The organism is Streptomyces sp. NPDC047017 (assembly GCF_040644175.1).
Lineage (GTDB): Bacteria > Actinomycetota > Actinomycetes > Streptomycetales > Streptomycetaceae > Streptomyces.
Genome location: NZ_JBEYVW010000004.1, coordinates 168,211 through 224,990, shown reverse-complemented (window position 1 = coordinate 224,990; position 56,780 = coordinate 168,211). Strand labels below are relative to the sequence as shown.

Genomic DNA, 56,780 nt, shown 5'->3' with positions numbered 1-56,780 from the left:
TACGAGACGGGGCTGGTACGGCCGGGCTGGCTGGGCTGAGCCCGAGGGCGGGCCGAGCCGGTGGACCGGCCTGGTGGACCGGCTTGGTGGACCGGCTTGGTGGACCGGCTTGGTGGACCGGCGTCGCGGACCGGTTCGGTGGGCCGGGCGGCTCAGGTGATCGCCGAGGTCCGCCGCCACAGCACGGCCAGCGCCGCGTCCCCGGTCACCTCCGGCACCGGGACACGGTTCCACAACGCCAGGTACAGCCGGTCCGCGGGACCTGAGAGTTCGGCGTCGGCCGTCCCGTCGCCGCCCGGCTCGACGACCGGCGGCCCGTCCGACAGCCGTACGGTCCACACCGCGTCCGGGCCGTCCACCGGGCCCGTGGCACGCACCCGCAGTACCCGCGGCCCGGACGTGCGCACCCGGCTGCGCGAACCGGCGTGGAAACCGCGCAGCAGCTCGTCGATGCCGTCCGCGGCGAACCCGGAGCCGAGCGCGGCCGGGTCGCCGCCGCGCGCCCCCTCGGCGTCGAACCGGTGGACCGCCGTCTCGTGCGCCTGCCGCCGGGCCCAGAAGGCCAGCGGCGACGGCGCCGGCTGGAACGTCCAGCACACCACGTCGGCCGGCGCCCCGGCCAGGGTCGCCACCAGCCGGCGGTGGCTGTCCCGGTACCAGTCCACCAGGGCCGCGCCGTCGAGTTCCGGCGGGTCGCCCAGGGGGCGCGGCGCGGTGTGGCCGTCGGCGACGAAGGCGGCGGCCCACCGGTGCACCGCCCCCGTGTGCCGCAGCAGGTCCCGCACCCGCCACCCCGGGCAGGACGGCACCGCGGCACCGGTACCCGCCTCATCGGCGGCGCGGGCGAGCAGACGGCCCTCCCGGTCCAGTGCGCTGAGGAACTCGGCGATCTCCATGCCGGGCAGTGTGCCGGACCGGCGGCCGCCGCGGAGGAGAACGCCGGAGGAGCGGACACGGGAGGAAAAGGTGCGGTAAGAGGGGACGTGGGAGGAGAGGGCGCGGGAGGAGAGGGTGCGCCACCGGGTCGGCGTATGCCGCGTTGCGGTGGGCCGTTCGGCGGGTTGGGCTGGTGGGGACTCATTTCCCCACGTTGCGGACGGCGATCATGACGATGTCCCCCTTCGGTGCCTCCTACGGCGGTCAGGACCCGTTCTCCGAGATCCTCAACCGTTTCTTCGGCATGACCCCGGCGGCCTCGCCCCCGCAGGTCCAGCGGGTGCCGATCGGACGTCTGCTGACCGAGTCCGCGCAGGACCTGATCAACCGCGCCACCCGGCGGGCCGCCGAGGACGGCAGCTCCGACCTGGACACCGAGCACCTGCTGTGGGCGTGCACCCAGGTGGAGCCCGCCCGCGGCCTGCTCGCCCAGGCCGGCGCCGACCCCGAACGCCTCGCCGCCGACCTCGCCCAGGCGCTGCCCGCGGAGAGCGGCACCCCCTCCGCCGAGCCCGGCCTGACCCCGGCGGCCAAGCGGGTGCTGCTGCGCGCCTACGAGCACTCCCGGGCGGCCGGAGTGTCGTACATCGGTCCCGAACACATCCTCGGCGCCCTACTGGACACGCCGGGCGCGGCACCCGCGCGCGTGCTGGGCGCCCACGGCATCGACGCCGACCAGTTGCGGCGCGGCGCCGAGAAGGCCGCCCGCGGCGAGGCCGCGCCGGGCGGGAACGGCACCCCGAGCGACACACCCACCCTCGACCAGTACGGGCGCGACCTCACCGAGGAGGCCCGGGACGGCAAGCTGGACCCGGTGGTCGGCCGGGCCGAGGAGATCGAGCAGACCGTGGAGATCCTCTCCCGCCGCTCGAAGAACAACCCCGTGCTGATCGGTGAGCCGGGCGTCGGCAAGACCGCCATCGTGGAGGGGCTGGCCCAGCGGATCGTCGGCGGGGACGTGCCCAAGACGCTGGAGAACAAGCGGGTCGTCGCCCTGGACCTGACCGGCCTCGTCGCCGGGGCCCAGTACCGGGGGCAGTTCGAGGAGCGGCTGAAGAACGTCATCGACGAGGTCAAGGCCGCCTCCGAGTCGACGATCCTGTTCCTGGACGAACTGCACACCGTCGTCGGCGCGGGCGCCACCGGTGAGGGCTCGATGGACGCGGGCAACATCCTCAAACCGGCCCTGGCCCGCGGCGAACTGCACGTCGTCGGCGCCACCACCCTCACCGAGTACCGCAAGTACGTGGAGAAGGACGCCGCCCTGGAACGCCGCTTCCAGCCGGTCATGGTGCCCGAGCCGAGCGTCGAGGAGACCGTGCAGATCCTGGAGGGCCTGCGCGACTCCTACGAGGCCCACCACCAGGTCCGCTACAGCGACGACGCGCTGGCCGCGGCGGCCGAGCTGTCCGACCGCTACGTCACCGACCGGTTCCTGCCCGACAAGGCCATCGACCTGCTCGACCAGGCCGGCGCGCGGGTGCGGCTGCGGTCCCTGGGCCGGTCCACCGAGGTCGCCGAACGCGAGGACCGGCTGGCCAAGCTGCGCCGCGAGAAGGACCAGGCCATCGCCGCCGAGGACTTCGAGCGCGCCTCCGAGCTGAAGGACCGCATCACCGAGGTGGAGACCGAGCTGGAAGGGCTGGCCGAGCGCCGCGAAGGGGTGCTGGAGGTGACCGTCGACGACATCGCCGACGTCCTGTCCCGGCGCACCGGCATCCCGGTCGCGCAGCTCACCGAGAGCGAGAAGGAACGCCTGCTGAAGCTGGAGGACGCTCTGCACTCCCGGGTGGTCGGGCAGGACGAGGCCGTCACCGCCATCGCCCAGGCGGTCCGCCGCAGCCGGGCCGGGATGGGCGACCCGAACCGGCCCGTCGGCTCGTTCCTCTTCCTCGGCCCGACCGGCGTGGGCAAGACCGAGCTGGCCAAGGCGCTCGCGGAACTGCTCTTCGGCGACGAGAACCGCATGGTCCGCTTCGACATGAGCGAGTTCCAGGAGAAGCACACCGTCTCCCGGCTCGTCGGCGCCCCGCCCGGCTACGTCGGCCACGAGGAGGCCGGCCAGCTCACCGAGAAGGTCCGCCGCCAGCCCTACAGCGTGCTGCTCTTCGACGAGGTGGAGAAGGCCCACCCGGACGTCTTCAACACGCTGCTCCAGGTCCTGGACGACGGCCGGCTCACCGACGCGCAGGGCCGTACCGTCGACTTCCGCAACACCGTGGTCATCATGACCTCCAACATCGGCGCCCAGCGGATCCTGGCCCACCGCGGCGACGTCGCCGACATCAAGGACCAGCTGATGGGGGACCTGCGCGGCCGGTTCCTGCCCGAGTTCCTCAACCGCATCGACGACATCATCATCTTCCACGGCCTGGGCGAGGAGGAGCTGCACCGGATCGTGGACCTGCTGCTGGGCGAGAGCCGGCGGCGGGTGCGGGCCCAGGGTCTCGACCTGGAGGTCACCGAGGCGGCGAAGAAACTCCTCGTCGCCCACGGCCACCAGCCCGAGTTCGGCGCCCGCCCGCTGCGCCGCACCATCCAGGCGGAGCTGGACAACCGGATCGCCTCGCTGCTGCTGAGCGACTCGGCCGACCCGGGTGACACCATCGTCGCCGACATCGACAAGGACGCCCTGGTCTGCCGCGTCGAACACCCCGCCCCCTCGGACGCGAAGGTCTACGAGGACGGCGAGGGAGCCGCCCCGGCCCCTGCCCCCTGACCGCCCCGCTCCCCCGCCCCCTGACCGTCCCCGCTCTCTCGCGCGCCGTCCGTCCCCGCTCTCTCGCGCGCCGTCCGTCCCCGCTCTCTCGCGCGCCGTCCGTCCCCGCTCTCTCGCGCGCCGTCCGTCCCCGCTCTCTCGTACGGCGTTCGAGCGGCCTCACTCGTACGCCGTCCGCCGCGTCGCGAACCCGATCGCGGCGGCCACGGCGGCCAGCACGGCGACGCTGGTGAGCGCGGCCGGCAGGGAGAACCAGTCGGCCATGAACCCGATGGCCGGCGGCCCCAGGAGCATGCCGCCGTAACCGAGCGTGGAGGCGATCGCGACCCCGCCGGGACCGGCCAGCGCGCCGGCGCGCTCCACGGCGACCGGGAAGAGGTTGGAGAGCCCGAGCCCGGTCACGGCGAAGCCGAGCAGCGCCGCCCACGCGGACGGCGCCAGGCAGCCCAGCAGCATGCCGGCCGCGGCGAGACAGCCGCCGCCCACGATCGTGCGGGTGCGGCCCAGCCGCTCCAGGAGGGTGGTGCCGGTCAGCCGCCCGATGGTCATGGCGAGCGCGAAGCAGGAGTAACCGGCCGCCGCCAGGCCCGGCGAGGCGGCCAGGTCCTGTGTGAAGTGCAGTGCGCCCCAGTCGGCCATGGCCCCTTCGCCGTACGCGGTGCACAGGGCGATCAGGCCGAGGACGAGGACGACTCTTCGGGTACGGCCGTCCAGGCGGCGCGAGTCGGGTGTCGGCGGGCCGGCTTTCCTGGCCTGTCCGGTCTCCCCAGCCTCATCGGTCTCCCCAGCCTCATCGGTTCGCCCGGCCTCCTCGGTTCGCCCGGCTTCCTCGGTATCCCCGGCTTCCTCGGGCTGTCCGGCGGGCCCGGCCCGTCCGGCTTCCTCGGGCCGGTGCCGGTGCGCCGGGACCGGGGGCGCGATCCGGAGTAGCGCGCGCCCCGCGACGGCGGTGACGAGCAGGCCGATCACGCTGAGGCAGAGCAGGTGGCGGGTGGGGGAGAGGACTCCGGCGACGAGCCCGCCGAGTCCCGCCCCGGTCATGCCGCCGAGGCTGAAGGCGGCGTGGAAGGTGGGCATGACCGGCCGCCGGAGCGCGGCCACCAGATCGACGGCGGCGCTGTTGAAGGCGACGTTGATGCCGCCGTACGCGGCGCCGAAGACCAGCAGCACGGCCCCCAGCGCCCAGGCGGAGTGGGTGAGCGGGGGCAGGGCCACGCTCAGGGAGAGCAGGACGGCGCAGACGACCGTGACCGGATGGCTGCCGTAACGGCGGCACAGCCGGCCGGTGAGGACCATGGTGACCACGGCCCCCGCGGAGACGCCGAGGAGGGCGAGGCCCAGGGCCCCGGCGGAGGCGTGGGTCTGGTGCTTGATGGCCGGGATGCGGACCACCCAGCCGGCGAAGACGAAGCCGTCCAGCGCGAAGAAGGCACTGAGGGCGACCCGGAGACGGGTGAGGGAGGGGTCCCGCACGGCACTGTGCGAACGGACTTTGTTTATTTGCGGCACAAAGTCAGGCTAGAAGGGGAGCGGGGGATGCGGCAAGGTGGAGTCCCCGGGCGAGGGGCCGGGCCCTTCGCCCCCGGCTGATCAGCGGGCTCAGCCCGTCATACGCCCCCACCGCGTGTCCACGCGGTCCCACTCCGCGGCCCACTGGTCGAAGCGGCGGCGGTCGAGCCGGGTGCGGACCAGCTTGGCGCCGCCGACGACGAGGGCCGCCGTGGCGGTCCCCGCCCACAGGCCGCCCAGGACGGACTGGAAGTCCGTGTCGGCCGGGGAGGCGGGCGTGGACGTCAGGGCACCGCGTCCGTCGGTCCACACGGTGACGTGCGAACCCGGCGTCGCGGCGGCCGGGACCCTGGTGCGGTCGGTGTGCGCGGTGCCGTCCGGACCGGTCCAGCGCACCGTCGCCCACATCAGCGCGCCACCCGCCGGCTCCCCGCTCCCGCGGGAGGCGTCCCGGGTCAGCACGGCGGACACCGGACGGCTCTGCGCCCGCACCCGCTGCGCGCTCTCCTGCATGGCCCCCGCGGTCACCAGCCCTGCCAGCAACCCGCCCGCCAGGGCCAGGAGCCAGGCGGCGAGCAGGATCCACGCCTCCACGACGTCACTGGTCCGCCGGAGCGGATTGCACCGCCATCGCCACATCCGCACTCGCGCACGACGTGCCACCTTCGACACCCCCTCGTGCCCATGGACGGCCCTTACTGCCAGTGTGCCCCCGGACGCGGGCGGAGGCTCTGGCGAACGGCGGAAAAGATCCGCCCCGGCCGGCCGGCCGGCGGCCACCAGCATCTCCTCCGCGGGCACCGGCCGCAGTCCGTCCGCGCGGCCGGCGAAGCAGTCCCGGGCCGGCTCGTCCGTCGGCACCTGCCGGACCTGGCGGAAACCGGCCTCCCGGGCGAGGGCGAGCATCTCCGGCGGCGAGAGGAAACCGAGGAACGGGTTCCCCGACGCCGCGGCCTGGCGGGCCGCCGTCTCCAGCAGCTCGCGCAGCGCGGGTGCCAGGAGTTGCGGCGGCCGCATGAACGTCATGGCCGGCGTGGAGCCCGGCGCGAGGGCCGCCACCTGGCGCAGAGTGCCCGCGAGCGCCTCCCGGGTGAGGTACATGCTCACCCCGGTGCAGGCCACCACCGCGGGACGCCGCGCGTCGAAGCCGGCCGCGGTCACCCCCCTCCCACCAGGAGCCGCCCGCCTCGAAGTCGACCGGCACGAGCCGCAGCCCGGCCGGCACCCCAAGGCCCAGCTCCGTCAGCCGCCGCCGCTTCCACGCCTGCGGTCCGGGCCGGTCCACCTCGAACACCCGCAGTCCGGCCGCCGCGTCGGGGCGCTGCTGGACGAAGGTGTCCAATCCCGCGCCGAGCACGACGTACTGCGTGACCCCGCGCCCGGCCGCCTCCTCGACCAGATCCTCGACGAAGCGGGCGCGGGCCACGATGCCCGCGCGGAAGGGCCGGGTCCCGTCCGGGTCCATGTCGGGCCGCTGCCGCCATTCCTCGCCGCACCCGGCCAGCCGCAGGCCGGCCTCGTCCTCGAAGACGTGCGGCGGCGGATCGGCCCGTACGCGCAGGGCCCGCCACAGGGCGACCCGCACCGCCGTGTGGTCCGCTCGCCCTGCCGCTTCCGCCTGCTCCGCCCGGCTGTCCGCCATGCGCGCACTCTCCCTCTCCGCGGTACCCGGGGCACCGGCCCGGCGTCGGCGCGCGCCCCCTCCAGGGTCGTACGAGCCGAGCCGTCATGCCCTTCGCGCCACGGTGTCCGCCGTTTCCCGCCGCACGGCCGGTGCGCGGCGGCGGATTCGGACACGGATCGGTCAAGGCTTGCGCACGCGTCGGTTGCCGTGTGGTGTACGGGCCATGATGGGACCATGACGCTCGCCGCGCGTGCATTCGACCAACTGGCCACCTGGCCCGACCTGATGGAGGCGGTACCGAGCTGCGGCACCGGGCAGGCGATCGGCTCGGCGCACGGGGAGATCGCCCACTTCCACTCCGAGCGCGACGTCGACCTCCGGCTGACCGACCGGGCCATCCGCCGCCTCGCGGGCGATCTGCGGAGGTTCGCCGCCGTACGGGTCGTGCCGGGCTCGTCCTGGGTGACGATCCGCCTCGACGCGTCGGCGGACGTGGATCTCCTGCTGTCCCTGACGAGCGTCGCGCTCCAGGCGCAGGAGGGTGGCCTCCCCGAGGACCGGCCGGTCCCCGCCGGCTGCAACGACGGCCGCGGTGTGGGCTTCCTGCGCACCTGACGTGCCACGGCCCCGCCCACCGCAGGACCGGGGCGGCCGCGGCGCCTCACACGCTGAGGACCCGGACCCCCGCCTCCTCGAACCTGCGTACCGTCTCCGGCCCGGCCGCCGAGTCCGTGACCAGGGTGTCCACGGACTCCGCCGCGCAGATCCGGGCGAAGGCGCGCCGGCCCAGCTTGCTGGAGTCCGCGGCGACCACGACCCGCGCCGCGCGCTCGCACAGCAGCCGGTTGATGGCGGCCTCGGCCTCGTCGTTGGCCGCCGCGCCGTGCGTGACGTCGAAGGCGACCACGCCGAGCACCGCCACGTCGAGGGTGATCTGGCCGAGCACACCGTCCGCCAGCGGCCCGATCAGCTCGTACGACTGCGGGCGCGCGACCCCGCCGGTCACCACGATCTTGAACTGCGGCCGCACGGCCAGCTCGCTGGCGATGTTGAGCGCGTTGGTCACCACGGTCAGGGCGGGCGTGCCCGAGGTGAGGTCGCCGCGCACCGCCAGGGCGCGGGCCACCTCCGTGGTGGTCGTGCCGCCGGTCAGGCCCACCGCCTCGCCGGGGGCGAGCAGGCCCGCGACCGCCTGGGCGATCCGCTGCTTCTCGGAGGCGCGGCGGGCCGTCTTGTAGCGCAGCGGCAGCTCGTAGGAGACGCCGTGCACCACCGCGCCGCCCCGGGTGCGCACCAGCATCTGCTGCTCGGCGAGCTGGTCGAAGTCGCGCCGGATCGTCGCGGCCGACACCTCCAGCCGGGTCGCCGCCTCCTCGACCTCCAGACGGCCCCGCTCGACGAGCAGTTCCAGCAGCGCCTTCCAGCGGGCGTCGCGCGACATCCGCAGCCTCCGTTCCTCCGTCTTTCGCGACCCTAGCGCACCCGGCACCCCCGGAAATGCTTGATTCTGCTCGAAACTCGACTGTATCTTGCAAGAACAATCAGATGACCCGGGAGGGTGTGCACCATGAGTCATGTCGAGGACGAGCTGACCAGCCAGCCGGAGTGCTGGACCCGCGCGGCGGCCGACGCCGCGGGACACGGCCCGGCGCTGCCGGCCACGGGGGAGCGGGTCGCGATCGTCGGCTGCGGGACCTCGTACTTCATGGCGCAGGCCGCCGCCGCGCTGCGCGAGGGCGCCGGGCAGGGCGAGACCGACGCCTTCGCCGCCTCCGAGTTCCCGCACGGCCGCACCTACGACCGGGTCGTCGCCCTGACCCGGTCCGGCACCACCACCGAAGTGCTCGACCTGCTGGGCCGGCTCAAGGGGCGCACCCGCACCACCGCCGTCACCGCCGACCCCGCCACCCCCGTCATGTCGGCCGCCGACGACGTCGTCGTCCTCGACTACGCGGACGAACGCTCCGTCGTGCAGACCCGGTTCGCGACCACCGCGCTCACCCTGCTCCGCGCCCACCTCGGCCTGCACAGCGACGCCGTCGTCGCCGACGCCCGCGCCGCGCTGGCCGGGCCGCTGCCCGAAGGGCTCGTCGACTGCGCCCAGTTCACCTTCCTCGGCCGCGGCTGGACCGTGGGACTCGCCAACGAGGCCGGCCTGAAGATGCGCGAGGCGTCCCTGTCCTGGACCGAGGCGTACCCGGCGATGGAGTACCGGCACGGTCCCATCAGCGTCACCACCAAGGGCACGGCCACCTGGATGCTCGACCAGGCGCCGGAGGGACTGGCCGAACAGGTCCGCGCCACCGGCGCGCTGTGGGTCGAGGGCACGCTCGACCCGCTGGCCGAACTGGTCCGCGCCCAGCGCCTCGCGGTCGCCGTCGCCGCCTCCCGCGGCCTCGACCCGGACCAGCCGCGCCACCTCACCCGCTCGGTGATCCTCGCCCCCTGACCCGCCCCGCCCGTATCCGCCCGTCTCCGAAAGGACTGGCCGTGCCGCTTGCAGCCACCGGCGATCTGGTCGGCCGCGCCGCCGCCGCGCGTTCCGCCGTCGCCGCCTTCAACATCATCACCCTGGAACACATCGAGGCCGTCGTCGCGGGCGCCGAGGAGGCCGGCGCGCCCGTCCTGCTCCAGGTCAGCGAGAACGCGGTCACGTACCGCCGGGGGAACCTGCTGCCGCTCGCCCGCGCGGCCGCCGCCGCCGCCGAAGCGGCCCGCGTCCCCGTCGCCCTCCACCTCGACCATGTGCAGAGCGACGACCTGCTGCGCCGGGCCGCCGACGCGGGCTTCAGCTCCGTCATGTACGACGCCGCCCGGCTGCCCTACGCGGACAACCTGGCCACCACCCGGGCCGCCGCCGCATGGGCGCACTCCCAGGGGCTGTGGATCGAGGCGGAGCTGGGCGAGGTCGGCGGCAAGGACGGCCGCGGGCCGCTGGACGCCCACGCGCCCGGCGCCCGCACCGATCCCGGCGAGGCGCACGCCTTCGTCACCGACTCCGGGGTGGACGCCCTGGCCGTGGCCATCGGCAGCACGCACGCCATGACCGAGCGCACCGCCGCCCTCGATCACGACCTCGTCAAGCGCCTGGCCGGCGCGCTGGACGTGCCGCTGGTGCTGCACGGCTCCTCCGGCGTGCCCGACGGCGAACTGACCGCGGCCGTCGCCGGCGGCATCGCCAAGGTCAACATCGGCACCGCCCTCAACATCGCCATGACCGGCGCGGTCCGCGGCTTCCTCACCGGCCACCCCGAGGCGGTCGACTCCCGCAAGTACCTCGGCGTGGGCCGGCAGGCGATGGTGGAGGAGGTGGCACGGCTCATCGGGGTGATCGGCACACCCCGTACGACGGCTGCCGCTTGACGGCGACCACCGTTTGACGGCGACTACCGTTTGACGGCTCTCAGCACCACGAACTTCGGGTCGCCGGCCACCAGTCGGCTGTTGCCGAACAGCCGGCGCAGCTTGACGTGGTACCCCAGGTGCCGGTTGCCGACCACCCACAGCTCACCACCGGGGCGCAGCACCCGCCGCGCCCCGGTGAACATCCGCCAGGCCGTCGCGTCCGTCATCGCCTGGTGCGAGTGGAACGGCGGATTGTTCAGGACCAGGTCCACGCTGCCGGACGGCACCCCGTCCAGCCCGTCCCCGACCCGGAACTCCGCGTGCCCCGGCACCCCGTTAGCCCGGTACGTCGCCTCCGCCGAGGCCACCGCCTGGAACGACTCGTCCGTGAACAGCACCTCGGCCTCCGGGTGGGCCAGCGCCATCGCCGTGCCCACCACCCCGTTGCCGCAGCCCAGGTCCACCACCCGGCGCACGTCCCGCCCGTCCGGCAGATGCCGCAGGAAGAAACGGGTGCCGATGTCGAGCCGGTCGGCGCAGAAGACGCCCGCGTGGTTGACGACCGTACGCCCCGAGACCACGCCGACGTCGTCGGGCAGCGTGTAGCGGTACGGCCACGGGCTGGCGGGCCGCCCGGCCTCCCGCGCGGACGGGTCCGGAGTGCAGAGGATCAGCCGGGCCTTGCGCTCGGCCAGTGAGGTCCGGGTGGGCCCGAGCACCCGCTCGAACAGCTCCAGCGTGGAGGTGTGGATCTCCTTCACCATGCCCGTGCCCACGACGACCGTGCCCTCGTGCACGGTGGGCGCCAGCCGCAGCAACTGGTCCTCCAGCAGCGCCAGGCTCTTGGGCACCCGCACCAGGAGGACGTCGATCCGGTCCGGCGGGGCGTCCTGCGTGGTCAGCAGCCGTACGGTGCCGGTCTCCACACCGTTGCGGGCGAGGCTGCGGCGGGTGGCCTCCTGCCCGAGGCAGGAGTCGGTGATCTGCACCGGCCGGTGCGCCGCCAGCGCCGTCGCCAGCGCGCCCCAGCGGTCCCCGACGACCACCACCGTCCCGGACAGGTCGGTGGCCCGCTCGGCGAGATGGCGCAGCAGGTACGTGTCGGCGGCGTCCCAGGCACGCAGCCGGTCCCGCGGGTCCTCGGGGAACCGGGCCAGCGCCAGCTCGCCCCAGGGAGTCGTCATACGGTCGTTCATGGTCCGTCCAGGCTAGCCGAGCCGCAGCTCAGGACTGCTCGGGGCCCGGACCCCTCGGGCAGGATGGAACCATGGACGCCGAACTGTTTCCCCAGCCCCGGGCCGAGATCGCGCCGGGCGCCGTGCACGTGCCGGACTGGCTGGACGCGGCCCGGCAGCGCGACCTGCTCGCCGCCTGCCGGGAGTGGGCCCGCCCGCCGGCCGGGCTGCGCACGGTGCGCACCCCTGGCGGCGGCACGATGACCGCCCGGCAGGTCTGCCTCGGCCTGCACTGGTACCCGTACGGCTACGCCCGCACCGTCGTCGACGGCGACGGCGCCCCGGTGAAGCCCTTCCCGGCCTGGCTCGACCGGCTGGGCCGGGACGCGGTGGCGGACGCGCTGGGACCGGCGGCGGCCGCGGCGGCCCCCTACGACATCGCGCTGATCAACTTCTACGACGCCGACGCCCGCATGGGCCTGCACCGCGACAGCGACGAAGACTCCCCGGCGCCCGTGGTGTCGCTGAGCCTCGGTGACACCTGCGTGTTCCGCTTCGGCAACACCGAGACCCGTACCCGGCCCTGGACGGACGTCGAGCTGCGCAGCGGCGACCTGTTCGTCTTCGGCGGCCCGTCCCGGCTCGCCTACCACGGCGTCCCCCGCGTCCACGCGGGCACCGCACCGCCCGAGTTGGGCCTGACCGGGCGGCTGAACATCACGCTGCGGGTGAGCGGCCGGTAGGCGGCCACCGCTGCGGATCATGGGAGACTCGCCCACATGAGCGGCAAGGCGGACCCCCGGGCGGCGGGGGAAGGGACCACCTCCAGAGCGCGGCTTGACCGGGGGCGCGGTGCGCTCGGGCCCGCGCTGGAGCTCGTGCACACCGGGCGCGCCCCGACCCGTGCCGTGCTCACCGCCGAACTGGGGGTGACCCGGGCGACGGCCGGCGCGGTGGCCGCCGAACTGGAGGCGCTCGGCCTGATCCGGGTGGACGCCCGCCCGGGCGCGGCCGCCGGTTCGCAGGGACGGCCCTCGCACCGGCTCGCCGTCGCCGAGGAAGGGCCGGTCGCGCTCGCCGCGCAGGTGCACGCCGACGGCTTCCGCGCCGCCCTGGTGGGCCTCGGCGGCCGGATCGTGGCGACCGCGCCGGGCTGCGAGACCATCGACGCCGACCCGGCCAAGGTGCTCGGCTCGGTCGTCGAGGCCGGCGCCGGACTCCTGCGCTCCACCGGCCGGCGCTGCGTCGGCGCCGGCCTCGCCGTGCCGTCCGCGGTCGCCGAACCGGACGGCCTGGCCCTCAACCCGCTCCACCTGGCCTGGCCGGCGGGCGCGCCGGTACGGCGGATCTTCGCCGAGTGCGTGCGGGACGCCGGGATCACCGGACCGGCGTTCGCGGCCAACGACGTCAACCTCGCGGCGCTCGCCGAGCACCGGCACGGCGCCGGCCGCGGCGCCCGCGACCTGCTGTGCGTGGCCACCGGGCACCGGGGCGTCGGCGGCGCGCTGGTCCTGGACGGACGGCTGCACACCGGCAGTGCGGGCCTGGCGCTGGAGGTCGGGCACCTCACCGTCAACCCCGAGGGCCGCCCCTGCCACTGCGGCGGCCGCGGCTGCCTGGACGTGGAGGCCGACCCGCTGGCCTTCCTCACCGCCGCGGGCCGCGCGCCGGGCCCCGAGGTGTCCCTGCTGAAACAGGCCGACCTCCTCATCCGCGGCCACTACGACGACCCGGCCGTCCGCACCGCCACCGAGGCCCTCATCGACCGCCTCGGCCTCGGCCTCGCCGGCCTGGTCAACATCCTCAACCCGGACCGGATCATCCTTGGCGGACTGCACCGCTCCCTGCTCGACGCCGACCCCGGCCGGCTGCGCGCCGTCGTGGCCGACCGCAGCCTGTGGGGCCAGAGCGGCGGCGTTCCCATCCTGCCCTGCTCGCTCGACCACAACAGCCTGGTCGGCGCCGCCGAACTGGCCTGGCAGCCGGTCCTGGACGATCCGCTGACGGCGCTGAGCTGAGACGGCCGGGCGGGTCGGGGCGGGTCAGCGCGGTGACCGGGGTGGACGGGGTGGGCGGCTCGGTGCCGGCCGTCGGTGAAGGTCGGGCACCGGCCGCCCCTGAAGCTCACTGCCAGTCGACGGCGAAGGCCCGTGCCGGGTTCTCGGTGAGAAGGCGGCGGACCGGTTCCGCGCCCAGCGCGGCCACCAGGCGCGGGCGCACCCGGCGCAGCAGATACGGCATGCCGGGGCCGCCGTTCACCGAGCGCGCATCCGCGACCACCGTGTCCCCGCCGAGCAGCAACCGCTCGCCGAACCCGGCCTCGGCCAGGGCCAGCACGGCGTCGGGCATGCGCCAGTCCGTGGCGTGGTGGGCACGGGACGGGCCGTCGAAGGCGAGGTAGCAGCCGGTCCGGGCCGCCTGCAGCTGGATCGCGGAGTCGGGCGAGCGGTTGAGGTGCCCGAGGATCACCCGGTGCGGCGGCACCTCCAGCTCACCGCAGAGCAGGTCCAGCACGTCGAGGGCGGCCGTGCCCAGCTCCAGGTGGACGGCGATCGGCGCGCCGGTGGTGTGGTGGGCCTCGGCGGCGGCGGTCATCGTCCACCGGGTGTGCGCGTCCAGCGCGTGGAAGCCGCCCGCGACCTTGACGAGCCCGGCCCGTACGCCCGACGTGCCGATGCCCTCGGTGAGTTCGGTGACGAAGACCTCCGCGAGCCGGCCGCGCAGTGCGGCGAGTGTGTCCTCGGCGTAGTGGACGGCTTGGTGCAGCCCCGTGGCGCACACCAGGCGCACCCCGGCGGCCCGGGAGAGCGGCGGCAGCTCGGCGGCCCGGCGCCCCAGACCGCACGGCGTCCACTGCACGACGGCGCCGCCGCCCTCCGCGCGGAACGCGGCCAGTTCGTCCTCGGCGGCCACCACGTCGTCCAGCTCCTGGCCGGGCAGGCGCGGGCTGCGGAAGAAGAGGTGGTCGTGCGCGTCGGTCACGCCCAGCTCCCCGGGCGGCAGGTCACCGAGGACCGTACGGACGGCCGCGCTCACCACTGCCGTCCGCGCGGCAGTTCCTTGCGGCCGGGCTGGGACAGGTGCAGGACCTGGAACACCTCGCCCTCCTCGTCCGGTGCGCCGTGCGCCCAGAGCGAGAACAGCACCAGCTCCCAGCGGCTCGCGTCCACCGCGGCCGCCGCGAGCACCGCGCCGTCCCGGCCGGCCAGCCGCCGCGTCTCCTCGGCCACGTCCGCCATGAACTCGGTCAGTACCGCTCCCTCGGGCACGGGCCGGCGACGGCGTACGGCGACGGCGGCGGGCGAGTCCGCGGTGCCGCCCTCCTCGTAGGCCGCTCCCGACCACTGGCGCACCGAGGGGCGGCCGAAGTCGTGGACCAGCCCCTGGAAAGCGCCTCCCCACAGGAAGGTGTTCATGCCCTCCATGGTGTTCCACAGGTAGAACGGCGCGTACTGGTTGACCGGCGAGCCGTCCACCCCGCGCTCGCGCAGCAGGTACGTCTTGAAGCCGAGACCGTCCCAGTCGTCGAGCAGGTGCCCGACGCGGGCCACCCGGTCGCGGATGACGTCCATGTCGTAGTCGGCGGGCAGGGTCAGCTCGTACTGCATGGCATGCATGGCTGAGGGTCCTTTCTCAGGCCTCGGGCAGCGCGCTCGGCGTCCCGTGCGGGGCGAGCAGGGAGAGCAGTCCTCGGACACCGGCGTCGAAGGCGGCGGGGGAGCCGGAGGCGCGCGCCAGGACGTAACCGCCCTGCACCGTGGCCAGGATCGCCGCCGCGATCTCCTCGCCGTCGAGCGAGGCCGGGAACTGGCCCTGCTCCCTGCCCTCCTCGACGATCTGCGCGAGCAGTTCGCGGATGCGGTCCAGCGTCTCGTCGAGCGGGGCGCGCAGCACGTCACTGGCGATGACGTCCGGGTCCATGGTCAGCCGGCCGACGGGGCAGCCGCGCAGCACGTCACGCTCGCGCCGCAGGTACGCCTCGACGCGTTCGTACGGGGTGCCCGGGCCGGTGAGGACTCGCTCGGCGGCGGCCCGCAGCTCCCCGGCGGTCCGTCGGATCGCCGCCAGCGCCAGGTCGGGCTTGCCCTTGAAGTGGTGGTACATGCTGCCCTGCCCGGCGCCCGCCCGCTCCAGGATCGCCTTGGGGCTCGTCCCCACGTAACCGCGCTCCCACAGCAGCTCGCGGGTGGACTCGATCAGCCGTTCCGAGGTGCTCATACGCGTACTGTACATACCAGTAGTTACAGAAGTCCAGCCCTCCCGGACCGAGAAGCAGCCGCCGGTCCCTCCCGTACTCCCCGGGAGGTATCCGCACCGCCGCTGGCCGTACGACGACCCGGGACGGTCCTCGGGGCGACTCTCGAAGCGTCAAGGCATTACCGCAGAGTCCGCGGAACTCGCACAACCCGCAGAATCCCCGAGGGAGATGAACCGAGATGCGGACCTTGGCGAGCTGGGGCGGCGACCCCGGACCCGGCCCCTGGATCCTCCTGTTCCCGCTGCTCTGGGCGACCGTGATCGCCGGCGCCGTCACGGTCCTGCGCCGCACCGCCTGGCGTGGCCGCGGCGGACCGTGGCGTGGTCCGGCCGGCCGTCCCGCCGGCGACTCGCCCCTCGCCGTGCTCGGCCGCCGCTTCGCCTCCGGCGAGATCGACGAGGACGAGTACTGGCGTCGGCTGTCGGTACTGGAGGAACACTTCGGCCGCGTGGACAAGGGCGTCGCCCGGTGACCGACATGACCGACACGCCGAGGTGATGGGTGGCCGAAACGCCGACACCCGGCATCGACGTCCAGCACCGACGTACGGTGCCGGACGTCGATGCCGGTACCCGGGCACGGGCATGACGTGCACGACCGGCGACCGGGCTGTGAACCGGCGGGTCCCGCCCGGCCGTCACGACCGCTACCGCCGGGACGGCCGAAGCGACCTGCCGACCGCCTCGCTCGTCCCGGTCAACGCCCCCTCACCGCCCGGTCAGCCGACAACGGCCGACCGGGCGGGAGCATGCGCGGGCCGGGCACCGTCGAGGGCGGGTTCGACCTCGGTGAAGCGGCGCGCGGACGGCTCCCCGGTGACCAGCCGGGGCACCCGCGCGGGCATCGTGACCGGACCGGCGACGGTCGGCAAGGTGAACCACACCACCTTGCCCTGTTCGCCCTCCGGGCGCGCACCCCAGCTCTCGCTCATCGCGGCCACCATCGCCAGCCCGCGGCCTTCGGTGGCCAGCGGCGCGATGTCGACCATGTCCTCCACCACGGGAAGACGCGGATCGTGATCGCGGACGGAGACGGTGAGCCGGTCGAGCAGCAGCTCGAGTTCGACGGTGCACAGTTTGTCGGGCCGGGCGTGCTGGTGGACGTTGGTCAACAACTCCGTCACACCGAGCGCGGCCCGGTCTATCAGAGGGTCCAGATGCCAGTAGCGCAAGTGCGCCGATACGATTCTGCGGACCTGGCCGATCCGCGACGGCAGGGCTTGGAGCTCCACCGTGCAGTGCCTGCTTGGGTGACTGATCACGGCTGCGACTCCCCGACGTTGAGGTCCGGAAGAACACGAGGTTTTGGATGCAGCAGGGCGCCTGCGTGACACGGCCGCCTGCTGTCGTGGCCGGCGGGCTGGTTCGCAGTGTTATCGCCGGTAAACCCAGAGTGACGTGAGACCAGCGTGACGCAAGGGGTTCGGTACCGCAACTTCGAGCCACCTTCCCCGATTCCGCTCAGCCGTCCTGCCCCGCCGCCTTGCGGACGGCCTCGATGAACCGGCGCGCGGCGGGCGGTCCCGGCTCGCCCGGAGCGGGGTCGGCGGCGGCTAACGTGAGCAGATACCGGGTGCCGTTGAGATCGGCGAAGGCCCGGTCGTCCGGAGTGAGCCAGAACCTGGACGCGCGCACGGTGTGCAGCGGCGCGCTGTCGATCTCACTGCCGTAGCTGGTGAGCAGTTCCAGCCTGCCGTCGCTGATCCGGACCCGTCCGGCCCGGGTGAGCGAGCGCAGTCGTCTGGCTATCCGCACGCCCGTGGCCGTGAACTCCGGTTCCGCCATCCTCGCCCGCCCCTTCGTGCACGCTGCCGGCTGCCGGTGCGGCCCGGTGCGCCAGGCCCGGTCCGCCTGCCGGCGTGGTCCGTGCGGGATCCTCGCGCGTCCCGTCCGGCTCTTCGTCCCGCGCCGTGCAGTCTGCCCCGCTTCGCCACCCGGCACCAGTGCGCACGGCGCGCTCGCCACCGGCGCCCGGAGCACGCGCGCGAACGCGCCCCCGCAGATGCGCGCGATGCGCCGTCCACGCGCCCTGGCGCGCCCCGCCCCAGGGCTGCCTTTGGGCCGCCCAAAGTGGCGTTTATGCAGGTGAGAAGCGTACGGAAGGTGTCTATAGTCGATGGTGTCCGGCCGCACGACACGCCGTCGGCGCCCAGCGTAAGGAGTCCCGCCGTGAGCACCATCGAGCAGCGCCGGACCGGCGAAACCCTCGACGTCGACCGCAGCGACACCGGCTACCGCGACTGGCTCAAAGAGGCCGTCCGCAAGGTCCAGGCCGACGCCAACCGCTCGGCCGACACCCACCTGCTGCGCTTCCCGCTGCCCGAGGAGTGGGGCATCGACCTGTACCTGAAGGACGAGTCGACCCACCCGACCGGCAGCCTCAAGCACCGCCTGGCGCGCTCGCTGTTCCTGTACGGCCTGTGCAACGGCTGGATCAGGCCGGAGCGCCCGGTGATCGAGGCGTCCAGCGGTTCGACGGCCGTCTCCGAGGCGTACTTCGCCAAGCTGATCGGGGTGCCCTTCATCGCGGTGATGCCGCGCACGACCAGCGCGGAGAAGTGCCGGCTGATCGAGTTCCACGGCGGGCGGTGCCACTTCGTGGACGACCCGCGCACCATGTACGAGGAGTCCGCACGGCTCGCGGTGGAGACCGGCGGCCACTACATGGACCAGTTCACCTACGCCGAGCGGGCCACGGACTGGCGCGGCAACAACAACATCGCCGAATCCATCTTCCGCCAGCTGGAGTTGGAGCGCTTCCCCGAGCCGGCGTGGATCGTCGCCACCGCGGGCACCGGCGGCACCTCCGCAACCCTCGCGCGCTACGTCCACTACATGCAGTACGACACCCGTATCTGCGTCGCGGACCCGGACAACTCCTGTTTCTTCGAGGGCTGGACGACCGGCGATCCGGACGTCAGCTGCGACTGCGGCTCGCGCATCGAGGGCATCGGCCGGCCGCGGATGGAGCCGAGCTTCGTGCCCGGCGCCATCGACCGCATGATGAAGGTGCCCGACGCGGCCGCCGTCGCCGCCGTACGCGCCCTGGAGCGGGCCATCGGCCGCAAGGCGGGCGGCTCGACCGGCACCGGCCTGTGGAGCGCCCTGAAGATCGTCGCCGAGATGCGGGCCCAGGGCCGCCGGGGAAGCGTGGTCACCCTGCTGTGCGACCCGGGCGACCGCTACCTCGACAAGTACTACTCGGACGCCTGGCTGGCCGGACAGGGCCTGGACGCCGCGCCGTACACGGCGACCATCGAGTCCTTCCTGACGACGGGGGAATGGCCGCGCTGAGACCGGCGGACCGGACGGACCGGACGGACCGGGCCGACCGTGTGACGGGTCCTAGAGGTCCGGTCCGTCCTCGGCCTGGCCCGCCACCACCAGGCGCAGGTGTTCGGGGATCTCGGCCCGCGCCTCGGCCGGCAGCCCGGCGTCCGTCACCAGGGTGTCGATCCGCTCCAGCCCGGCGAACGAACTCAGTCCGACCACACCCCACTTGGTGTGGTCGGCGATCACCACGACCCGGCGCGCCGACTGCACCAGCCGCCGGTTCGTCTCGGCCTCGGCGAGGTTCGGCGTCGACAGGCCGGCCTCGGCCGATATCCCGTGCACCCCGAGGAAGAGCACGTCGAAGTGCAGCTCGGCGATCGCCCGGTCGGCCACCGGCCCCACCAGCGAGTCCGACGGGGTGCGCACCCCGCCGGTCAGCACCACCGTCGCCGCGCCCGGCCGCGGCCCCGAGGTGCGCTGCGCGGTGTGGAACACATCCGCCACCCGCACCGAGTTGGTGACCACCGTCAGATCCGGCACCTCCACCAGCCGGTGGGCCAGCGCGTAGGTCGTCGTACCGCCGGACAGGGCGATCGCCGTGCCCGGCGCGACCAGTTCGGCGGCGGCCCGGGCGATGTCCTCCTTGGCCGTCAGCTCCAGGCCCGACTTGGCCTCGAATCCCGGCTCGTGCGTACTGGCCTCGATGACGGGGACCGCGCCGCCGTGCACCTTCTCCAGCACGCCCTGGCGGGACAGCGCGTCCAGGTCGCGCCGGACCGTCATGTCCGACACGCCGAGCTTCCGGGTCAGCTCGTTGACCCGGACACCGCCGCGGCGGCGGACCTCGTCGAGGATCAGGGCGCGCCGCTGCTCCGCGAGGAGGTTCTGATTCTCACTCACGTGTGCTCCGGTTCCTTTCGCCTCAAGCCGTACGACCCGCCCGGCGCACCCGCTCCGACGAGGCGGTCCGCCCGGTCCCGGGGCGCGGACGTCCATCCTTTCACGGGGCGTTCCCCGTCGCGTCATCGCCCGCCCGGCGCGCACATGCCCCACACGGCCCGCTGCGGCGGTCCGCGGACCTGCGTCACTCGGACCGGTGACATTCCGTGACCGAAGGTGTGCGGGGACCGGCCCATGGAGAGCCTTTCCCCGCACCGGCAGGGGAGACGGAGCGACGGGGGAGGTACGGACAGTGACGAGGACACGGCAGCACACAGCGGCGCAGGGGACGGACGGGCCCGCGGGGGGCGACCCGGCCGAGGGCCCGGCCGCGCCCCCGATCGCCCTCGAACTCCTCGTCCACGGAGTGGGCGGCACCACCCCGCAGGAGATGCTGGGCGGCGGGCACACGGTCCGGGTCGGCGGCGACGACACCGCCGCCCTCTACCGGCGCGCCGCCGACGCCGACGCCGAGCGGCGCCCCGGCCGCCACCGAGGCCGCCCGGTGCCCGAGGCGTACGTCTGGTGCAACCTCACCTCCGGTGACGGCAGCCGGGCGCTGTGGCTCCTGCTGCTGCCGTTCATGGTCGTCAACCTCGCCCACTGGATGCGCCCCACCGCCCACGGACGCCCCCGCACGGTCCGGTTGTACGGCGTGCTCGTCCGGCTGGCCGGCCTCACCCTCACCGTGCTGCTCGTCGCCGCCGCCTGCGAGGTCGCCCTCGACCTCGCCGCCTGGCAGTGCGCGGGCACCCGCGCGTGCGCCGCGCGCCACACCTGGCTGAGCTTCCTGTCACCGGCCTCCGGCGGCTGGTGGAGCGCGCCCGGACGCCGGCTCGCCGTCGCCGCCCTGGCGCCCACCGCGCTCACCGGTCTGCTGTACTACCTCTCCCACCGCACCTGGAGCGCCTACGAGTCGCAGCAGCCCCTGGCCCGCGACGCCGAGAGCGAGGAAGGGCCCGGCGCGGAGTCCTTGAGCCGGCCCGGCTTCTGGTACGGGCGCCGCCTGGTGGCCCGGCTACGCGGCGCGCACACCGCCGCCGCACTGCTGACCGCCGCCGCGGCCCTCGCCGCCCCGGCCGCGCGCTTCGACCGCCGCCCTGGCGGCCCCGCGGCCCTGGACGTCCTCGGCCGGCTGCTGCACGCCGGCCTGATCCTCACCGCGGCCGTCGCGGTGGTGGTGGTCTGCCGCCGGGGCCGCAGCGAGCACCGGCTCGACCGGCGACTGGACCGCCACCTCGTGCGAAGCCTGCCGCTCGCCGCCCTCCTGCTGCTCCTGCTCACCGTCGTCTACACTTGCTGGTCGCGCCCGTCGTGGCACTCCGCCGGCCGACTGCCGGGCGACGTGGGCTTCGGCGCCCTCGCCCTGGCCCAGGGCGCGTTGGTCGTCGCGCTCGGCCTCACCGCGTACCTGCTGCACCGCACCACCCGTCCCGCGACCCACCGCACCACCGGTCCCGCGACCCACCACACCACCCGTCCCGAGGCCCGCCGTCCCGCCGGGCCGGAAACCGCCCCGCCCCCGCCCGCGCCCCCGGCCCGCGCCGTGCTGCGCGGACAGGGCGGCCCCGCGGTCGCGATGCTGGCCTGCGCGCTCGGCGGGGTGATGACCGGCGGCGTCGCCCAGCGCGTGGCCGACTGGCTGGACGGCACCGGGGCACGGATCCCCGGGCCGCCCGTCCTGCTCACCTGGCAGGCGTCCGTCATCCCGCCGCTGCTCGTGCTCCTGCTGGGACTTTGCGCACGCCTGGCCGGACGTGTCCGGCGGTTGGCCCGCGCCGAACGCGCCGCCGTGCGGGGCGAGCACCCCGGCGAGCCGGAGGACCGCGACCGCACCCGCCGGATCGCCCGCACCCGCGCGCTGGCCACCCTCACCGACGACGCCCACCTCGTCGTCGGCGTCATCTGCGCCACCACCCTCCTGCTCGGCACCGCCGCGCTCGTCGGCGCCCTGGGCACCGGCCGCACCCCGGCCCGGGCCGCCGAGAGCGCGCCGCCCGGCCTCCAGGGCGCGGCCGAGACCGCCCAGGCACTGGGCTCCTGGCTCGTCGGACTGGGCTTCGTCCTCTTCGTCACCTGGGGCCGGCGCGCCTACAAGGACACATCGGCCCGGCGCACCATCGGCGTCCTTTGGGACGTCGGCACCTTCTGGCCGCGCGCCGCCCACCCCTTCGCCCCGCCCTGCTACGCCGAACGCGCGGTGCCCGACCTCACCTGGCGCATGGCGACCTGGACCCGCGCCACCGGCGGACGGCTGGTCCTGTCCGGGCACTCGCAGGGCAGCGTGCTGGCCGCCGCCGCGGCCTGGCAGCTGCCCCCGTCGGCACGCGCCCGCGTCGCCCTGCTCACCTACGGCTCCCCGCTGACCCGGCTCTACGGCCGCTGGTTCCCCGCCCACTTCGGCCCGGCCGCCCTCGCCGCCCTGCACCACGACATGGACCGCTGGCGCAACCTGTACCGGCTCACCGACCCCATCGGCGGCCCCGTCCGGCTGCCCGACGGCCACGGCCCGGACGTGGACCGCGCCCCGCTCAAGGACCCCCTCGTCTACGGCCGCACCGCACGGCACCCGCTGCCCGCCTCGATCCTCGGCCACTGCGACTACCAGGCCGACCCGGCCTTCGCCGAGGAACGCCGGCGGCTGCTGGCCCGGCCGCACCCCGGCCTGCCCGCGCCGCGCGGCGACCAGGAGGCTCAGGGCAGCTCGGGCAGATCCTCCGCGTAGAGCAGCGTCAGCGCGTCGGTGTCGGGGTCCTCGACCTGGGCGACCCGGCTGGCGTGACGCTCCACCATCGCCTCGAACGTCTGGCGCGCGGTACGGCCGTTGCCGAACGCGGCGCCCTTGGGGAGCGCCGTGAAGTACTTCAGCAGCGCCTCCCCGGTGCCCGGCGCCAGCCGGTACTCGTGCTCCTCGGCCTGCTGCTCCACGATCCGCAGCAACTCCTCGGGGCCGTAGTCGCCGAAGGTGATGGTGCGCGAGAAACGGGAGGCCACACCCGGGTTGACGGACAGGAAGCGTTCCATCTCGGCGGTGTAGCCCGCGACGATCACCACGACCGCGTCACGGTGGTCCTCCATCAGCTTCACCAGCGTGTCGATCGCCTCCTTGCCGAAGTCGCGCCCGGCGTCCTCGGGGGAGAGGGCGTACGCCTCGTCGATGAACAGCACTCCGCCGCGCGCCCGTTCGAACGCCTCCTGCGTGCGGATCGCGGTGGAACCGATGTGCTCGCCGACCAGGTCGACCCGGGACACCTCGACGAGATGGCCCTTGTCCAGGACCCCGAGGGAGGCGAGGATCTCGCCGTACAGGCGGGCGACCGTCGTCTTGCCGGTGCCGGGGGAGCCGGTGAAGACCAGATGCCGCTTGACCGAGGCGGCCTTCAGCCCGGCCCGCTGCCGGCGCCGGCCCACCTCGATCATGTCGGTGAGCGCGCGCACCTCCCGCTTCACGCTCTCCAGGCCGACCAGCGCGTCGAGCGCGCCCAGCACGTCCTTCGCGGTGCGCGCGGACTCTGGCTCCTCATCGGGCGCGGGCGGCGGTTCCGGCTCGAAGGCGCGCGGCCCGGGGACCGAGCCCAGCAGACCGGACGACGAGCCCGCCGTCTGCACCACCGTCTCCCGGGGCGGCGGCGGACGTACGCCGCCGCTCTCGTCGCCGGTGCAGTCCTCCACCACCGGCCCTGACCCGGGCACCGCGTCCGCGCCGCCGTCCGCGAACTCGTACCCGCCGCGCGCGCACCGCTCGGTACGGCACTTCCGCAGCGTCGTACGGCAGCCGTCCAGGACATGGAAGCCGTAGCCGTCGCTGCCCGTCACCCGGCAGCCCAGGAAACTGCCGCGGCCCCCGGCGGAGACGTAGAAACCGGCCTCGGCGGGGGAGACGACCGTGCACCGCTCGATGGTGGGGTCGGCGCCCTTGGTGACGATCACACCGGTCTGGGTGGCGTCCATGGTGCAGTTGGCGAGGGTGCCGCCGCTGCCGTGGTCGCGGAACCAGGCACCGGTGGCGGCCTCCTTGATCCGGCAGTCGTCGAGCTGCGCGGTGGCGCCGTCGCTGACCGACACGGCGGTGTTGCGCACCTGGAACAGGTCGCTGTCGACGACGTCCGCGCGGGAGCCGCGGTCCAGCACGAACAGCGCGTCCGGCACGTCGTGCACCCGGCAGGAGTCGAGGACCGCGGTCGCCCCGTCACTGACCCACACGGCCGGGTAGTCGCCCGTACTGTCGGCGATCTCGCACTGGTTGGCGTCCACCCGGGTGCCCGGGTCCCACACCGACAGCCCGTTGCGCCCGAACCGGCGCACCGTGGTCCGGGTCAGCGTCAGCACGGAACGCGAACGCAGGTCCACCGCGTTCTCCGGGATGTCGTGCAGCCGGCAGTCGGCCAGGGTGAGCACGGCGTCCGTGTCGAGGGTGATGCCGTCCCCGGCGGTGCGGTGCACCTCGCAGTCGGTGAGGTGGGCGGTGGCCCGCCCGGTGACCTGGACGCCGCTTCCCCGGACCTCGTAGACCTCGCACCCCACGCCCTCCAGGGCGGAGTTGTCGCCGGTGACCGCGATGCCCGGGCCCGAGGCGTGGTGGATCCGGCACCGGTCGAGGCGCGGATGCGCGCCGCCGCGGACCGCCACGCCCGACTGCCCGGCGGCCAGCACCTCGCACTCCTCGAACACCCCGCCGCCGGCGTCGAGCACGGCGATGCCGACACCGGCCGGATTGTCCACCGTGCAGCGCCGCACGGTGGGCCGGGCGCCGCCGCGCACCTCGATGCCCGACGCGGACCGCGCCACGATCCGCAGGTCCCGCAGCTCCGGCGTGCCCTCCTCCACCAACAGCGCGGGCGCGGCGGCGTCCTGGCCCTCCACGTGCAGGTCGAGCACCACCGCCGAGGCGCGCACGGTCAGCGGCACCCCGTCCACCGGGGCGATGCGCACCGCGCCCGGAGAACCCTCGGGGCCGCGCAGCGTCACCGCGCGCTCGACGACGAGGTTCTCGCGGTAGGTGCCCGGGGCGACGGTGAGGACGTCGCCGTCGGCCGCGGCCTCCAGGGCGGCGGCCAGCGACGCGTACTCACCCGTGCGGCGCCGCCACCGCGATGTGCCGGTGTGCGTCACCTGGACCGTGCCCTGTGCCATGGCGTTGCCGTGCCCCCACCTCGTCGTACTGATGGCTCGTCGCCTCCGGGGAGGAGGGCGGCCGGTGCCGCGACCGCTGCCGTGCCCAGCCCCTCGGGCCCTTGTGCTGCCCCGAGCCCGTGACGAGCCGGGGACTCCGCCGCTCCCGTCACCGGCGCGCCCCTACGGCTCGGGCGGGGCCGGTGCCGAGTGCGTCGGCCGGTCCACCGTAGCGTGCGCGCGCGGGGTCGGTTGACCGGAGCCGGAAGGCTGTCAGCTGCCGGTGCCGGTACGGCCCCAGTCCGGGCCCGCGCGGTCCCAGGCCTGGTCCCAGCGCGCGAACCGGCGGCGGACCAGCCGCCACACGACCAGTCTGCGCGCGCCCTCCGTCAGGCCGGCGGCCACCAGGGCCGTGCCGAGCCCGGCCAGCACCGCGTGGGTGGTGGCCGTCGTGGCGTCCAGGGGGCGGGTCGTCGCCCGCCCGTGCGGGTCGGTCCACAGGCCGAAGCGGTCGCCGGGGTGCGGGGCGCGCAGGCCGGTGGTGACCGCGTCGTGCTGCCGGGTGCCGTCCGGGGCGGTCCAGTCGGCGACGACTCTGCTGCGCCGGTCGCGTCCCGTGATGACCTCCGGGTCCGAGGAGGATGCGGGCCGGTCCAGCTTTCTCACCACGGTGGCCGCCACCAGGGACCGGGACCGGTGCTGGTCGCGCACGGACTGCTGCAGGGCGTCCTGGGCGGTGGTCCCGACGACGGCGCCGAGCACCGGGCAGGCGACCAGGATCACCAGCAGGGCCACCAACGCCACCCAGGACTCGACCAGATCGGTCGTGCGGCGCAGCGGATTGTGCCGCCAGCGCCAGAGGCCGCTGATCGCTCGCACCGTCCCCACCCCCTTCCCGCTCCGTGATGACCCCGGCCGGGGACGCTCATCCGCGAACCGGTCGAAGAGAGAGCGACATCACCCCCGGCCGCGGACTCTCATGAAGCTCTCACGAAACCCCAACGACCCGGCCCCCGCCCACGGTTCCCGGCCCGGAGCGGGAACTCGGACCGGGACGTGACCAGCTCTTGAGCCAGGACGGTGCCGGGGGGCCGGGGCCAGGACCGTGGCCGGGGCCAGGACCGTGACCGTTCTCAGGCCAGGACCGTGAAGGGATCACCGACCCGGATGGTGCCGGTCGACTCGGGCACCAGGTTCTGTCCGAAGACCAGCGAGCCGCCGAAGCGGCGGTGGCGGCCGAGGGTGCGCAGGGGCTCCTTGCCGCGCGCGCCGGTGCTCTGGTCGGTGGTGGTGACCACGCACCGCCCGGACATCTTGGCGACCCGGAAGGTGACCTCGCCGATCGCGACGCGCTGCCAGTCGTCCTCCGCCCAGGCCGGGGGCCCGGCCACGACGACACTGGGCCGGAAGCGGTCCATCGGCACCGGGCCCTCGTCGGGGCGGTCGCCCTCGGCGATCAGCGAGTTGAGGGAGTCCAGGGAGGCGACCGAGGTGAGCAGCAGCGGATAGCCGTCGGCGAAGTTCACCGTCTCGCCGGGCCGGGCGTAGTCCGGGTCGACGGGCCGGCGGGTGGCGGGGTCGTCCATGTGGACGAGGCGGACGTCGGCACCGACGAGGGCGCCGCACCAGGCATGTGCCGCGGGCCCGGCCGGGACGGCCTCCACCTTGTCGCCGAAGATGTCCACCGTCACCGTGGCACCCGGCTGCGGCACGGGCACGGGCACGGGCACGGTGACCGGGTCCTGTCCGGGCGCGGACAGCAGAAGGCCGCCGCCGGGCGCGAGCTCGGCGACGGCCAGTGCGAGAAGGGGCTGCTGGCGTTGCGTGACGACCTTTCCCCCGTCGTCGATCACCACCCAGCGGCGGTCCCCGGCCAGCCCCCAGGGCTCCACGAGGGCCTCCCGGAGTCCTACGGCCCGGAACGCCTTGACCGGGTGGATGTGTATCGAGCGCAGCTCCGCATTCCCCATGACCTCATCCTGCCAGGCGGCACGGACAGCCGGGGAGTGGATCAGTAGCCGCGGTACTGCTGGTTGTTGTACGGGTCCTGGTACGGCGCCGCGGTGGGCCGGGGGGCCGCCGGACGCATCGCCTCGTAGCCGGTGCCGCCGGCCATGGGGCGCTGGGGCATCTGCTGCTGCGGGCCCGGGTAGCCGCGCGGGGCGGACGCCTGCTGCGGGATGTAGGCGGCCGGGGCCTGCTGCAGCGGGGCGGGCTGGGCCGCCTGCGGATAGCCGTAGGAGTACGGGGACGGGGCCGCCGGGAGGGCGGGCAGCGCCGAGGGGAGCGCGGGGAGGTGGCTTCCCGTGTCGTACGGAGCGGGGACCCGGATCGGGGCGATCTGCGGGGTGCCCCGCTCGGCGACGAGCGAGTCGTAGATCGGGGTGTCCGGGAAGGATGCGGAGTAGTAGCCGCCGCCATAGGCGGAGCGGGGGGAGGTCATGGCACATAAGTTAAGCCCACGATGTGCTGGTTGGGGAGACCGATAAGAGGGTTCTTTTCCGTGTCGGCGGTGACGCGGGACCCCCAATGCGAGCGAAGTTGGCAAAAAGGGGCAGCGCGGTGGACGCCGATCGTGTAAAGGGGGCATTTCCCGGGGGTTACCGTCGGTCCCGTCGGTGTGATCCGCTGGTCCGTAGGGGAGTTCGGCCGCCCTGGGAATAGGTTGGGCGCAAGCGGGCCGGCGAACCGCCGGTACCCGACGGAGTGCCGGACACGGCCCGGGCGACACGCGATGGGGGAGAGCATGACCATGTTGAAGGGGTCGAACACACCGGTGCCCGCCACGGCACTGCGCGTGGAGGTGGGCCGGCGGTCCGGCCCGGGCGTCCCGGACATGGACGCCTCCGCGCTGCTGCTGGTGAACGGAAAAGTGCGCTCCGACGGGGACTTCGTCTTCTACAACCAGCCGGCCCATGCCTCCGGCGCGGTCCGGCACGAGGGCAAGCGGGACGCCGGCGGACAGGCGACCGACACGCTCTGGGCCGACCTCGCGCGCGTGGAGTCCGCCGTCGAGCGGATCGTGCTCGCCGCCTCCGCGGACGGCGGGACGTTCGGCCAGGTACCGGGCCTCTACATCGAGGTGCGCGACGCCACCGCGGGGACGGTGGTCGCCCGTTTCGAGAGCGCCGGGGCGAGTGCCGAGACCGCCTTCGTACTGGGTGAGTTCTACCGCCGCCAGGGCGCCTGGAAGTTCCGCGCGGTGGGCCAGGGCTACAGCAGCGGCCTGGCGGGCCTGGCCACCGACTTCGGCATCACCGTGGACGAGCCGCAGCACGCGGCCCCGCCGCCCGCCGCCCCGCCGTACGCGCCCCAGCAGCCCGCCGCGGCGCAGCCGGCCGCCTGGGCACCGCCCCCGGCCCCCGCCCAGGCCGCCGCCCCGCCACCGGCCGGCCCGCCGGCGCACCTGCCGCCGCCCGCCCCCACCTGGTCCGCCACGCCCCCGCCGCCCTCCCCCGCGGCGCCTCCCGTACGGCTGACCAAGGTGACGCTCACCAAGGCGGCCCCTTCGGTGTCGCTGACCAAGCAGGGCGGCACCTCCGGCGCCCTGCGCGTCAACCTCAACTGGCAGACGCGCAAGCAGTTCACCGGCTGGGCCGGCAAGCGCGGGCGGGCGTTCGCCACACACGCCGACCTCGACCTCGACCTGTGCGCGCTCTACGAACTCTCCGACGGCCGCAAGGGCGTCGTGCAGGCACTCGGCAACGCCTTCGGGGCCCTGCGCCAGCCCCCGTACATCCACCTCGACGGCGACGACCGCACCGGCGCGGTGGACAGCGGCGAGAACCTCACCGTCAACCTCGACCACATCCGCGACTTCCGCCGCATCCTCGTCTTCGTGACCATCTACGAGGGCGCCCGCTCCTTCGCCGACCTGCACGCCACCGTCACCCTCCAGCCCCAGCACGGCGCCCCGGTCGACTTCTCCCTCGACGAGTGCACGGTGCCCTCGACGGTCTGCGCGCTCGCCCTGATCACCAACACCGGAGGCGACCTGGTCGTCCAGCGCGAGGCGCGCTATCTGGTGCCCGCGCGCGGGGTGAGCCCGCAGCGCACCGTCGACCACGCCTACGGCTGGGGCATGAACTGGACGCCGGGCCGCAAGTGAACTCCTGGCCGCGCCCTCAGCCCTCCTCTGGCACGGCCTCCGGACGCGTATAGGTGCGGCCCTTCCAGGCCGCACCCCGTCCCCGGTAGTGCTGCACCGCCGAGTCCACCGTCATCAGCAGGTACAGGAACGCCGTGCCCGGCAGCAGCGGAGCGAGCCACAGCGGCTGGCGGTAGTAGCGCAGCATCGGGACGTACGTCGCCGTCATCACCAGCCACGCCACGCCCCCGGCCAGTGCCGCCGCCGCGTCGCCCGCGGCCACACCCGCCACCAGGGCCACCGGCGGGAGCAGGTACACCAGCGCCAGCCCGGCGACCGTGCCGGCCAGCAGCAGCGGGTTGTGGCGCAGTTGCGCGTACGCGCTGCGCGACACCATCCGCCACAGGTCGTCCAGCCGCGGATACGGCCGCACGCTGTCCACCCGGTCGGCGAGCCCCAGCCAGATGTGCCCGCCGCCGCCCTTGACCGCCCGGGCGAGGGCCACGTCGTCGATCACCGCCTGCCGGATCGCCTCCGGGATCCGCGCCCGCTCGGCGGTCTCGGCGCGCAGCAGCACGCAGCCGCCCGCCGCCGCGGCGGTCCGCCCGCCCCGGCGGCCGATCCGGCGGAACGGATACAGCTGCGCGAAGAAGTACACGAACGCCGGCACGACGAGCCGCTCCCACCCGCTCTTCACCCGCAGCCGGGCCATCTGCGAGACGACGTCGAACCCGCCCGTGCGGGCCGCCGCCACCAGCCGGCGCAGGCTGTCCGGGGCGTGCGCGATGTCCGCGTCCGTCAGAAGCAGGTACTCGGGCTCCCGCGCGCGGGCCAGGGCGATGCCGTGCCGTACCGCCCACAGCTTGCCGGTCCACCCGGCCGGCGGCTCCCCCGGCGAGGCCACGGTCAGCGGCAGCCCGCCGTGCCGCGCCAGCTCCCGGGCCAGCTCGCCGGTGCCGTCCGAGCTGCCGTCGTCGACCAGGAAGACCTCCGCCCGCCCCGGATAGTCCTGTGCGAGCAGCGAGGGAAGGCTCCGGCCCAGTACGGCGGCCTCGTCCCGCGCGGGGACCACGACGCAGACGGCCGGCCAGTCGCCGGGCGCCGGCTCCGTGCGGGGCGGCAGCCGCACGTCCGTGCGCCAGAAGAAGCCCTGGCAGAGCAGCAGCCACAGCCAGGCGGCGAGTGATCCGACGGCGGTCCACATGATCACGTCCACTCCCGCAGTCTGCCCCACCCGGGCGGCCGGTACGAGGGGATCGACTATCGTGGCCGGGTGAAGATCGCGCTCATGGACTCCGGGATCGGGCTGCTGGCGGCCACCGCCGCGGTGCGGCGCCTGCGCCCCGACGCGGATCTCGTGCTCTCCCTCGACCCCGCCGGCATGCCCTGGGGCCCGCGCAGCGTGCAGGACCTCACCGCGCGCGCGGTGGCCGTCGCCGAGGCCGCCGCCGCGCACGGCCCCGACGCCCTGATCGTCGGCTGCAACACCGCCACCGTGCACGCGCTGACCACCCTGCGCGACCGCCTCGAACCGGGCCTGCCGGTCATCGGGACGGTGCCCGCGATCAAGCCGGCCGCGGCCGGCGGGGGACCGGTCGCCATCTGGGCCACCCCCGCCACCACCGGCAGCCCCTACCAGAAGGGGCTGATCCGCGACTTCGCTGGCGGCGTGCCGGTGGCCGAGGTCCCCTGCTGGGGACTGGCCGAGGCCGTGGAGCACGCGGACCAGGCCGCCATCGACGAGGCGGTCACGGCCGCCGCCGCGCTGACCCCCGAGAACGTCACGACCGTCGTCCTGGGCTGCACCCATTACGAACTGGTCGCCGAACGCATCCGCTCCGCCGTGCAGCGGCCCGGCCGGCCCCCGCTGGTCCTGCACGGCTCGGCGGGCGCCGTCGCCGCCCAGGCGCTGCGCCGGATCGGCTCCCGGCCCGAGCCGGGGGCCCCGGCCGAGGGCACCGTGACGGTGCTGCTCAACGGGGTGGCGGGCACCCTGCCCGGGCCCGCCCTGGCGTACGCGGAGGGCCGTCTCCTCCAGGCCGCCACCGCCGCCCGCTGACCCCGGACCGGGCGCGGCTGCGGCCGGCCCGCACGCCCCGGCACGGGACACTCCCCGTGCGCGACGCGCTACCCGCGCGCCGAAACCTGAGTAACCTCGTGGACATGAGGGACCCCTCCCGCATCGAGAACGGCCCGCACCCCGAGGTGTGGACGGGCCGGGCCACCAACCGGATCCAGTGGCTGCTGGCGCTCGTCGGCGCCGCCTGCCTGGCCCTCGGGATCGAACTGGCCGTCGACTCCGCCTGGAGCACCGGCGTCGCCCCCCTGGTGATGTCCGTCGTGGGCTGCATCGCGGCCGGACTGCTGGTCCTCTTCGGCACCCTCGCCTTCGTCCACGTGGCACTGAAGGTCGACTCCGAATCCCTGGAGGTGCGCTGCGGCCACATCGGCCTGCCGCGCCGCCGCATCCCGCTCGCCCAGGTGGCGGGCGCCGAGTTCGCGCCGCACGTCACCCCGCGCCACTGGGGCGGCTGGGGCTACCGCTGGCGCCCCGAGAAGGGCACCGCGGTCGTCGTACGCCGTGGTGAGGGGGTCGTGCTGCGCCTGTGGGACGGCCACACCTTCACGATCACCGTCGACAACGCCGAGTCGGCGGTACGCGTGATCAAGGACCGGCTGCGCCCGCCCGCCCCCGGCCCGGCCTGACCACCCGGCGTCCTCGCCGGACGATCAAGGCCCCCGCCACCGTCCTGTCAAGGGGCAGATCAGCCGCCGTACACTCCCGGGGTGACCGTCACCGCAACTTCCGTCGACGAGTCGGACCGGCTGCGCCCGCAGTCCGCTCCCGCGCCCTGGCGCGCACGGCTCGTACCCGCCGTCGTCGCGGCGCTGTCCGGCCTGCTCCTGTACGTCAGCTTTCCGCCGCGCCCGCTGTGGTGGCTGGCGCTGCCGGCCTTCGCAGGGTTCGGCTGGGTGCTGCGCGGACGTGGCTGGAAAGCCGCGCTCGGCCTCGGTTACCTCTTCGGCCTCGGCTTCCTGCTGCCGCTGCTGATGTGGACCAGCGTGGAGGTCGGCCCGCTGCCGTGGCTGGCCCTGGTCGCGGCGGAGGCGGTCTTCGTCGCCCTGGTGGGCGTGGGCGTCGCCGCGGTGTCACGGCTGCCCGCCTGGCCGGTGTGGGCGGCGGCCCTGTGGATCGCCGGTGAGGCGGCACGCGCGCGCGTGCCGTTCGACGGCTTCCCCTGGGGCAAGGTCGCCTTCGGGCAGGCCGACGGCGTGTTCCTGCCGCTGGCCGCGGTGGGCGGCACCCCGGTGCTCGGTTTCGCGGTCGTCCTGTGCGGCTTCGGCCTGTGCGCGGCGGTCCGCCTGGCGGTGGAGGGACGGCGCACCCGCGCGGTGCGGCGGCCGGCCGCCGCCGTGGCCCTGCTGAGCGTGGCCGTGCCGGTGGCGGGCGCGCTGGCCGCCCGGACCCTGGTGAGCGACAAGGCCGAGACCGGCACCGCGACCGTCGCGCTCGTCCAGGGCAACGTGCCGCGCGCGGGCCTGGAGTTCAACGCCCAGCGCCGGGCCGTCCTCGACTACCACGTGCGCGAGACCGAGCGCCTGGCGGCGGACGTGAAGGCGGGCAGGACCCCCCGGCCCGACTTCGTGCTCTGGCCGGAGAACTCCTCCGACATCGACCCGCTCGAATACGCCGACGCCCGCCTGGACGTGCAGGAGGCGTCCCGGGCCATCGGGGTGCCGATCTCGATCGGCAGCGTGGTGGAGCGGGACGGCGAGCTGTTCAACGAGCAGATCCTGTGGGACCCGGTCAAGGGCCCCGTGCAGACCTACGACAAGCGGCAGATCCAGCCGTTCGGCGAGTTCCTGCCGCTGCGCGGGCTGGTCGGCGCGATCAACAAGAGCTGGACCGAGATGGCCCGGCAGGACTTCAGCCGGGGCACCCGGCCGGGCGTCTTCACCATCGACGGCGCCAAGGTCGGCCTGGCCACCTGTTACGAGGCCGCCTTCGACTGGGACGTCCGCGACACCGTCACCCACGGCGCGCAGATGATCTCCGTGCCGAGCAACAACGCGACCTTCGACCGCAGCGAGATGACCTACCAGCAGCTCGCCATGTCCCGTATCCGCGCCGTCGAGCACAGCCGTACCGTCACCGTCCCGGTGACCAGCGGTGTCAGCGCGGTCATCATGCCCGACGGGCGCATCACCCAGAAGACCGGGATGTTCGTGCCCGCCTATCTGGTCCAGAAGGTGCCGCTGCGCTCCTCGAAGACCCCCGCCACCGAGCTGGGCGTCCTGCCGGAGATCGTGCTCGTGCTGGTCGCGGCCGGCGGCCTGGGCTGGGCGATCGCGACCGGTGTGCGCGGGCGGCGCGCCGCGGCTGTGTGACCGGACGGCATGTGACCGGACGACGTGTGACCGCACGCGGGGCGTGCGCCTGCCGGGCACGCCGGCCGGCCGGGGGAGCCGGCGGTCAGGGGACGGAGCCGTCGGTCGGGGCCGCAGGCGGCGGTTAGGGTCGGTCCATGGCCACTCCTGACTTCATCCGCACGATCCGGGCCTCAGCCGGCAACCAGCTGCTGTGGCTCCCCGGGGTCACCGCCGTCGTCTTCGACGACGAGGGCAGAGTGCTCCTCGGGCGCCGCTCCGACACCGGCAGGTGGTCGGTGGTCGGCGGCATCCCGGAGCCGGGCGAGCAGCCGGCCGCCTGCGCGGTGCGGGAGGTGTACGAGGAGACCGCGGTGCGCTGTGTCACCGAGCGGGTGGTCCTGGTCCAGGCGCTCAAGCCGGTCACCTACGCCAACGGCGACCTCTGCCAGTACATGGACATCACCTTCCGCTGCCGTGCCGTGGGCGGCGAGGCACGGGTCAACGACGACGAGTCGCTGGAGGTGGGCTGGTTCGCCGTGGACGCGCTGCCCGAGTTGCAGGAGTTCGGCCGGTTCCGGATCAAGCAGGCCCTGTGCGACGCCCCCACATGGTTCGACCCCACCGATTTTGACTGAAGTATGGGTCATGCCCATATGTGGTGGGGCGGGACCGCTGCCTAGGGTCGAGACATGACCTCGCCCAGCCCCCGCCCCACCCCCCAAGGCCCCCCGCTCGACCTCGGCGGCCGCACCGCGCTCGTCACGGGCGCGGCCGGCGGCATCGGCCGTGCCTGCGCGCTCCGGCTGGCCGCCGCGGGGGCGAAGGTCAGGGCCGTCGACCGGGACGCGGCCGGCCTGGCCGCGCTCGCCGAACAGTCAGGGCCGCTCGCCGGGGTCCTCGAACCCCATGTGCTGGACCTGACCGACCTGGACGCCGCCGAGCAGGCGGCCGCCGGCACCGACGTCCTCGTCAACAACGCCGGGATCCAGCTGGTCCGCCCCATCGAGGAGTTCCCGCCCGAGGTCTTCCACACCGTGCTGACGGTGATGCTGGAGGCGCCCTTCCGGCTCATCCGCGGCGCCCTGCCCCACATGTACGGCCAGGGCTGGGGCCGTATCGTGAACATCTCCTCGGTGCACGGGCTGCGCGCCTCCGCGTACAAGTCCGCGTACGTGGCGGCCAAGCACGGCCTGGAGGGACTGTCCAAGACCGCCGCCCTCGAAGGCGCCCCGCACGGTGTCACCTCCAACTGCGTCAACCCCGCCTACGTCCGCACCCCGCTCGTCGAGAAGCAGCTCACCGACCAGGCGCGGGCCCACGGCGTCCCCGAGGAACGCGTGCTGGCCGAGGTGCTGCTGCAGGACAGCGCGGTCAAACGGCTGATCGAACCGGAGGAGGTCGCCGAGGCCGTGGCGTACCTGTGCGCCCCGCAGGCGTCCTTCGTCACCGGAACCTCGCTGGTGCTCGACGGTGGCTGGACCGCCCACTGACCTGCGCCGCGACCACTCGGCGCGGAGTTGTCCACAGGGCTCGGCAGAGACCGGGCCGATACGCGATCCTGAGCGCATGTCCAGTGATCACACGGAGCCCGCCGGCCACTCCGCCACCGCGAACGGGACGCCGGCCGCCCCCGGCGCCCCGCCCGGCACCCCGTGGGGCGACGCGCCCGGCGTCCCGTTCCTCGAACTGCTGGCCCGGGGCGCGCCCGCCGCCGCGTACGAGCAGCCGGTGCTGCTCGCCCGTGCCGAGGGCCGGCCCGCCGCGTCGGTCGCCGCGCTCGACCACGCCAAGCTGCTCGCCCTGCGCGTACGCGCCGAGCTGGAAGGACGCAGACGCCGCGAGGCCGAGCTGTCCGCCCTCTTCGAGACCGCCCACGACCTGGCGGGCCTGCGCGACCTGGACTCCGTGCTGCCGGCCATCGTGCAGCGCGCCCGCTCGCTGCTGGGCACCGACGTCGCCTACCTCACCCTGAACGACCCGGCCCGCGGCGACACGTACATGCGCGTCACCGAAGGCTCCGTGGCGGCCGGCTTCCAGCAGCTGCGCCTGGGCATGGGGGAGGGGCTGGGCGGCCTGGTCGCGCAGACGGCCCGCCCCTATGTCACCGACGACTACTTCGAGGACGCCCGTTTCCAGCACACCGGCACCATCGACGCGGGCGTGCGCGACGAGGGCCTGGTCGCCATCCTCGGCGTGCCGCTGATGCTCGGCCCGCACGTCATCGGCGTCCTGTTCGCCGCCGACCGGCGCGCCCGGGTCTTCGAACGGGAGCAGATCGCCCTGCTCGGTTCCTTCGCCGCCCTGGCGGCCGCCGCCATCGACAGCGCCCACCTGCTCACCGAGACCCGCTCGGCGCTGGCCGGACTGGAGCGCGCCAACGAGATCATCCGTGACCGCAGCGCGGTCATCGAGCGGGCCTCCGACGTCCACGACCGGCTGGCCGAACTCGTGCTGCGCGGCGGCGGGGTCCATGACGTGGCCGCCGCGGTCTCCGAGGTCCTGGCGGGCACCGTCGAGTTCAGCGAGGCGAGCGCCGCCCCCGCCGCGCCGCTGGAGACCGCGCGGGCCGAGGGGCACGCGGTGCGGCACGGCGAGGACTGGATCGCCGCCGTCACCGCGGGCGGCGAGCTGCTCGGCGCCCTGGTGCTGCGCGGCCAGCGCGGCCTCGACCCCGTCGACCAGCGCACGCTGGAGCGCGCCGCGATGGTCACCTCACTGCTGCTGCTCGCCAGACGCTCGGCCGCCGAGGCCGAGCGGCGGGTGCGCGGTGAACTGCTCGACGACCTCCTGGACGCCCGCGAGCGGGACCCGCGCCTGCTGCGGGAGCGCGCCGCCCGGCTGCGCGCCGACCTCGACGCCACCCATGTCGTGCTCGCCGCCCGCCTGGACGCCCCGGCGCCCGACGCCGACCAGGAGGCCGCCGCCCGCCGCAGGCTGTGGTCCGCGGCCGCCCACCTGGCCGCCACCCGGCAGGGCCTGGCCGCCGCCCGGGACGGCGGTACGGTGCTGCTGCTGCCCCTGCGGCAGGGCGTCACCGCGACCGAGCTGGCCCGCGGCACCGCCCGCCGGCTGGGCACCGCCGTGCACGAGGCGGTCACCGTCGGCGCCTCCGCGCCCGTCGCGGATCTCGCCGCCCGTCCCGCCGGCGCCGCGGCCGGTTACGCGGAGGCGCGGCGCTGTCTGGACGCCCTGCGGCTGCTCGGCCGCTCCGGAGACGGCGCCGCGGCCGAGGACTTCGGCTTCCTCGGGCTGCTCCTGGCCGGCGAACGGGACGTCGCCGGGTTCGTGGACCGCACCATCGGCCGGGTCGCCGCCTACGACCGGCGCCGGGGCACGGACCTCATACGCACCCTGGAGGCGTACTTCGCCTGCGGGGCGAGCCCCGCCCGCACCAAGGACGAGCTGCACGTCCACGTCAACACCGTCGCCCAGCGCCTGGAGCGGGTCGGCCGGCTGCTCGGCGACGACTGGCAGATACCGGCCCGCGCCCTGGAGATCCAGCTCGCCCTGCACCTGCACCGGCTGTCGGCGCAGGACCCGCGCTGACCGTCCGCGCCCGCGTCGACCGTCCGCGCCGCAGCCGTCGGTGCCGGTGCCGGTGCCGGTCGCACGGGTGCGCGGTGGCTCAGACGAGTTCGGCCTGCGGTCCGGTGGGCCGGGGTGCGGCCTGCGGCACCGGTGCGGGCTCCGGGTCCCACTGCCGGGTGGTGCGCACATAGCCGTAGATCACCGAGACCATCGCCAGGATGAGCAGGGGTCCGAACAGCCACGGGCGTGCGGCCATCTGCTCGGGCAGCCAGCGGTAGGCCACCAGGAGGGCGGTGAAGACGGCCGTGCCGTAGGCGACCAGCTGGTACCCCGACCGGTCCCAGCCACGGGCGAAGCAGCGCATGGTCACCTCGACCGTGAGCGCGAACACCACGCCGGCGATGAGGTCAGCGCCGTAGTGGTAGCCGAAGCCCAGCGTCGCGCAGAGCGTGGCGACCAGCCAGAACGTGCCCGCGTACCGCATGAACCGGGTGCCCTTGCGGGAGTGGAGGTAGAGCGTGGTGGCCCACGCCGTGTGCAGGCTGGGCATGCAGTTGCGCGGTGTGACCCGGTCGAACGGGATCGCGTGCGGGAGGCGGATCGGCACCGGGGTGTCCGGCCACAGGTGGGCCGCCGTCCAGTGGCCGCCGTCGGCGCCGTACGCGAAGACCGGTCCGACGACCGGGAAGATCATGTAGACGATCGGCCCGAGCAGGCCGATCACCAGGAAGGTGCGCACCAGGTGATGGCTCGGGAAGCGCCGCTCGGCCGCCACGTGCCGTAGCTGGTACAGCGCGCAGATGGCCGCCGCCAGCGGCAGCTGTCCGTAGACGAGGTGGAGGAAATGGGAGCCGAACGATCCGGTGGCCCGGACGGCCTGGCCGACCAGCCAGGAGGGGTTGCCCAGCGCGTGGTCGGCGGTCGCCACGTACGGGTCGAGCACCTCCGGGCGGGTCCTCGACGTGATGAGCAGCCAGGTGTCACCCGTCTTGTGCCCGGCCACCAGCAGCAGCCCCAGCCCGACGCCCTTGAGCAACAGCACACGTTCCGCGCCGGTGCGGCGGGTGACGGCGACGACCGCGCAGCCCAGGATCACCCACAGCGCCCCGTTGCCGAAGGTGCCGGAGTTCACCTGGAGGCCGGCCGCCCAGCGCACCAGGGAGAAGACCACGTCGATGCCGACGGCGGCGCCCGCCGCGATCAGCCGTTCCCGCCAGGTGAGCACCACCATGGTCAGCGCCAGGCCGGCGTACAGCAGGGGCCCCGACTGGGGCTTGGCTATGACCTCCTGCGCCTGGTGCGTGATCGGCCCCGGCAGGCTGTAGCCGCGCGCGACGCATTCCAGCGCGATGAGGAACGCGAGGACCGCGACACCGGCCGTGGCCCACAGCACCGCTCGTGGCTCACGCCAGGCGGCGAGCGCGGAGCCGGGGTTTCTGCCGGAGGTTATTCGCTTTTGTGTGCTTTCCAATTGTTCGACTCATTTAGTAGGTTCCGGACAAAAAAGATGGCCGGCTGTGCCGGGCGGCATATTTTCCGGAAAGAACGGGCGGGCGGGCTGGTCGTCATGAGTTCGAACATGCTAACGGTAGGGTTCGTCCGCCCGGTCTCCGGCAGTGTCCGGCGGCCAGATCGCGGGGTCGAGCACCCCCAGGGTGTACGCGCGGGCCACCAGCGCCGTCCGGCCGCGCACCCCCCAGCGCCTGGACAGCCGCGTCAGGTGGTAGTTGACCCCGTCCACGCCCAGGCCGACCGCCTTGGCGATCCGCGCGGTGGTGCCGCCGGCCGCCGCCAGGGCCAGGATCCGGGCCTCGACCGCGCTCACCCGAGGGGGCCCGGCGCCCTCACCGGCGGAGGTGTCCGCGCGTTCGCCCAGCACCCGCAGCAGCAGCATCAGCGCCGGCGGATCGTCCGGGGTGTCGCTGACCGGGTCGACGTCCATCTCGCCGTACCGCTCGACACCGTCGGGGGAGCACCAGGTCACCTCGACCGGATAGCGGGACCTGCGGCGCAGCCGGACGGCCTCCGCGATCGGATGCAGCCGGGTGGGCGTGCGGGGGTGGAAGAGGTCCAGGGCGCTGCGCCCGCGCAACTGCCCGGACAGCATGCCCCATTCCGCGGCCATCGCCGGGTTCGCCAGCAGGATGACGCCCTGCGGGTCGCAGAGCGCCACCGGCAGCGGCAGCCGGTCCAGCAGCAGGAACACGCGATTGCGCCAGGTGATCGCCTGCCGGCGCCAGGCCTCCGCGGCCGGGGAATCGCTCGGCGGCCCGCTCGCCTGGAGATCCATCCGACGCTCCCGTGCCGTGTGCTGTCGGCCGCATTGCGCATCACGGCTGTTTCCGCAAGCCCGACACAAAACGGCGTACTACACGATTATGCAGGGCGGGGTGCGGACGCCGGGTGCCCGGGAGGCGACCGTGGAGGGGACCACCGAGGCCCCCCCGCGGGGCGGTCGCGGTATCTCCTGATCACGGAAGGCGGTTCGCCCCGATGTCCGCGACTCTGCTCTCGTCACAGCCAGGAAGCCAGGCCGGCGTCCCGGTCGTCGACGTGTCCGACACGCCGACCGCCACGCCCGTCCTGCGGACCATGGAACTGGCCCGGCGGCACGGCCCGGCCTTCGTCCAGCGGCTGCACGGCCGGGACACCCTCTTCGTCAGCGGCCTGGACCTGGTCACCGAACTCTCCGACGAGCAGCGGTTTCGCAAGGCGGTCGGCCCGGCCCTGGAGAACGTCCGCGAGTTCGCCCACGACGGGCTGTTCACCGCGTACCCCGACGAGCCCAACTGGGCCAAGGCGCACGACATCCTGATGCCCGCCTTCGCGCTCGGCTCGATGCGCGCCTACCACCCGGTGATGCTGCGCGTCGCCCGCCGGCTGATCGAGTCCTGGGACCGCCGGTGCGCGGCCGGCCGCCCGGTCGACGTGCCCGACGACATGACCCGGATGACCCTGGACACCATCGGCCTGGCCGGATTCGGCTTCGACTTCGGCTCGTTCGACCGGGAGCGGCCGCACCCGTTCGTCGACGCGCTGGTGCGCTGCCTGCACTGGGCGATGACCCGGCTCAGCCGCGCCCCCGGCGCCGACCACACCCGCGCTGACGAGGCGTTCCGCGCCGACGCGGACTTCCTGGCCTCGGTGGTGGACGAGGTCGTCGCGGCCCGTACCGCTCCCGGCGCCCCGGCCCCCGGGAGCGAGGACCTGCTGGGGCTGATGCTGGGCGCCACCCACCCCTCGGACGGCACCACGCTCGACCTGGAGAACATCCGCAACCAGGTCATCACCTTCCTGATCGCCGGCCACGAGACCACCTCCGGCACCCTGTCCTTCGCCCTGTACAACCTCGTCAAGCACCCCGCCGCGCTGCGCCTGGTGCGGCGCGAGGTCGACGACCTGTGGGGCGACCGGCCGGACCCGGACCCGGCCTTCGAGGACATCGGCCGCCTGCGGTACACCCGCCAGGTGCTCAACGAGACGCTGCGGATGTTCCCGCCGGCCCCCTCGTTCTCCCGCCAGGCCCGCCACGACACGGTCCTGGGCGGCATCCCGCTCAGGGCGGGCCAGTGGGCGGCGGTGGTGACCCCGATGCTGCACCGCGACCCGGTCTGGGGCGACAACCCCGAGCTGTTCGACCCCGCCCGGTTCTCCCCCGAGGCGGAGGCGGCCCGCTCCCCGCACGCCTTCAAGCCGTTCGGCACCGGCGAACGCGCCTGCATCGGCCGCCAGTTCGCCCTGCACGAGGCCACCTTGCTGCTCGCCCTGCTGGTCCACCGCTACCGGCTGCTCGACCACGCCGACTACCGGATGCACCTCAAGCAGGCCCTCACCATCAAGCCCGAGGGCTTCACCCTCACCCTCGCCCCGCGCACCCCCGCCGACCGCGCCGCGAACCGGGCCGCCCTGCCCGCCGCCGGCACCGCCGCGCCCGCCGAGGAGAGCGCCACCGGCGGCGCGCTGCCCACCCGGGTGCGGCCGGGCACCGGACTCCTGCTGCTGCACGGCTCCAACTACGGCACCTGCCGCGACTTCGCGGCCGGGCTCGCCGACACCGGCGCCCGGATCGGCTGCGACACGGCCGTCGCCCCGCTCGACGCGCACACCGGCGCCCTGCCCACCGACCGGCCCGTCGTCATCACCGCCGCCTCCTACAACGGCCGGCCCACGGACGACGCGGCGGCCTTCGTCCGGTGGCTGGAGACCGCCGCGCCGGGCGCCGCCGACGGTGTCACCTACGCCGTGCTCGGCGTCGGCGACCGCAACTGGTCCGCCACCTACCAGCGCGTCCCCACCCTCATCGACGACCGGCTGGCCGCCCTCGGCGGGACCCGGCTGCTGGAGCGCGCCGAAGCGGACGCCGCCGGGGACCTGGCCGGCGCGGTCAAGACGTTCGGCACCGGCCTGGGCACCCGCCTCCTCCAGGAGTACGGCGATCCCGCCACGGCCGGTGCCGCCGCCGAGCCCGCCCCCGAGGGCCCCGCCTACACCGTCACCGAGCTGACCGGCGGCCCGCTGGACGCGCTGGCCGCCCGGCACGGCATGACACCGATGACGGTCACCGAGACCGGCAGCCTCACCCGGCCCGGCCACCCGCGCGTCAAGCGCTTCGTGCGCCTCGCCCTGCCCGAGGGGCAGACGTACCGCACCGCCGACCACCTCACCGTGCTCCCCGCCAACGCCCCGGCCCTGGCCGAGCGCGCCGCCCGGGTCCTGCGGGCGGACCCGGACACCGTCCTCGCCGTCACCGCCGCCCGCCCGCGCCGCGACGGCATCTCGATCGACCGGCCCGTGACCGTGCGCGACCTGCTCACCCGGTACGTCGAGCTGCAGGACCGGCCGACCGCCGGACAGCTCGCCGTGCTCGCCGGACTCGCCCCCTGCCCGCCGGAGCGGCAGGCGCTGCGCGCCCTCGCCGGGGACGCCGACGCCCGCGCCGCCGACCACCGCGGCCTGCTCGACGTGATCGAGGATCACCCCTCGCTGGCCGGGGCGCTGACCTGGCCGGTGCTGCTGGACGTGCTGCCGCCGATCCGGCCGCGCCACTACTCCGTCTCGTCCTCACCGGCCGGCGACCCGCACCACGTGGACCTGATGGTCTCCGTGCTCCAGGCCCCGGCGCGCTCGGGCCGCGGCACCTACCGCGGCACCGGCTCCGGCCATCTCGCCGCCGTGCGGCCCGGCGACACCGTGTACGCCCGGCTCCAGCCCTGCCGGGAGGTCTTCCGGATCGGCCATGACACCGGGATTCCGGTGATCATGATCGCGGCGGGCACCGGACTGGCCCCCTTCCGCGGCGCGATCGCCGACCGGCTCGCCCTCGCCGCCGACGGCACCGCCCTCGCCCCGGCGCTCTGCTACTTCGGCTGCGACGCCCCGGACGCCGACTTCCTGCACGGCTCGGAACTGCGCGCCGCCGAACTGGCCGGGGTGGTCCGGATACGCCCGGCCTTCAGCGCGGCGCCGGTCGACGGCCACCGGTTCGTCCAGCACCGGATCGCCGCCGAGGCCGACGAGGTGTGGCAGCTGCTCGGCGCCGGCGCGAAGGTCCATGTGTGCGGCGACGGCGCCCGGATGGCCCCGGGCGTGCGCGACGCCTTCCGGACCATGTACACCGAGCGCACGCCCGGCGCCGGCGCGGCCGACGCCGCCGCCTGGCTCGACGCGCTGGTCGCCGAGGGCCGCTACACCGAGGACGTCTACGCGGCCGGCCTCAGCAGCTGAGGGTGCCCCTGCGCAGCGCGTGGCCGCCGTCGTCGCTGTCGTCGGCCCAGTACACCGGCTTCGCGCCGCCCACGCACTCGTCGGCTCCGGCCACCGAGAAGCCCTCATTGTTGATGTTCGGCATGCCGCTCGGGCGCTGGTAGACCGCCGTGGCGGAGAAGGCGCCGGACGCGTCGACCTTCATGGTCGTGTGCCGGCCGTCGCAGGTGTCGTCGCAGACGACCCACAGGCGCGACGCCTGCGGCTCCCACTGCAGTTCCATCACGCCGTCCATGCCGCTGTCGACGGACGCGACCCGCGTGTACGCGCCCGACTCGCCCAGCACATACCCGTAGACCATGCCGGTGCCCTCGACGCCGACGAAGAACACCCCGCCGGTGTGCGCGCCGTAGCGGCCCGGGTCGTAGGCCGCGCCGGTCGACGCGTCCTTGAAGCCGGCCCCGGTCAGCGCGGCGTCGGGGACCCAGGTGATGCCCTCCAGACCGAGGTTGGCGCCGACGGAGGGCAGGTCGGAGGTGAGGTTCCACTCCTTGGTGGCGGTCAGCGGGCCGCCCGTGCCGCCGACGTCGTAGCGCAGGACCGACAGGCGGCTGGTCCCCGACGCGGAGCCGTCGCGCTCGCTGGCGACGAACACCCCGCCCGGGGACCCGGCGCCGGTGAGCGTGACGCCCTCGCTGTCCGGGCTGCCGGAACCCCCGGGGAAGCGGAGTGTCCTGCCCGACGTCCAGCCGCCCGCCGTGTCCGGCCGCCAGCCGCCGGAGCCGTCGCGCACCAGCCGCCAGAGCCTGCCGGAGTTCTGCGCGCCCCACAGCACGCCCCCCTCCTGGTACAGGCCGCTGAGGTCCTCGCCGAAGACCCCGGAGGCGTCGGCCGTCGTGACGGAGGCGCCGCCGGGCCACGCCGCCGGTGAAGTGCCTCCGCCGCCGCAGTCGTTGGCCGCCCCGAGGGTCACCCGGGCCGCGCCGAAGGCACCGGTGCCGTCCGGGCAGCGCGACCAGGAGGGCGCGGAGTGGCTGCTCCAGCCGAAGCTGTCGACGGCGGTGGTGCCGTCGGGCAGATAGAGGCGGGCCTTGTCGCTGGAGCCCAGGCCGAACGCCTTGTGCACGTCGAAGGCCCGGAACGCGCCGGCGGCCAGCGTCGTCCCCGAGGCGATCTTGTACTTCGAGCTGTCGTCGTCGTCCTTGAGGACCCAGCCGGAGACGTCGACGGCGGCGGTCCCCTTGTTGTACAGCTCGATCGAGTCGTCGACGTCGCCGGTGGTCACCACCTCGTTGATCCGGATGTCACTCGCCGGGGCGGCCTGCGCGGCGGGCGCCGCCAGGACGGCGGCGGCCAGCACGGGAGCCGCGGCGCAGAACAGGGCGAGGCGGCGACGCCAGCGGGGCGTAGGGGTGTCGGGCACGGGGTCCGTCCTCGGGTCGGGGTGCACGGGGCGGCACGAGGGTCCCGGCGCGCCCCGAACGGCGGCCCACGGGAGGGGGGTTTCCGCATGGACACCGGCCGAATTGCGCGGCACGCCCACCGGGGTACGCTTTTACCGACAGTGTGTCGGAAAAGTTGCCGACCAAGTGTCGACAAGGCATTGACTTAGGTAAGCCTTACCTTAATGATGCACACCATGGACTCTTTCTCGACTCTCCTGCGCACCGCCTCCCACGAACAGCATGTGGAGGCGGAGACCTCGACGTTCATGAGCGACCTGCTCGGTGGGCGGCTCGGCGTGGAGGCGTACGCGCGCTACACCGAGCAGCTCTGGTTCGTCTACGACGCGCTGGAGACCGGCGTCGAACAGCTCGCCGGTGACCCGGTGGCCGGCCCCTTCGTCCGGCCGGAGCTGTTCCGGCTGCCCTCGCTGGAGCGTGACCTCGCGCATCTGCGCGGCGCCGAGTGGCGCGCGGGGCTGCACGCGCTGCCCGCGACCGAGGAGTACGCGGCCCGGGTGCGCGAGTGCCGGGAGCGGTGGCCGGCCGGTTACCTCGCCCACCACTACACCCGCTACCTCGGTGACCTGTCCGGCGGCCAGATCATCCGCGACCGCGCCGAACGCGCCTGGGGCTTCGCGAAGAAGGGCGACGGCGTCCGCTTCTACACCTTCGAGGAGATCGGCAACCCGGCCGCGTTCAAGCGGGAGTACCGCGAACTCCTCGACGGTGTCCGGGCCGACGACCTGGAGAAGCAGCGGATCACGGCCGAGTGCAAGCGCGCTTTCGCCTTGAACACGGCGGTCTTCCGGGCGCTGGGCGAGGAGTTCCCGCTGACCGCGTGAGCGGCGGCCGGGACGGCGAGAGGCCGGCCGGGACGGCGAGAGGGCGGTCCGGACAACGAGAGGGCGGTCACGGCGGCGAACTCCCCGCCGTGACCGCCCTCTCGACGCCGTTCAGGCCTGCTGGGCCCCGCGCCGCCTGCGCAGCGCGACCACCACGCCCGCGCCCGCCACCACGGCCACCCCGGCAGCCGTGCCCAGGGCGCCCACCGGCAGGTCCGCGCCGGTGGAGGCCAGGCTGCCGCCGGTGCCGCCGGTGGTCGACCCCGCGCCCCCGGCCGTCGAACCCGTCCCGCCCGTCGTCGAACCGGCCGAACCGTTCGAGCCGGAGGAACCCGAGGGGCCCGACGCCCCGTCGCCGCCGGGCAGTCCCGCGCCGCCGGTGAGGGACACGGACACGTTCACCGGGTCGAGCACCGTGCCCTTGGGGTAGAAGCCGCTGAACGCCTTCGCGCCCGCGTCGGTCAGCGTCGCCGTCACCTTGCCGAGCGTGATCACGCCGTCCTTCGCGGCCGGCTTGCCCGAAGGGGCCTTCAGGTCCGCGAGGACCACACCCTTGGAGACGACGCCGAGGCTGCTGACATCGGCGGTCAGCCGGCCCGAGGCGCCCGAGAAGGACGCCTTGACGCCGCCGAGGGTGAGATCGAGGCCGTAACCGCCGCCCTTGCCCTCGCCCTTGTGGCCCTTGAAGTTCACCGAGCCCCGGAACGCGGCGGACAGGGTGCCCGCCGCGGCGTCGTAGGTGCCGGTGGCGCCGGTGAACGTGAACGCGCCGTTGCCGGACGCCTGGGACGCGCCGCCGGAGGCCGTGACCGTCCCCTTGGCCACCGGGCCCACCACATAGGCGCGGAACGACTCCTTCACCCCCCAGGTGAGCCGCCCGTCGGCGAGGGCGCCCTTGGCCGGGGCCGGCGCGGAGGAGACCGGCGCGGTGGCGGAGACGGTCGGGGAGGCCCCGGCGCCGCCGGACACCGAGGGCGAGGCACCGGCGGTCTTCGAGGGGCTCGGTGCGGCGGAGGACGAGGAAGACGAGGAGGGTGACGGGGAGGAGGACTGCCGTGGCGTGCTCGCGGTCGGGCTCGGGGACGGCGAGGACTGCGTCTGCACCATGGACAGCGGGTCGCCCGCCGCGCCCGCGTACGTGTCGCTGCCGAGGAAGGTGCCGGCCTCGGTGGTGAGCGTGGTGGCCAGGCCGCGCATGTCCGGCCCGGTGGGCGCGGCGACCTTCGCGAACGGTATGTCCTGCTGGGTCTTCCCGTCGTCGGCGGTCAGGTCGGCGGTGAGCACGCCCGTCCCGCTGTCGTACTGGAAGTCGCTCAGCACCCGCTTGAAGTGGTGGGCGGCGGACTCGGCGGTGAGGGTGCCCTTGAAGGCCAGGTGCACGGTGTGGGTGGAGCCGTCGTAGGTGCCCTCGCCGCCGGTGAAGGTGAACGCGCCGTTGCCGGCCGCCTGCGAGGCGCCGCCGGCGGTGGTGAAGGTGCCCTTGGCGTAGGGGCCGGTGACATAGGAGCGGTACGACTCCTTGATGCCCCAGGTCAGTGCGTACCCCTTGAGCGGGGTGCCGGCCGCGGCGGCGGAGGTGGGGGCGGTGAGCAGGGCGGCCGCGCCGAGGGCGGTGGCCGTGGCCACGGCGGCGGCGTAGGCGACCGGCCGTCTGCGGGGGCGGGCGCCGGGGGTGCTGGACATGGGTGTCTCCTCGGGTGGGAGCGCCGGTGAGGGCCTCGGTGATGAATGAGCCGTGGGGGGCGTGGGGGCAGGGGGTCAGGGGGTGGGGGTCTCGCCCTCGGCGGGGGCGTCCGCGGCCGGGCGGGGGCGGCGGCGGCCGCGGACGATCACCGTGCCGAGCACGGTGGCCGCGAGCACTCCGGCCGCGACGAGCGCGAGGGGCAGGAAGGGCACGCCGTCGTCGTCGGCGGCGGACGCGACGGGCCGCGCCGAGGTGCGGGTGGCCGTCGCCGCCGTCGTCGTCGGGGCGGGGGAGTCGGGTGCGCGGCCCAGGTCGGGCAGGGCGGGCAGGGCGGCGCCGACGGTGAGGGCGACGGCCAGGGAGACCGGGTCCATCGCGGTGCCCGCCGGGTACATCCCGCCGAACGCCTCGGCGCCGCGGGCGGTCAGCGTCGCGGGCGCCTCCGTCACCTTCGCCAGGCCGCCCCGGGCGGTGAAGTCCCCGGCGGTGAAGGTGACCAGGGGGACCTTCGCGGCGGTGAAGGACGGGCTCGCCACATCGGCGAAGAGGGTTCCCCTGCCGTCCTCGACGGTGACGCGGACGCCGCTCAGCGCCAGGTCCAGGCCGTGCGCGCCGGTGAAGCGCAGGGTGCCCCGGAAGGCGGCGGCCAGCTTCCCCGCGTCGTAGGTCCCGGTGCCCGCCGGGAAGCGGAAGAGGGCGCCGCCGTCCCGGGCCCCGCCGGACACGGCCCACTTGCCGCGGGCGATGTCGCCGGTGACGTACTCGCGGAAGGTGCGGCGCACCCCCCAGTCGACGGCCCCGTCCGCGATCGCGTGGTCCGAAGTCCCCTTCGCCGGAGCCGATGTGCCGGCCGTGGGGCGGGCAGTGGCCGCCGGCGCGGACGCCGGGCGTACGTCGGCGGAGAGGCTGACCGGGTCCAGCGGGGTTCCGGCGGTGTAGTACCCGGCGAAGGACCTGGCGCCCTGGGCGGTGAGCGTGGCGGGAAGGTTGTTCAGGACGACCGCGTCGCCCGCGCCGCGCATGTCGATGCCGGCCAGGGAGAGGGAGGCGAAGGGCACCTGCGCGGACGTCGTGACCGTCCCGGTGCCCTTCGCCTTGCTGGTGACGTCCAGGTAGAGCGTGCCGGTGGTGCCCGAGACGCTCACGGTGGGACGGCTGAGCGTGAGGTCCAACTGGTAGCCGCCGCCGGGCGACTTGTGGCCGACGAAGTGGACCCCGCCCGCGAAGGAGGCCCGGAACGCGCCTGTCGCGCCGTCGTAGCCGCCGGTCGCCGAGGGGAAGCGGAAGGAGCTGGCGCCGACCGTGGCGGCACCGCCGGTCAGGGAGTAACTCCCTTGCGCGATGGGCCCGGTGACATAGCTCTGGAACGAGGACTTGATGCCCCAGTCCAGCCGGCCGCCCTGCACGACGCGGTCGGCCGCGTGCGCGGCGGCGGCCGGGAGCACGGCGGTCAGCAGGGCCGTGACCAGCACGGTGAGCACGGTGAACGCCGTGGTTCCGGTGCGTCGCACGGTGATCGGGGCGCGAGGGCGCGAGGGCATGGCCATCCTCCGGGATCCACAGCCGGTAGCAGAGCAAGGTAAGGCTAACCTAAGCTAAGCCTGCCGGAACGCCGGCGCCGCCCCCGAGAGGAACGGACCACGACGTGCGACCCTTGCGCACCCAACTGGCGGGAGCACTGGTGTCGGTGCTCGCCCTCGTCCTGACCGCGACCGGGTGCCACGGCCCCGGCGCCGCCACCGGCGCGCGGCCCGGCACCGGGACCGCCTCCGCGGCGGCCGCCGCCGTCGACGACCGGGTCGAACCCCTCACGGGCACCGCCGCGCCCCGGCTCCCCGTGACGGCCGAGTCGGCCGACGGCAGGAAGGTGACCGTCACTCAGGCCCGGCGGATCGTCCCGCTCTCCGGCAGCCTCAGCGAGATCGTGTTCACGCTGGGACTCGGTGACCGGGTCGTCGCCCGGGACATCACCGCCACCTTCGCCCAGGCACGCGGCCTCCCGGAGGTCACCCGCAACCACGACGTCTCCGCCGAGAGCGTCCTGTCGCTCCACCCCGATCTGGTGCTCGCCGAGACGACCACCGGACCGCGGGAGGCCATGGACCAGATCCGCGCCGCCGGTGTCCCGGTGCTCGTGGTGAAGCCGGCGGCCAGGCTGGCCGACGTGGGGCCGCGCATCCAGGCGGTCGCCGACGCGCTCGGCGTCCCGGACGCGGGCCGGCGGCTGACCGCACGCTCGCAGGACCGGATCGCCGCCGTGCGCAAGGCGATCCCCGCGCACGCCGACCACCCCCGGGTCGCCTTCCTCTACCTGCGCGGCTCCGCCTCCGTCTACCTCATCGGCGGCGCGAAGTCGGGCGCGACCTCCCTGATCGAGGCGGCCGGGGCGGTCGACGCGGGCGCGGCCTCCGGACTGCGCAAGGACTTCACCGCCCTCACCAGCGAGGCGCTGGCGCAGGCCGCGCCGGACGCGATCCTCGTCATGACCAAGGGCCTGGAGTCGGTGGGCGGCGTCGACGGACTGGTGAAGATCCCCGGCGTGGCCCAGACCCCGGCCGGCATGGAGCGGCGGGTGGTGTCCGTCGAGGACGGCGTCCTGCTCAACTACGGGCCGCGCACCGATCAGGTGCTGCGCTCGATCGTCACCCAGCTGTACGGGACCGGTGGCGCCCGATGACCGCGCCCCCGCTCGACGACGCCCCCGGACAGCCCCGCCGCGACCGGCCCGCACCCGCGGCCCCCGCCGGGGAGCCCGGACCGGCGCCGGCGCGCGGCCGCCGCACCCCCTTGCTGCTGACGGCCGCCCTGGTCGCCGCCCTGCTCGTCCTCGTGCCGGTCGCCGCCGGGCTCGGCGCCTATCCGGTCCCGACCGGCGACGTGCTGTCCTCCGTGCTGCACCGGACCGGGCTCGGCGGCAGCGGCCTGGACCGGGTCGCCGAGTCGGTGCTGTGGGACGTACGGTTCCCGCGCATCGTGCTGGCCCTGCTCGTGGGCGCCTCGCTGGGCTGCGCGGGAGCGCTGATGCAGGGCGTCTTCGGCAACCCGCTCGCGGAGCCGGGCGTCATCGGCGTCTCCTCGGGCGCGGCGGTCGGCGCGGTCGCCGCGATCGCCTTCGGCCTGGACTTCCTCGGCACCTGGACCGTACCGGTGTCCGCCTTCGCGTCCGGGCTCGGCACGGTACTGCTGGTGTACGCCATGGCCCGCTCCGGCGGCCGCACCGAGGTGGTGACGCTGATCCTCACCGGCATCGCGGTCAACGCCTTCGCCGGCGCGCTCATCGGGCTGTTCCTGTTCACCGCGGACACCGCCGCCGTCAACCAGATCACCTTCTGGCAGCTCGGCTCGCTCGCCCAGGCGACCTGGCCGAAGGTGCTCGCCGTCCTGCCGTGCGCGGCCCTCGGCCTGGGCCTCGCGCCGCTGTACACCCGCCGCCTGGACCTGCTCGCGCTCGGCGAACGCCCCGCACGGCACCTGGGCGTGGAGGTGGAACGGCTGCGCGTCACCCTGGTGCTGGTCATCGCCCTGCTGACCGCGGCGGCCGTCAGCGTCGCGGGCGTCATCGGCTTCGTCGGCCTGGTCGTGCCGCACCTGCTGCGCATGGCCGCCGGCCCCGGCCACCGGTTCCTGGTGCCGGGCAGCGCCCTGCTGGGCGCGCTCGTCCTGCTCGCCGCCGACCTGGCGGCCCGCACCCTCGCCGCGCCGGCCGAACTCCCGCTCGGCGTGCTCACCGCACTGCTCGGCAGCCCGTTCTTCTTCTGGCTGCTGCGCCGCACCCGCCGCAGGCAAGGAGGCTGGGCATGACCCGGGCCACGACACGGACCGGGACACCGGCCACGAGACGGACCGGAAAGCTGCTGCGCGCCCGGCCGGCGCCGCCGCCCCCGCCCCGCCCCGGCGAACCGCTCGCCCAGGCGCGCGGACTACAGGTCCGGCTGGGCACCCGCGAGGTGCTGAAGGGGATCGACCTGACCGTCCGGGCGGGCGAGGTGCTGGCCCTTGTCGGCCCCAACGGCGCCGGGAAGTCGACGCTGCTGGCCGCGCTCGCCGCCGATCTCCCCGCCGCCCGGGGCGCCGTACACATCCACGGCCGCCCGGCACCGCAGTGGTCCGCGCCCGAACTCGCGCTGCGCCGGGCCGTGCTGCCACAGTCGGCGCAGCTCTCCTTCCCCTTCCCGGTCGAGGAGGTCGTGCGCATGGGGCGGGCCCCGCACGCCGCCTCGCCCGCCGAGGACGACCTGATCGTGGCCGCGGCCATGGCCGCCACCGAGGTGACCGCGTTCGCCGCGCGCCCGTTCACGGCACTCAGCGGCGGCGAACGGGCCCGGGTCGCCCTCGCCCGCGTACTGGCCCAGCGGGCGCCGCTGCTGCTGCTCGACGAACCGACGGCCGCCCTCGACCTCAAGCACCAGGAACTGGTGCTGCGGCTGTGCGCGCAGCGGGCGCGCGCCGGGGACGCCGTGGTCGTGGTGCTGCACGACCTGGGACTGGCCGCCGCCTACGCGCACCGGGTCGCGGTCCTGCGGGCCGGCCGGATCGCGGCCGACGGCCCGCCCGCCGACGTCTTCACCGGGACGCTGCTCTCCGCGGTCTACGACCATCCGGTCGAGGTGCTGCCGCACCCCCGCACCGGCACACTCCTGGTGACCCCGGGACGAACACCGCCGGCCTGACGGTACGTCAGTCACGCACCGGCCGTGGTCCGGCTTCCGGACCCGGCCGGGACCGGCTACACCGGCCCGTGCGGGCCGCCGCCCAGGACCGTGACGTCGTAGGGGCGCTCCCGCTTGTCCCAGGCGCTGAGCAGGTCGGCGTCGAAGACCGCGCCGGCCAGGGAGTCGAGGGCGTCGCGCACCTCGGGGCAGTGGCGGGGGTTCTCGCCGGCCAGCCAGGCGCTCATGATGTGCGCCTCGGCCTCGGACAGCAGGGACAGCTCCCGCTCGCGGGCCAGGCGGCGCTCACGCCGCAGCACCCGCTGCCAGTGCAGCGCGCCGCCGACCCTCCTGCTCAGCCGAGCGGGGATCGCGTGGGTCGCACCGATCACTGCTGCCTCCCGCGGTCAGGCACCGCGCCCCGCGCGGTGGGAACCTCCGTCTGGTCTCGTCCTGCCCGGAAGGGGCACGGGCAGGCGATATCAATGTCAGATAAATGTTAGTCCTCCATCCGGGTGCTCTCCCGGTGAGCGCTCTCCATGTGGCGTATCTCTCCGCGGACCCGGCCCGGGTGCCGACCGGCGGCAGGGAAGGATGGGCGGTCATGAGCAAGCCACCGGCGCGGACCCGGCTCGCGGACGCCGCCTTCGCCCTCTTCGACGAGCGCGGCTACGAGCAGACCACCGTCGACGACATCGCCGAGCGGGCCGGAGTGGGGCGTACGACGTTCTTCCGCCACTACCGGTCCAAGGAAGCGGTCATCTTCCCCGACCACGACCGGCTGCTCGAACTGATCAGGGACCGGCTGGCGACCTCCAGCCACAGCACCGCCCTGGTCGCCGTCTCCGACGCGGTCCGCCTGGTGCTGCTGCACTACGTCGACGAAGGCGGCCTCGCCCGCCGCCGGTACGCCCTGACCAGCAAGGTGTCCGCGCTGCGCGACCGGGAGATCGCCAGCGTGGCGCGCTACCAGCGGCTGTTCCGCGAGTTCATCGCCGAGTGGATGGGCGACCCCACCGAGTCGGCCTCGCTGCGGGCCGAACTGATGGCGGCCGCCGTGGTCGCCGCCCACAACCATGTGCTGCGCCGGTGGCTGCGGGGCGAGTCCGCGGACCCGGTGGCGGAGGTGGACGAGGCGATGGGCGAGGTGCTGGCCCTGTTCCCGGCGCCCGGGGCCCGGGCGGACGCGGCCGACGGCGGCACCACGGTCGTCGCCTTCCGGACCGGACAGGACCTCGACGCGCTGCTGCCCGCGCTGCGGCGGCTCGTGGAGGGCGGGGCGGGGAGCTGACCGGACGGCCGCCCACCGGAGGGTGCGTTTGGTGAGGGATTCAAGAAGTTCGGTCCGCGATGTTGACGCCGTGACACGCCGGGCGCACATTACCTAGCGGTAGCACCGGGTGGTAACCGCCCGTTCCGCCGCCGTTCCGACCCGCCGCCGTCCAGCGGTCCCGTACGCCTTGTGGGCACCGCCCTGCCCGCACGCCCCCGCGCCCGCCCCTGCCTCACGAGGAGTGCCCATGCCCCAGCGTGCCGTGCGACGTGTCATGTCCGCAACAATAGCGGCGGGAGCGCTGGCCCTCGGCCTGACCGCCGCCCCCGCGCAGGCCGCCACCCCGCTGCGCTACGTCGCGCTCGGCGACAGCTACAGCGCCGGCTCGGGCGTGCTGCCCGTGGACCTGAGCAACCTGCTGTGCCTGCGCTCCACCGCGAACTACCCGCACGTCCTCGCCGCCGCGACCGGCGCCCGCCTGCGCGACGTCACCTGCGGCGGCGCCCAGACCAAGGACTTCACCCAGGCCCAGTACCCCGGGGTCGCCCCCCAGGTGAACGCCCTCGGCGCGGACACCGATCTGGTGACCCTGACCATCGGCGGCAACGACAACGGCACCTTCATCAACGCCGTGACCTCGTGCGGCGCGGCCGGCGTCCTCAGCGCCGGCAAGGGCAGCCCGTGCAAGGACAAGAACGGCAGCCTGTTCGACGACCAGATCGACGCGAACACCTATCCCGCGCTCAAGTCCGCCCTGGGCAGCGTCCGCGCCAAGGCGCCCGGTGCCCGGGTGGCCGTGCTCGGCTACCCGTGGATCACCCCGGCCACCGCCGACCCGTCCTGCTTCGCCAAGCTCCCGCTGGCCGCCGGCGACGTGCCCTACCTGCGGAGCATCCAGGCCCACCTGAACGCGGTCGTGCGGCGCGCCGCCGAGGAGTCGGGCGCCACCTATGTGGACTTCTCCCAGGTCTCCGAGGGCCACGACGCGTGCCAGGCCGACGGCACCCGGTGGATCGAGCCGCTGCTGTTCGGCAAGAACCTCGTCCCCGTCCACCCCAACGCCCTCGGCGAGCGCCGCATGGCCGAGCAGACCATGAGCGCCCTCGGACTGGGCTGAGCGGCTACGACTTCTGGTGCCCTTCCGTGGCCCGGGTCGCCGGTTCGGCGGCCCGGGTGCGGGCGGCGGCCTCCGTGGCGCCGAGGATCTGGTCGCCGTACAGGTCCTCCAGCCACGTCGACTGGTAGATGGTGTCGAGGTAGCGCTCGCCGAGGTCGGGGGCGATGGCCACCGCGGTCAGGTCCTGCGCGTCGTGCGCGGCCAGCCACTCCATGGCGCCGCTGACCACCGTGCCGGTGGAGCCGCCGAACAGGAAACCGCGGCGGGCCAGCCGGTGGCAGGCGCGGATGGTGTCCGCCTCCTCCACCTGGATCACCTCGTCGACGTAGGACTCGTCGAGCAGCGGCGGGCGCATGCTCATGCCCAGCCCGGGGATCATCCGGCGCCCCGGCTTGCCGCCGAAGGCCACCGAGCCGACGGTGTCCACCGCCACGATCCGCACCGGCCGATGCCATTCCCGGAACCAGCGCGCGCACCCCATCAGCGTCCCCGTGGTGCCCGCCCCCACGAACAGGACGTCCAGGCGCGGGAACTCGCGGGCGATCTCCGGTGCCGTACGCCGGTAGTGCGCGCCCCAGTTGCCCGGGTTGGTGTACTGGCTCAGCCACACGTACCGGTCGTCCGAGGCGCACAGCCCGCGCACATAGTCGATCCGGGCGCCCAGGAATCCTCCGTTGGCGTCCAGGTCGGCGATGACGTGGACCTCACTGCCCAGCGCCTCCATCAGCAGCCTGGTGGACAGATTGCAGCGGGAGTCGGTGACGCACAGGAACCGGTATCCCTTGCTGGCCGCGATCATGCTGAGGGCGACGCCGAGGTTGCCGGACGAGGACTCGATGAGGACGGAGTCCTCGCTCAGCAGTCCCTCCCGCTCCGCGGCCTCCACCATCTCGACCGCGGCCTTCAGCTTGATCGAGCCCGCGAAGTTGAAGCCCTCGCACTTCAGGTAGAGCGAGCGTCCGAAGATCGGCCGGAGGTCGACGAAGAGCTGGCCTTCGTTGAAGGCGTGGGGAGCGGAGATGACGGGCACGCGAACCTCCTGATGCCAGGGCCGGGTATGGGACGGTCAGCCGTACCGATCAGCCGTACCGGCGCAGCTCGTGGAAGAAGTCGTCGATGACGTGCAGCTTCCCGGCCCGGGCCACCGCGTCGTGGACGTAACTGCCGAGGGCGAGGTCGAGGACCCCGAGACCGAAGGGGGAGAAGATCACGGTCCGGTCGCCCGGCGGCTCCACCCGGCCGGTCAGCACGTCGTCGAGGGTGCCGTCCAGGAAGTCCCGCCCGCCGGTGAGCTGTTCGGCCAGGTGCGGGGAGGTGTTCGCCTTCAGGCAGTGCTCGACGTCGTCGACGAAGTTGGCCGACTCCAGCAGGACCCGCGGGTCCAGGTCGCGCAGCGACACGTGCAGGACCACCGGGTGGTGGGCGAACCAGGCCGGATCGCTGATGTGCGGCTCGCCCGCGACGGTCGCGAAGACCACCAGATCGCTGGAGCGGACCAGTTCCTCGGGGGAGTCGTGGACGGTGACCCGCCCGGCGCCCGCGGCATCCGCCGACTGCCGCAGATAGCCGCAGAACCCGGCCGCGCTGTCCGCCGACACGTCGTACACCCCGACGCTGTCGAAGCTCCAGCCGGTGCCCGCCAGGTACGTGTGGATGTACCGGGCGATCAGGCCGGTGCCGAAGAAGCCGATCCGGGTGGGCCGCGTCCGGGTGCGGGTGAGCCGGTCGGCGGCCAGCGCGGCCGAGGCCGCCGTCCGGCCCGCGCTGATGATGGAACTCTCCAGGCAGGCGAACGGGTAGCCGGTGTCGTGGTCGTTGAGGATCAGGACCGCCGAGGCCCGGGGCACGCCGGCCGCCACGTTCTCCGGGAAGCTGGAGATCCACTTCAGGCCGTCCACCCCGACCGACCCGCCCACCGAGGCGGGCAGCGCGATGATCCGGGAGGTCGGCCGGTCCGGGAAGCGCAGGAAGTACGACGGCGGGTTGATCGTTTCTCCAGCGCCGTGCAGCAGGTAGGTCGCCTCGACCAGTTCCACGATCTCGCGCTCGCGGCCGTGCAGCGCCTCCTGCACCTGGCCGCCGGAGATCACCGCGAAGGACGGCACACGGCCCGGCCGGGACGCGGCGGTGGCGGTGGCGGTGGCGGGGGATGTCGCAGAAGTCATCGCCGGTCTCCCTCGGTGGTCGGGGTGGAGTCGGCCAGGGCCCGGGGCTCGGCCATGCCGACCAGCACCCGGCGCTCGCCGGTGAAGGGCTCCCGGCTGTGCGCGGTACGGATGTTGTCGACGAGCAGCAGATCACCGGCCTGCCAGGGCTCGCGGCGGGTGTGCTCCTCGTAGGTGGCGTTGAGCGCCTGGACGACGTCCTCGCCGATCGGGGAGCCGTCCCCGTAGCGCGTGTTGAACGGCAGCCCGTCCTCGCCGTACTCGTCCACGAGGTACTCGCGCACCTCCGGCGCCAGCGTCCACTGGTTGAGGAAGGCGATCTGGTTGAACCAGCAGCGGCGGCCGGTGACCGGGTGGCGCACGATCGCGCTGCGCCGCTGCCGGGTGCGCAGCGACCCGTCCGGCTGCCAGTCGAAGTCGATGGCGTGGGCCCGGCAGTAGTTCTCGACGGTCTCGCGGTCCTCGGTGCCGAACGACTCCTCCAGCGAGGCACCGATCTCGTCGTTGTAGCTGCGGGTGAGCAGCCACCCTTCGCGCTCGAACCGCTCGGTGACCGCGGCGGGCAGCGCCCCGAGCACCTGCTCCGCGTCGGCCACCGCGGTCGCCCCGCCCTGGCCGGGCGCGGTGAGGCAGGCGAACAGCATCAGGCCCGGGACGCGCTGCGCGTAACTCAGCTCGTGGTGCATGCACATCGGCTGGTTGTCCGGCCAGGCGGTGGAGGAGTACAGCCCGGCGCCGAACGACTCCCGGGTGGCGAACGCCTCCCGCTCCGCCGTCAGTTCACCGGCCAGCGCGGTGAAGACGGACCGCACCTGCTCGGTCTCCCGCAGCCCCAGGCCGCGCACCAGCACCGCACCGTGCTCGGTGACCTGCGCCCGCACCGCGGCGCGGTACTCGGCCGCCCACCCGGCCGCGTCGGCCGGCGGGGACTCGACACGCAGGACCGGCGGCCGGTCCGGTCGCAGCTCCACCTCCAGCAGGGAGGCCGGGGACGAGAACGACATCTCGGTTTCCTTTCGTCGGGCGG

Annotated in this window: 48 protein-coding genes and 1 pseudogene (1 of these 49 running past the window's edge); 24 read left to right on the top strand and 25 right to left on the bottom strand. The window is 74.5% G+C overall.

Features of this window, described 5'->3' with window-relative positions:
- Positions 1–39, top strand: partial view of a response regulator transcription factor gene (locus ABZ858_RS08615; protein WP_361374067.1) — the 3' end only. Its footprint begins 627 nt before the window's first position; 39 of the gene's 666 nt are visible here — the last part of the coding sequence; the start codon falls outside the window, past its left edge; the stop codon is at positions 37–39.
- A 113-nt stretch (positions 40–152) separates the two neighbouring features.
- Here the strand turns inward: ABZ858_RS08615 and ABZ858_RS08610 are convergent, their stop codons facing one another.
- Positions 153–896 (bottom strand): maleylpyruvate isomerase family mycothiol-dependent enzyme, encoded by a 744-nt coding sequence (locus ABZ858_RS08610; protein ID WP_361374065.1) that lies wholly within the window; start codon positions 894–896, stop codon positions 153–155.
- 209 nt (positions 897–1,105) lie between these two features.
- Here ABZ858_RS08610 and ABZ858_RS08605 point away from each other — a divergent pair, with 209 nt between their 5' ends.
- Positions 1,106–3,655, top strand: a complete 2,550-nt coding sequence (locus ABZ858_RS08605; RefSeq protein WP_361374063.1) for an ATP-dependent Clp protease ATP-binding subunit — start codon at positions 1,106–1,108, stop codon at positions 3,653–3,655.
- A gap of 159 nt (positions 3,656–3,814) precedes the next feature.
- Here the strand turns inward: ABZ858_RS08605 and ABZ858_RS08600 are convergent, their stop codons facing one another.
- Together ABZ858_RS08600 and ABZ858_RS08595 are read right to left on the bottom strand one after the other, a co-directional pair.
- Positions 3,815–5,128 carry an MFS transporter gene (locus ABZ858_RS08600; protein ID WP_361374061.1) on the bottom strand — a complete coding sequence of 438 codons (1,314 nt, stop codon included), beginning with the start codon at positions 5,126–5,128 and terminating at the stop codon, positions 3,815–3,817.
- 810 nt (positions 5,129–5,938) lie between these two features.
- A pseudogene (locus ABZ858_RS08595) lies at positions 5,939–6,806 on the bottom strand (class I SAM-dependent methyltransferase); the annotation flags it as partial.
- Positions 6,807–7,022: 216 nt separating this feature from the next.
- Between ABZ858_RS08595 and ABZ858_RS08590 the strand changes: the two are divergent.
- Positions 7,023–7,403: a luciferase family protein gene (locus ABZ858_RS08590; protein WP_361374059.1), complete on the top strand. Its 381-nt coding sequence runs from the start codon at positions 7,023–7,025 to the stop codon at positions 7,401–7,403.
- Positions 7,404–7,449: 46 nt separating this feature from the next.
- On the opposite strand, the gene ABZ858_RS08585 is transcribed toward ABZ858_RS08590, so the two are convergent.
- Entirely contained in the window at positions 7,450–8,229 is a 780-nt protein-coding gene (locus ABZ858_RS08585) for a DeoR/GlpR family DNA-binding transcription regulator (RefSeq protein WP_361374057.1), read from the bottom strand.
- A 126-nt stretch (positions 8,230–8,355) separates the two neighbouring features.
- Here ABZ858_RS08585 and ABZ858_RS08580 point away from each other — a divergent pair, with 126 nt between their 5' ends.
- Together ABZ858_RS08580 and ABZ858_RS08575 are read left to right on the top strand one after the other, a co-directional pair.
- A complete protein-coding gene (locus tag ABZ858_RS08580) occupies positions 8,356–9,237 on the top strand; it encodes an SIS domain-containing protein (protein WP_361374055.1) in 882 nt (293 codons plus the stop codon).
- 41 nt (positions 9,238–9,278) lie between these two features.
- Entirely contained in the window at positions 9,279–10,151 is an 873-nt protein-coding gene (locus ABZ858_RS08575; RefSeq protein ID WP_361374053.1) for a ketose-bisphosphate aldolase, read from the top strand.
- A gap of 23 nt (positions 10,152–10,174) precedes the next feature.
- Here ABZ858_RS08575 and ABZ858_RS08570 read toward each other — a convergent pair whose 3' ends face one another.
- A complete protein-coding gene (locus tag ABZ858_RS08570; RefSeq protein ID WP_361374521.1) occupies positions 10,175–11,317 on the bottom strand; it encodes a methyltransferase in 1,143 nt (380 codons plus the stop codon).
- Between the two features lie 83 nt (positions 11,318–11,400).
- Here ABZ858_RS08570 and ABZ858_RS08565 point away from each other — a divergent pair, with 83 nt between their 5' ends.
- Complete coding sequence (locus ABZ858_RS08565) at positions 11,401–12,051, top strand: alpha-ketoglutarate-dependent dioxygenase AlkB (protein WP_361374051.1); 651 nt, start codon at positions 11,401–11,403, stop codon at positions 12,049–12,051.
- Between the two features lie 36 nt (positions 12,052–12,087).
- Positions 12,088–13,326, top strand: coding sequence for an ROK family protein (locus ABZ858_RS08560; RefSeq protein WP_361374049.1), 1,239 nt, complete (start codon positions 12,088–12,090; stop codon positions 13,324–13,326).
- A gap of 106 nt (positions 13,327–13,432) precedes the next feature.
- Here the strand turns inward: ABZ858_RS08560 and ABZ858_RS08555 are convergent, their stop codons facing one another.
- From ABZ858_RS08555 to ABZ858_RS08545, 3 genes are read right to left on the bottom strand one after another with little or no spacing between them, the layout of a single operon-like run.
- Entirely contained in the window at positions 13,433–14,344 is a 912-nt protein-coding gene (locus tag ABZ858_RS08555) for a phosphotriesterase (protein ID WP_361374047.1), read from the bottom strand.
- Positions 14,341–14,925, bottom strand: coding sequence for a DUF4865 family protein (locus tag ABZ858_RS08550; protein WP_361374045.1), 585 nt, complete (start codon positions 14,923–14,925; stop codon positions 14,341–14,343). The genes ABZ858_RS08555 and ABZ858_RS08550 overlap by 4 nt, the downstream gene beginning before the upstream one ends.
- A gap of 16 nt (positions 14,926–14,941) precedes the next feature.
- Complete coding sequence (locus ABZ858_RS08545) at positions 14,942–15,526, bottom strand: TetR/AcrR family transcriptional regulator (RefSeq protein WP_361374043.1); 585 nt, start codon at positions 15,524–15,526, stop codon at positions 14,942–14,944.
- A gap of 218 nt (positions 15,527–15,744) precedes the next feature.
- Here ABZ858_RS08545 and ABZ858_RS08540 point away from each other — a divergent pair, with 218 nt between their 5' ends.
- The gene (locus ABZ858_RS08540; protein ID WP_361374041.1) at positions 15,745–16,038 is read left to right on the top strand and encodes an SHOCT domain-containing protein; all 294 of its coding nucleotides are present in this window, start codon (positions 15,745–15,747) and stop codon (positions 16,036–16,038) included.
- A 246-nt stretch (positions 16,039–16,284) separates the two neighbouring features.
- Here the strand turns inward: ABZ858_RS08540 and ABZ858_RS08535 are convergent, their stop codons facing one another.
- Complete coding sequence (locus ABZ858_RS08535) at positions 16,285–16,827, bottom strand: ATP-binding protein (RefSeq protein ID WP_361374039.1); 543 nt, start codon at positions 16,825–16,827, stop codon at positions 16,285–16,287.
- Positions 16,828–17,026: 199 nt separating this feature from the next.
- On the bottom strand, positions 17,027–17,350 hold the full coding sequence (locus ABZ858_RS08530) for a hypothetical protein (protein WP_361374037.1): 324 nt from the start codon (positions 17,348–17,350) through the stop codon (positions 17,027–17,029).
- Between the two features lie 384 nt (positions 17,351–17,734).
- Between ABZ858_RS08530 and ABZ858_RS08525 the strand changes: the two genes are divergently transcribed.
- Entirely contained in the window at positions 17,735–18,859 is a 1,125-nt protein-coding gene (locus ABZ858_RS08525) for a PLP-dependent cysteine synthase family protein (protein ID WP_361374035.1), read from the top strand.
- A gap of 51 nt (positions 18,860–18,910) precedes the next feature.
- Here the strand turns inward: ABZ858_RS08525 and ABZ858_RS08520 are convergent, their stop codons facing one another.
- Positions 18,911–19,738 (bottom strand): DeoR/GlpR family DNA-binding transcription regulator, encoded by an 828-nt coding sequence (locus ABZ858_RS08520; protein ID WP_361374033.1) that lies wholly within the window; start codon positions 19,736–19,738, stop codon positions 18,911–18,913.
- A gap of 430 nt (positions 19,739–20,168) precedes the next feature.
- Between ABZ858_RS08520 and ABZ858_RS08515 the strand changes: the two genes are divergently transcribed.
- A complete protein-coding gene (locus tag ABZ858_RS08515) occupies positions 20,169–22,502 on the top strand; it encodes a hypothetical protein (RefSeq protein WP_361374519.1) in 2,334 nt (777 codons plus the stop codon).
- Here ABZ858_RS08515 and ABZ858_RS08510 read toward each other — a convergent pair.
- The 4 genes from ABZ858_RS08510 to ABZ858_RS08495 form a co-directional block, all read right to left on the bottom strand.
- Positions 22,472–24,910: a right-handed parallel beta-helix repeat-containing protein gene (locus tag ABZ858_RS08510; protein WP_361374031.1), complete on the bottom strand. Its 2,439-nt coding sequence runs from the start codon at positions 24,908–24,910 to the stop codon at positions 22,472–22,474. The two genes, ABZ858_RS08515 and ABZ858_RS08510, sit on opposite strands and share 31 nt — an antisense overlap.
- A 252-nt stretch (positions 24,911–25,162) precedes the next feature.
- On the bottom strand, positions 25,163–25,768 hold the full coding sequence (locus ABZ858_RS08505; RefSeq protein WP_361374029.1) for a hypothetical protein: 606 nt from the start codon (positions 25,766–25,768) through the stop codon (positions 25,163–25,165).
- Positions 25,769–26,022: 254 nt separating this feature from the next.
- Complete coding sequence (locus ABZ858_RS08500; RefSeq protein WP_361374027.1) at positions 26,023–26,859, bottom strand: MOSC N-terminal beta barrel domain-containing protein; 837 nt, start codon at positions 26,857–26,859, stop codon at positions 26,023–26,025.
- A gap of 41 nt (positions 26,860–26,900) precedes the next feature.
- Positions 26,901–27,332 carry a DUF6643 family protein gene (locus ABZ858_RS08495; protein WP_361374025.1) on the bottom strand — a complete coding sequence of 144 codons (432 nt, stop codon included), beginning with the start codon at positions 27,330–27,332 and terminating at the stop codon, positions 26,901–26,903.
- 309 nt (positions 27,333–27,641) lie between these two features.
- On the opposite strand from ABZ858_RS08495, the gene ABZ858_RS08490 reads away from it, so the two are divergent.
- The gene (locus ABZ858_RS08490; protein WP_361374517.1) at positions 27,642–28,997 is read left to right on the top strand and encodes a TerD family protein; all 1,356 of its coding nucleotides are present in this window, start codon (positions 27,642–27,644) and stop codon (positions 28,995–28,997) included.
- A 16-nt stretch (positions 28,998–29,013) separates the two neighbouring features.
- Here the strand turns inward: ABZ858_RS08490 and ABZ858_RS08485 are convergent, their stop codons facing one another.
- Entirely contained in the window at positions 29,014–30,180 is a 1,167-nt protein-coding gene (locus ABZ858_RS08485; RefSeq protein WP_361374515.1) for a glycosyltransferase, read from the bottom strand.
- Positions 30,181–30,249: 69 nt separating this feature from the next.
- On the opposite strand from ABZ858_RS08485, the gene ABZ858_RS08480 reads away from it, so the two are divergent.
- From ABZ858_RS08480 to ABZ858_RS08455, 6 genes are all read left to right on the top strand, one after another.
- Complete coding sequence (locus ABZ858_RS08480; protein WP_361374023.1) at positions 30,250–31,035, top strand: aspartate/glutamate racemase family protein; 786 nt, start codon at positions 30,250–30,252, stop codon at positions 31,033–31,035.
- 104 nt (positions 31,036–31,139) lie between these two features.
- Positions 31,140–31,682: a hypothetical protein gene (locus ABZ858_RS08475; RefSeq protein WP_361374021.1), complete on the top strand. Its 543-nt coding sequence runs from the start codon at positions 31,140–31,142 to the stop codon at positions 31,680–31,682.
- Positions 31,683–31,763: 81 nt separating this feature from the next.
- Positions 31,764–33,365 carry an apolipoprotein N-acyltransferase gene (gene lnt, locus ABZ858_RS08470; RefSeq protein WP_361374019.1) on the top strand — a complete coding sequence of 534 codons (1,602 nt, stop codon included), beginning with the start codon at positions 31,764–31,766 and terminating at the stop codon, positions 33,363–33,365.
- A 137-nt stretch (positions 33,366–33,502) separates the two neighbouring features.
- Positions 33,503–33,982: an NUDIX domain-containing protein gene (locus ABZ858_RS08465; RefSeq protein ID WP_361374017.1), complete on the top strand. Its 480-nt coding sequence runs from the start codon at positions 33,503–33,505 to the stop codon at positions 33,980–33,982.
- A 54-nt stretch (positions 33,983–34,036) separates the two neighbouring features.
- Complete coding sequence (locus ABZ858_RS08460) at positions 34,037–34,837, top strand: 3-hydroxybutyrate dehydrogenase (protein WP_361374015.1); 801 nt, start codon at positions 34,037–34,039, stop codon at positions 34,835–34,837.
- Between the two features lie 76 nt (positions 34,838–34,913).
- Positions 34,914–36,893 (top strand): GAF domain-containing protein, encoded by a 1,980-nt coding sequence (locus ABZ858_RS08455; RefSeq protein WP_361374013.1) that lies wholly within the window; start codon positions 34,914–34,916, stop codon positions 36,891–36,893.
- Between the two features lie 79 nt (positions 36,894–36,972).
- Here the strand turns inward: ABZ858_RS08455 and ABZ858_RS08450 are convergent, their stop codons facing one another.
- Both ABZ858_RS08450 and ABZ858_RS08445 read right to left on the bottom strand, forming a co-directional pair.
- Positions 36,973–38,268, bottom strand: a complete 1,296-nt coding sequence (locus ABZ858_RS08450) for a phosphatase PAP2 family protein (protein ID WP_361374011.1) — start codon at positions 38,266–38,268, stop codon at positions 36,973–36,975.
- Positions 38,269–38,457: 189 nt separating this feature from the next.
- A complete protein-coding gene (locus tag ABZ858_RS08445; protein WP_361374009.1) occupies positions 38,458–39,165 on the bottom strand; it encodes a PAS domain-containing protein in 708 nt (235 codons plus the stop codon).
- Between the two features lie 203 nt (positions 39,166–39,368).
- Here ABZ858_RS08445 and ABZ858_RS08440 point away from each other — a divergent pair, with 203 nt between their 5' ends.
- Entirely contained in the window at positions 39,369–42,599 is a 3,231-nt protein-coding gene (locus ABZ858_RS08440) for a cytochrome P450 (RefSeq protein ID WP_361374007.1), read from the top strand.
- On the opposite strand, the gene ABZ858_RS08435 is transcribed toward ABZ858_RS08440, so the two are convergent.
- Positions 42,589–44,001, bottom strand: coding sequence for a lamin tail domain-containing protein (locus tag ABZ858_RS08435; protein WP_361374005.1), 1,413 nt, complete (start codon positions 43,999–44,001; stop codon positions 42,589–42,591). The genes ABZ858_RS08440 and ABZ858_RS08435 overlap by 11 nt on opposite strands.
- A gap of 216 nt (positions 44,002–44,217) precedes the next feature.
- Between ABZ858_RS08435 and ABZ858_RS08430 the strand changes: the two genes are divergently transcribed.
- Positions 44,218–44,865, top strand: coding sequence for a biliverdin-producing heme oxygenase (locus ABZ858_RS08430; protein WP_361374003.1), 648 nt, complete (start codon positions 44,218–44,220; stop codon positions 44,863–44,865).
- Positions 44,866–44,976: 111 nt separating this feature from the next.
- On the opposite strand, the gene ABZ858_RS08425 is transcribed toward ABZ858_RS08430, so the two are convergent.
- Together ABZ858_RS08425 and ABZ858_RS08420 are read right to left on the bottom strand one after the other, a co-directional pair.
- The gene (locus ABZ858_RS08425; protein ID WP_361374001.1) at positions 44,977–46,548 is read right to left on the bottom strand and encodes an HtaA domain-containing protein; all 1,572 of its coding nucleotides are present in this window, start codon (positions 46,546–46,548) and stop codon (positions 44,977–44,979) included.
- A 75-nt stretch (positions 46,549–46,623) separates the two neighbouring features.
- Positions 46,624–48,090: an HtaA domain-containing protein gene (locus ABZ858_RS08420; protein WP_361373999.1), complete on the bottom strand. Its 1,467-nt coding sequence runs from the start codon at positions 48,088–48,090 to the stop codon at positions 46,624–46,626.
- A 104-nt stretch (positions 48,091–48,194) separates the two neighbouring features.
- Between ABZ858_RS08420 and ABZ858_RS08415 the strand changes: the two genes are divergently transcribed.
- The 3 genes from ABZ858_RS08415 to ABZ858_RS08405 are packed head-to-tail and all read left to right on the top strand — an operon-like array spanning position 48,195 to position 51,219.
- Positions 48,195–49,226 (top strand): ABC transporter substrate-binding protein, encoded by a 1,032-nt coding sequence (locus ABZ858_RS08415; protein ID WP_361373997.1) that lies wholly within the window; start codon positions 48,195–48,197, stop codon positions 49,224–49,226.
- Positions 49,223–50,350, top strand: coding sequence for an iron ABC transporter permease (locus tag ABZ858_RS08410; protein WP_361373995.1), 1,128 nt, complete (start codon positions 49,223–49,225; stop codon positions 50,348–50,350). The genes ABZ858_RS08415 and ABZ858_RS08410 overlap by 4 nt, the downstream gene beginning before the upstream one ends.
- The gene (locus ABZ858_RS08405) at positions 50,347–51,219 is read left to right on the top strand and encodes a heme ABC transporter ATP-binding protein (protein WP_361373993.1); all 873 of its coding nucleotides are present in this window, start codon (positions 50,347–50,349) and stop codon (positions 51,217–51,219) included. Before ABZ858_RS08410 ends, ABZ858_RS08405 begins: the two co-directional genes overlap by 4 nt.
- A gap of 56 nt (positions 51,220–51,275) precedes the next feature.
- Here ABZ858_RS08405 and ABZ858_RS08400 read toward each other — a convergent pair whose 3' ends face one another.
- The gene (locus tag ABZ858_RS08400) at positions 51,276–51,590 is read right to left on the bottom strand and encodes a hypothetical protein (RefSeq protein WP_361373991.1); all 315 of its coding nucleotides are present in this window, start codon (positions 51,588–51,590) and stop codon (positions 51,276–51,278) included.
- Between the two features lie 212 nt (positions 51,591–51,802).
- Here ABZ858_RS08400 and ABZ858_RS08395 point away from each other — a divergent pair, with 212 nt between their 5' ends.
- Both ABZ858_RS08395 and ABZ858_RS08390 read left to right on the top strand, forming a co-directional pair.
- Positions 51,803–52,489 carry a helix-turn-helix domain-containing protein gene (locus ABZ858_RS08395; protein ID WP_361373989.1) on the top strand — a complete coding sequence of 229 codons (687 nt, stop codon included), beginning with the start codon at positions 51,803–51,805 and terminating at the stop codon, positions 52,487–52,489.
- 229 nt (positions 52,490–52,718) lie between these two features.
- The gene (locus ABZ858_RS08390) at positions 52,719–53,588 is read left to right on the top strand and encodes an SGNH/GDSL hydrolase family protein (protein ID WP_361373987.1); all 870 of its coding nucleotides are present in this window, start codon (positions 52,719–52,721) and stop codon (positions 53,586–53,588) included.
- A 4-nt stretch (positions 53,589–53,592) separates the two neighbouring features.
- On the opposite strand, the gene sbnA is transcribed toward ABZ858_RS08390, so the two are convergent.
- From sbnA to ABZ858_RS08375, 3 genes are read right to left on the bottom strand one after another with little or no spacing between them, the layout of a single operon-like run.
- Complete coding sequence (gene sbnA / locus ABZ858_RS08385) at positions 53,593–54,618, bottom strand: 2,3-diaminopropionate biosynthesis protein SbnA (protein ID WP_361373985.1); 1,026 nt, start codon at positions 54,616–54,618, stop codon at positions 53,593–53,595.
- A 49-nt stretch (positions 54,619–54,667) separates the two neighbouring features.
- Positions 54,668–55,753, bottom strand: a complete 1,086-nt coding sequence (gene sbnB, locus ABZ858_RS08380) for a 2,3-diaminopropionate biosynthesis protein SbnB (RefSeq protein WP_361373983.1) — start codon at positions 55,751–55,753, stop codon at positions 54,668–54,670.
- Complete coding sequence (locus ABZ858_RS08375; RefSeq protein WP_361373981.1) at positions 55,750–56,757, bottom strand: TauD/TfdA family dioxygenase; 1,008 nt, start codon at positions 56,755–56,757, stop codon at positions 55,750–55,752. The genes sbnB and ABZ858_RS08375 overlap by 4 nt, the downstream gene beginning before the upstream one ends.
- Between the last annotated feature and the right edge of the window lie 23 nt (positions 56,758–56,780).

Bases quoted from the DNA above. Each gene is read 5' to 3' on its own strand.
- ABZ858_RS08605 (WP_361374063.1), top strand. From the start codon at position 1,106: ATGACGATGTCCCCCTTCGGTGCCTCCTACGGCGGTCAGGACCCGTTC.
- ABZ858_RS08445 (WP_361374009.1), bottom strand. From the start codon at position 39,165: ATGGATCTCCAGGCGAGCGGGCCGCCGAGCGATTCCCCGGCCGCGGAG.
- ABZ858_RS08440 (WP_361374007.1), top strand. From the start codon at position 39,369: ATGTCCGCGACTCTGCTCTCGTCACAGCCAGGAAGCCAGGCCGGCGTC.
- ABZ858_RS08560 (WP_361374049.1), top strand. From the start codon at position 12,088: ATGAGCGGCAAGGCGGACCCCCGGGCGGCGGGGGAAGGGACCACCTCC.
- ABZ858_RS08485 (WP_361374515.1), bottom strand. From the start codon at position 30,180: ATGTGGACCGCCGTCGGATCACTCGCCGCCTGGCTGTGGCTGCTGCTC.
- ABZ858_RS08455 (WP_361374013.1), top strand. From the start codon at position 34,914: ATGTCCAGTGATCACACGGAGCCCGCCGGCCACTCCGCCACCGCGAAC.
- ABZ858_RS08405 (WP_361373993.1), top strand. From the start codon at position 50,347: ATGACCCGGGCCACGACACGGACCGGGACACCGGCCACGAGACGGACC.
- ABZ858_RS08375 (WP_361373981.1), bottom strand. From the start codon at position 56,757: ATGTCGTTCTCGTCCCCGGCCTCCCTGCTGGAGGTGGAGCTGCGACCG.
- ABZ858_RS08565 (WP_361374051.1), top strand. From the start codon at position 11,401: ATGGACGCCGAACTGTTTCCCCAGCCCCGGGCCGAGATCGCGCCGGGC.
- ABZ858_RS08410 (WP_361373995.1), top strand. From the start codon at position 49,223: ATGACCGCGCCCCCGCTCGACGACGCCCCCGGACAGCCCCGCCGCGAC.
- ABZ858_RS08545 (WP_361374043.1), bottom strand. From the start codon at position 15,526: ATGAGCACCTCGGAACGGCTGATCGAGTCCACCCGCGAGCTGCTGTGG.
- ABZ858_RS08580 (WP_361374055.1), top strand. From the start codon at position 8,356: ATGAGTCATGTCGAGGACGAGCTGACCAGCCAGCCGGAGTGCTGGACC.
- ABZ858_RS08420 (WP_361373999.1), bottom strand. From the start codon at position 48,090: ATGCCCTCGCGCCCTCGCGCCCCGATCACCGTGCGACGCACCGGAACC.
- sbnB (WP_361373983.1), bottom strand. From the start codon at position 55,753: ATGACTTCTGCGACATCCCCCGCCACCGCCACCGCCACCGCCGCGTCC.
- ABZ858_RS08490 (WP_361374517.1), top strand. From the start codon at position 27,642: ATGTTGAAGGGGTCGAACACACCGGTGCCCGCCACGGCACTGCGCGTG.
- ABZ858_RS08570 (WP_361374521.1), bottom strand. From the start codon at position 11,317: ATGACGACTCCCTGGGGCGAGCTGGCGCTGGCCCGGTTCCCCGAGGAC.
- ABZ858_RS08585 (WP_361374057.1), bottom strand. From the start codon at position 8,229: ATGTCGCGCGACGCCCGCTGGAAGGCGCTGCTGGAACTGCTCGTCGAG.
- ABZ858_RS08495 (WP_361374025.1), bottom strand. From the start codon at position 27,332: ATGACCTCCCCCCGCTCCGCCTATGGCGGCGGCTACTACTCCGCATCC.
- ABZ858_RS08475 (WP_361374021.1), top strand. From the start codon at position 31,140: ATGAGGGACCCCTCCCGCATCGAGAACGGCCCGCACCCCGAGGTGTGG.
- ABZ858_RS08430 (WP_361374003.1), top strand. From the start codon at position 44,218: ATGGACTCTTTCTCGACTCTCCTGCGCACCGCCTCCCACGAACAGCAT.
- ABZ858_RS08515 (WP_361374519.1), top strand. From the start codon at position 20,169: ATGCTGGGCGGCGGGCACACGGTCCGGGTCGGCGGCGACGACACCGCC.
- ABZ858_RS08530 (WP_361374037.1), bottom strand. From the start codon at position 17,350: ATGGCGGAACCGGAGTTCACGGCCACGGGCGTGCGGATAGCCAGACGA.
- ABZ858_RS08425 (WP_361374001.1), bottom strand. From the start codon at position 46,548: ATGTCCAGCACCCCCGGCGCCCGCCCCCGCAGACGGCCGGTCGCCTAC.
- ABZ858_RS08540 (WP_361374041.1), top strand. From the start codon at position 15,745: ATGCGGACCTTGGCGAGCTGGGGCGGCGACCCCGGACCCGGCCCCTGG.
- ABZ858_RS08460 (WP_361374015.1), top strand. From the start codon at position 34,037: ATGACCTCGCCCAGCCCCCGCCCCACCCCCCAAGGCCCCCCGCTCGAC.
- ABZ858_RS08395 (WP_361373989.1), top strand. From the start codon at position 51,803: ATGAGCAAGCCACCGGCGCGGACCCGGCTCGCGGACGCCGCCTTCGCC.
- ABZ858_RS08590 (WP_361374059.1), top strand. From the start codon at position 7,023: ATGACGCTCGCCGCGCGTGCATTCGACCAACTGGCCACCTGGCCCGAC.
- ABZ858_RS08510 (WP_361374031.1), bottom strand. From the start codon at position 24,910: ATGGCACAGGGCACGGTCCAGGTGACGCACACCGGCACATCGCGGTGG.
- ABZ858_RS08610 (WP_361374065.1), bottom strand. From the start codon at position 896: ATGGAGATCGCCGAGTTCCTCAGCGCACTGGACCGGGAGGGCCGTCTG.
- ABZ858_RS08390 (WP_361373987.1), top strand. From the start codon at position 52,719: ATGCCCCAGCGTGCCGTGCGACGTGTCATGTCCGCAACAATAGCGGCG.
- ABZ858_RS08500 (WP_361374027.1), bottom strand. From the start codon at position 26,859: ATGGGGAATGCGGAGCTGCGCTCGATACACATCCACCCGGTCAAGGCG.
- ABZ858_RS08465 (WP_361374017.1), top strand. From the start codon at position 33,503: ATGGCCACTCCTGACTTCATCCGCACGATCCGGGCCTCAGCCGGCAAC.
- ABZ858_RS08550 (WP_361374045.1), bottom strand. From the start codon at position 14,925: ATGCATGCCATGCAGTACGAGCTGACCCTGCCCGCCGACTACGACATG.